Annotated in this window: 59 protein-coding genes (2 of these 59 only partly in view); 30 read left to right on the top strand and 29 right to left on the bottom strand. The window is 64.5% G+C overall.

Annotated elements, in window-relative coordinates; genetic code table 11:
- A protein-coding gene (locus tag J8I29_RS17305) for an MFS transporter (RefSeq protein ID WP_209432594.1) crosses the window boundary here: on the top strand, positions 1 to 302 show its 3' portion. The gene continues 964 nt to the left of window position 1, outside the view; the window shows 302 of its 1266 coding nt (coding positions 965-1266); the start codon falls outside the window, past its left edge; the stop codon is at positions 300 to 302.
- Between the two features lie 19 nt (positions 303 to 321).
- Here J8I29_RS17305 and J8I29_RS17300 read toward each other — a convergent pair whose 3' ends face one another.
- From J8I29_RS17300 to J8I29_RS17285, 4 genes are all read right to left on the bottom strand, one after another.
- Positions 322 to 657, bottom strand: a complete 336-nt coding sequence (locus J8I29_RS17300; protein WP_209432593.1) for a tetratricopeptide repeat protein — start codon at positions 655 to 657, stop codon at positions 322 to 324.
- Positions 636 to 1238, bottom strand: coding sequence for a flavin reductase family protein (locus J8I29_RS17295; RefSeq protein WP_245197089.1), 603 nt, complete (start codon positions 1236 to 1238; stop codon positions 636 to 638). Before J8I29_RS17295 ends, J8I29_RS17300 begins: the two co-directional genes overlap by 22 nt.
- 41 nt (positions 1239 to 1279) lie before the next feature.
- On the bottom strand, positions 1280 to 1888 hold the full coding sequence (locus J8I29_RS17290) for a superoxide dismutase (protein WP_209432592.1): 609 nt from the start codon (positions 1886 to 1888) through the stop codon (positions 1280 to 1282).
- Positions 1889 to 2061: 173 nt separating this feature from the next.
- The gene (locus J8I29_RS17285; protein WP_209432591.1) at positions 2062 to 2634 is read right to left on the bottom strand and encodes a TetR/AcrR family transcriptional regulator; all 573 of its coding nucleotides are present in this window, start codon (positions 2632 to 2634) and stop codon (positions 2062 to 2064) included.
- An 83-nt stretch (positions 2635 to 2717) separates the two neighbouring features.
- Here J8I29_RS17285 and J8I29_RS17280 point away from each other — a divergent pair, with 83 nt between their 5' ends.
- Positions 2718 to 4223 carry an MFS transporter gene (locus J8I29_RS17280; RefSeq protein WP_209432590.1) on the top strand — a complete coding sequence of 502 codons (1506 nt, stop codon included), beginning with the start codon at positions 2718 to 2720 and terminating at the stop codon, positions 4221 to 4223.
- Here J8I29_RS17280 and cydX read toward each other — a convergent pair.
- The 3 genes from cydX to J8I29_RS17265 are packed head-to-tail and all read right to left on the bottom strand — an operon-like array spanning position 4208 to position 7114.
- Complete coding sequence (gene cydX / locus J8I29_RS17275; RefSeq protein WP_209432589.1) at positions 4208 to 4348, bottom strand: cytochrome bd-I oxidase subunit CydX; 141 nt, start codon at positions 4346 to 4348, stop codon at positions 4208 to 4210. The two genes, J8I29_RS17280 and cydX, sit on opposite strands and share 16 nt — an antisense overlap.
- A gap of 12 nt (positions 4349 to 4360) precedes the next feature.
- A complete protein-coding gene (gene cydB / locus J8I29_RS17270) occupies positions 4361 to 5509 on the bottom strand; it encodes a cytochrome d ubiquinol oxidase subunit II (protein ID WP_105863026.1) in 1149 nt (382 codons plus the stop codon).
- A 21-nt stretch (positions 5510 to 5530) separates the two neighbouring features.
- Positions 5531 to 7114, bottom strand: a complete 1584-nt coding sequence (locus J8I29_RS17265) for a cytochrome ubiquinol oxidase subunit I (protein ID WP_209432588.1) — start codon at positions 7112 to 7114, stop codon at positions 5531 to 5533.
- A gap of 266 nt (positions 7115 to 7380) precedes the next feature.
- Here J8I29_RS17265 and cydD point away from each other — a divergent pair, with 266 nt between their 5' ends.
- Complete coding sequence (cydD, locus tag J8I29_RS17260; protein WP_348536055.1) at positions 7381 to 9159, top strand: thiol reductant ABC exporter subunit CydD; 1779 nt, start codon at positions 7381 to 7383, stop codon at positions 9157 to 9159.
- The gene (gene cydC, locus J8I29_RS17255) at positions 9156 to 10826 is read left to right on the top strand and encodes a thiol reductant ABC exporter subunit CydC (protein ID WP_209432586.1); all 1671 of its coding nucleotides are present in this window, start codon (positions 9156 to 9158) and stop codon (positions 10824 to 10826) included. The genes cydD and cydC overlap by 4 nt, the downstream gene beginning before the upstream one ends.
- Here the strand turns inward: cydC and J8I29_RS17250 are convergent.
- Positions 10812 to 11582, bottom strand: a complete 771-nt coding sequence (locus tag J8I29_RS17250) for a helix-turn-helix domain-containing protein (protein ID WP_209432585.1) — start codon at positions 11580 to 11582, stop codon at positions 10812 to 10814. The two genes, cydC and J8I29_RS17250, sit on opposite strands and share 15 nt — an antisense overlap.
- Before the next feature lie 299 nt (positions 11583 to 11881).
- Between J8I29_RS17250 and J8I29_RS17245 the strand changes: the two genes are divergently transcribed.
- Entirely contained in the window at positions 11882 to 13471 is a 1590-nt protein-coding gene (locus tag J8I29_RS17245) for a D-aminoacylase (RefSeq protein WP_209432584.1), read from the top strand.
- A gap of 31 nt (positions 13472 to 13502) precedes the next feature.
- Here the strand turns inward: J8I29_RS17245 and tet are convergent, their stop codons facing one another.
- Entirely contained in the window at positions 13503 to 14678 is a 1176-nt protein-coding gene (gene tet, locus J8I29_RS17240; protein ID WP_209432583.1) for a Tet(A)/Tet(B)/Tet(C) family tetracycline efflux MFS transporter, read from the bottom strand.
- A gap of 192 nt (positions 14679 to 14870) precedes the next feature.
- Between tet and tetR the strand changes: the two genes are divergently transcribed.
- From tetR to J8I29_RS17225, 3 genes are all read left to right on the top strand, one after another.
- Positions 14871 to 15485, top strand: a complete 615-nt coding sequence (gene tetR, locus J8I29_RS17235; RefSeq protein WP_209432582.1) for a tetracycline resistance transcriptional repressor TetR — start codon at positions 14871 to 14873, stop codon at positions 15483 to 15485.
- A complete protein-coding gene (locus J8I29_RS17230) occupies positions 15482 to 16024 on the top strand; it encodes a helix-turn-helix transcriptional regulator (protein WP_209432581.1) in 543 nt (180 codons plus the stop codon). Before tetR ends, J8I29_RS17230 begins: the two co-directional genes overlap by 4 nt.
- An 85-nt stretch (positions 16025 to 16109) precedes the next feature.
- Complete coding sequence (locus J8I29_RS17225) at positions 16110 to 17096, top strand: NAD(P)-dependent oxidoreductase (RefSeq protein WP_209432580.1); 987 nt, start codon at positions 16110 to 16112, stop codon at positions 17094 to 17096.
- Positions 17097 to 17165: 69 nt separating this feature from the next.
- On the opposite strand, the gene J8I29_RS17220 is transcribed toward J8I29_RS17225, so the two are convergent.
- Positions 17166 to 17786 carry an alpha/beta hydrolase gene (locus J8I29_RS17220; protein ID WP_209432579.1) on the bottom strand — a complete coding sequence of 207 codons (621 nt, stop codon included), beginning with the start codon at positions 17784 to 17786 and terminating at the stop codon, positions 17166 to 17168.
- 50 nt (positions 17787 to 17836) lie between these two features.
- Positions 17837 to 18781, bottom strand: coding sequence for a ring-cleaving dioxygenase (locus tag J8I29_RS17215; protein ID WP_209432578.1), 945 nt, complete (start codon positions 18779 to 18781; stop codon positions 17837 to 17839).
- 177 nt (positions 18782 to 18958) lie between these two features.
- On the opposite strand from J8I29_RS17215, the gene J8I29_RS17210 reads away from it, so the two are divergent.
- Positions 18959 to 19867: a LysR family transcriptional regulator gene (locus J8I29_RS17210; RefSeq protein ID WP_348536053.1), complete on the top strand. Its 909-nt coding sequence runs from the start codon at positions 18959 to 18961 to the stop codon at positions 19865 to 19867.
- Positions 19868 to 20055: 188 nt separating this feature from the next.
- On the opposite strand, the gene J8I29_RS17205 is transcribed toward J8I29_RS17210, so the two are convergent.
- Complete coding sequence (locus tag J8I29_RS17205; RefSeq protein WP_209432576.1) at positions 20056 to 20823, bottom strand: SDR family oxidoreductase; 768 nt, start codon at positions 20821 to 20823, stop codon at positions 20056 to 20058.
- 193 nt (positions 20824 to 21016) lie between these two features.
- Here J8I29_RS17205 and J8I29_RS17200 point away from each other — a divergent pair, with 193 nt between their 5' ends.
- Positions 21017 to 21487: a hypothetical protein gene (locus J8I29_RS17200; RefSeq protein ID WP_209432575.1), complete on the top strand. Its 471-nt coding sequence runs from the start codon at positions 21017 to 21019 to the stop codon at positions 21485 to 21487.
- Positions 21488 to 21565: 78 nt separating this feature from the next.
- Here the strand turns inward: J8I29_RS17200 and J8I29_RS17195 are convergent, their stop codons facing one another.
- The gene (locus J8I29_RS17195) at positions 21566 to 21946 is read right to left on the bottom strand and encodes a LuxR C-terminal-related transcriptional regulator (RefSeq protein ID WP_245197087.1); all 381 of its coding nucleotides are present in this window, start codon (positions 21944 to 21946) and stop codon (positions 21566 to 21568) included.
- 233 nt (positions 21947 to 22179) lie between these two features.
- A complete protein-coding gene (locus J8I29_RS17190; RefSeq protein WP_245197086.1) occupies positions 22180 to 22467 on the bottom strand; it encodes a transcriptional regulator in 288 nt (95 codons plus the stop codon).
- A gap of 190 nt (positions 22468 to 22657) precedes the next feature.
- Here J8I29_RS17190 and J8I29_RS17185 point away from each other — a divergent pair, with 190 nt between their 5' ends.
- Positions 22658 to 23002 (top strand): RidA family protein, encoded by a 345-nt coding sequence (locus J8I29_RS17185; protein ID WP_209432574.1) that lies wholly within the window; start codon positions 22658 to 22660, stop codon positions 23000 to 23002.
- 111 nt (positions 23003 to 23113) lie between these two features.
- Here J8I29_RS17185 and J8I29_RS17180 read toward each other — a convergent pair whose 3' ends face one another.
- The 3 genes from J8I29_RS17180 to J8I29_RS17170 all read right to left on the bottom strand — a co-directional run bounded on the left by J8I29_RS17180 (position 23114) and on the right by J8I29_RS17170 (position 25152).
- Positions 23114 to 23926, bottom strand: a complete 813-nt coding sequence (locus tag J8I29_RS17180; RefSeq protein WP_209432573.1) for a hypothetical protein — start codon at positions 23924 to 23926, stop codon at positions 23114 to 23116.
- A 281-nt stretch (positions 23927 to 24207) separates the two neighbouring features.
- A complete protein-coding gene (locus J8I29_RS17175; protein ID WP_209432572.1) occupies positions 24208 to 24813 on the bottom strand; it encodes a histidine phosphatase family protein in 606 nt (201 codons plus the stop codon).
- Positions 24814 to 24846: 33 nt separating this feature from the next.
- Positions 24847 to 25152: a hypothetical protein gene (locus J8I29_RS17170; protein ID WP_209432571.1), complete on the bottom strand. Its 306-nt coding sequence runs from the start codon at positions 25150 to 25152 to the stop codon at positions 24847 to 24849.
- A 192-nt stretch (positions 25153 to 25344) separates the two neighbouring features.
- On the opposite strand from J8I29_RS17170, the gene J8I29_RS17165 reads away from it, so the two are divergent.
- Entirely contained in the window at positions 25345 to 25974 is a 630-nt protein-coding gene (locus J8I29_RS17165; RefSeq protein WP_105863044.1) for a LysE family translocator, read from the top strand.
- Between the two features lie 40 nt (positions 25975 to 26014).
- On the opposite strand, the gene J8I29_RS17160 is transcribed toward J8I29_RS17165, so the two are convergent.
- Positions 26015 to 26893 carry a LysR family transcriptional regulator gene (locus J8I29_RS17160; RefSeq protein ID WP_209432570.1) on the bottom strand — a complete coding sequence of 293 codons (879 nt, stop codon included), beginning with the start codon at positions 26891 to 26893 and terminating at the stop codon, positions 26015 to 26017.
- A gap of 97 nt (positions 26894 to 26990) precedes the next feature.
- Here J8I29_RS17160 and J8I29_RS17155 point away from each other — a divergent pair, with 97 nt between their 5' ends.
- Complete coding sequence (locus J8I29_RS17155) at positions 26991 to 27917, top strand: DMT family transporter (protein ID WP_209432569.1); 927 nt, start codon at positions 26991 to 26993, stop codon at positions 27915 to 27917.
- Here J8I29_RS17155 and J8I29_RS17150 read toward each other — a convergent pair.
- From J8I29_RS17150 to J8I29_RS17140, 3 genes are all read right to left on the bottom strand, one after another.
- On the bottom strand, positions 27871 to 28185 hold the full coding sequence (locus tag J8I29_RS17150) for a hypothetical protein (protein ID WP_209432568.1): 315 nt from the start codon (positions 28183 to 28185) through the stop codon (positions 27871 to 27873). The two genes, J8I29_RS17155 and J8I29_RS17150, sit on opposite strands and share 47 nt — an antisense overlap.
- 134 nt (positions 28186 to 28319) lie before the next feature.
- Positions 28320 to 28616 carry a hypothetical protein gene (locus tag J8I29_RS17145; RefSeq protein WP_245197083.1) on the bottom strand — a complete coding sequence of 99 codons (297 nt, stop codon included), beginning with the start codon at positions 28614 to 28616 and terminating at the stop codon, positions 28320 to 28322.
- Entirely contained in the window at positions 28606 to 29166 is a 561-nt protein-coding gene (locus tag J8I29_RS17140) for a hypothetical protein (RefSeq protein WP_209432567.1), read from the bottom strand. The genes J8I29_RS17145 and J8I29_RS17140 overlap by 11 nt, the downstream gene beginning before the upstream one ends.
- 104 nt (positions 29167 to 29270) lie before the next feature.
- Here J8I29_RS17140 and J8I29_RS17135 point away from each other — a divergent pair, with 104 nt between their 5' ends.
- Positions 29271 to 29933, top strand: coding sequence for a TetR/AcrR family transcriptional regulator (locus J8I29_RS17135; protein WP_348536050.1), 663 nt, complete (start codon positions 29271 to 29273; stop codon positions 29931 to 29933).
- Positions 29934 to 29946: 13 nt separating this feature from the next.
- Here the strand turns inward: J8I29_RS17135 and J8I29_RS17130 are convergent, their stop codons facing one another.
- From J8I29_RS17130 to J8I29_RS17115, 4 genes are all read right to left on the bottom strand, one after another.
- A complete protein-coding gene (locus J8I29_RS17130) occupies positions 29947 to 30660 on the bottom strand; it encodes a class I SAM-dependent methyltransferase (RefSeq protein ID WP_209432566.1) in 714 nt (237 codons plus the stop codon).
- A 97-nt stretch (positions 30661 to 30757) separates the two neighbouring features.
- Positions 30758 to 31549 (bottom strand): dienelactone hydrolase family protein, encoded by a 792-nt coding sequence (locus J8I29_RS17125; RefSeq protein WP_105863049.1) that lies wholly within the window; start codon positions 31547 to 31549, stop codon positions 30758 to 30760.
- Between the two features lie 65 nt (positions 31550 to 31614).
- On the bottom strand, positions 31615 to 32526 hold the full coding sequence (locus J8I29_RS17120; RefSeq protein WP_209432565.1) for an agmatinase: 912 nt from the start codon (positions 32524 to 32526) through the stop codon (positions 31615 to 31617).
- Positions 32527 to 32551: 25 nt separating this feature from the next.
- Complete coding sequence (locus tag J8I29_RS17115; protein ID WP_209432614.1) at positions 32552 to 33031, bottom strand: Lrp/AsnC family transcriptional regulator; 480 nt, start codon at positions 33029 to 33031, stop codon at positions 32552 to 32554.
- A gap of 118 nt (positions 33032 to 33149) precedes the next feature.
- On the opposite strand from J8I29_RS17115, the gene J8I29_RS17110 reads away from it, so the two are divergent.
- The 11 genes from J8I29_RS17110 to J8I29_RS17060 all read left to right on the top strand — a co-directional run bounded on the left by J8I29_RS17110 (position 33150) and on the right by J8I29_RS17060 (position 45282).
- Positions 33150 to 34556: a PLP-dependent aminotransferase family protein gene (locus J8I29_RS17110; RefSeq protein ID WP_245197101.1), complete on the top strand. Its 1407-nt coding sequence runs from the start codon at positions 33150 to 33152 to the stop codon at positions 34554 to 34556.
- 84 nt (positions 34557 to 34640) lie between these two features.
- A complete protein-coding gene (eutB, locus tag J8I29_RS17105) occupies positions 34641 to 35621 on the top strand; it encodes a hydroxyectoine utilization dehydratase EutB (RefSeq protein WP_209432563.1) in 981 nt (326 codons plus the stop codon).
- Positions 35618 to 36616: an ectoine utilization protein EutC gene (gene eutC / locus J8I29_RS17100; RefSeq protein WP_209432562.1), complete on the top strand. Its 999-nt coding sequence runs from the start codon at positions 35618 to 35620 to the stop codon at positions 36614 to 36616. Before eutB ends, eutC begins: the two co-directional genes overlap by 4 nt.
- A 101-nt stretch (positions 36617 to 36717) precedes the next feature.
- Positions 36718 to 37896: an ectoine hydrolase DoeA gene (doeA, locus tag J8I29_RS17095; protein WP_209432613.1), complete on the top strand. Its 1179-nt coding sequence runs from the start codon at positions 36718 to 36720 to the stop codon at positions 37894 to 37896.
- Positions 37893 to 38909, top strand: coding sequence for a N(2)-acetyl-L-2,4-diaminobutanoate deacetylase DoeB (doeB, locus tag J8I29_RS17090; protein ID WP_209432561.1), 1017 nt, complete (start codon positions 37893 to 37895; stop codon positions 38907 to 38909). The genes doeA and doeB overlap by 4 nt, the downstream gene beginning before the upstream one ends.
- Positions 38910 to 38973: 64 nt before the next feature.
- The gene (gene ehuB, locus J8I29_RS17085; RefSeq protein WP_209432612.1) at positions 38974 to 39825 is read left to right on the top strand and encodes an ectoine/hydroxyectoine ABC transporter substrate-binding protein EhuB; all 852 of its coding nucleotides are present in this window, start codon (positions 38974 to 38976) and stop codon (positions 39823 to 39825) included.
- Positions 39826 to 40000: 175 nt separating this feature from the next.
- The gene (ehuC, locus tag J8I29_RS17080; RefSeq protein ID WP_105863054.1) at positions 40001 to 40666 is read left to right on the top strand and encodes an ectoine/hydroxyectoine ABC transporter permease subunit EhuC; all 666 of its coding nucleotides are present in this window, start codon (positions 40001 to 40003) and stop codon (positions 40664 to 40666) included.
- Positions 40663 to 41355 carry an ectoine/hydroxyectoine ABC transporter permease subunit EhuD gene (gene ehuD / locus J8I29_RS17075; protein ID WP_105863055.1) on the top strand — a complete coding sequence of 231 codons (693 nt, stop codon included), beginning with the start codon at positions 40663 to 40665 and terminating at the stop codon, positions 41353 to 41355. Before ehuC ends, ehuD begins: the two co-directional genes overlap by 4 nt.
- Complete coding sequence (ehuA, locus tag J8I29_RS17070) at positions 41352 to 42128, top strand: ectoine/hydroxyectoine ABC transporter ATP-binding protein EhuA (RefSeq protein WP_105863056.1); 777 nt, start codon at positions 41352 to 41354, stop codon at positions 42126 to 42128. The genes ehuD and ehuA overlap by 4 nt, the downstream gene beginning before the upstream one ends.
- Before the next feature lie 269 nt (positions 42129 to 42397).
- Positions 42398 to 43888 (top strand): NAD-dependent succinate-semialdehyde dehydrogenase, encoded by a 1491-nt coding sequence (locus J8I29_RS17065; protein ID WP_209432560.1) that lies wholly within the window; start codon positions 42398 to 42400, stop codon positions 43886 to 43888.
- Positions 43889 to 43899: 11 nt separating this feature from the next.
- Positions 43900 to 45282: an aspartate aminotransferase family protein gene (locus tag J8I29_RS17060; RefSeq protein WP_209432559.1), complete on the top strand. Its 1383-nt coding sequence runs from the start codon at positions 43900 to 43902 to the stop codon at positions 45280 to 45282.
- Between the two features lie 136 nt (positions 45283 to 45418).
- Here J8I29_RS17060 and J8I29_RS17055 read toward each other — a convergent pair whose 3' ends face one another.
- Both J8I29_RS17055 and J8I29_RS17050 read right to left on the bottom strand, forming a co-directional pair.
- Positions 45419 to 46504 carry a pyridoxal-phosphate dependent enzyme gene (locus tag J8I29_RS17055; RefSeq protein ID WP_105863059.1) on the bottom strand — a complete coding sequence of 362 codons (1086 nt, stop codon included), beginning with the start codon at positions 46502 to 46504 and terminating at the stop codon, positions 45419 to 45421.
- Between the two features lie 240 nt (positions 46505 to 46744).
- Positions 46745 to 48202, bottom strand: a complete 1458-nt coding sequence (locus tag J8I29_RS17050; protein ID WP_209432558.1) for a PLP-dependent aminotransferase family protein — start codon at positions 48200 to 48202, stop codon at positions 46745 to 46747.
- 116 nt (positions 48203 to 48318) lie between these two features.
- Here J8I29_RS17050 and J8I29_RS17045 point away from each other — a divergent pair, with 116 nt between their 5' ends.
- From J8I29_RS17045 to J8I29_RS17035, 3 genes are all read left to right on the top strand, one after another.
- Positions 48319 to 48951, top strand: a complete 633-nt coding sequence (locus J8I29_RS17045) for an FMN-binding negative transcriptional regulator (RefSeq protein WP_209432557.1) — start codon at positions 48319 to 48321, stop codon at positions 48949 to 48951.
- Positions 48952 to 48999: 48 nt separating this feature from the next.
- Positions 49000 to 49815, top strand: a complete 816-nt coding sequence (locus tag J8I29_RS17040) for a YggS family pyridoxal phosphate-dependent enzyme (RefSeq protein ID WP_209432611.1) — start codon at positions 49000 to 49002, stop codon at positions 49813 to 49815.
- Positions 49816 to 49952: 137 nt separating this feature from the next.
- Positions 49953 to 50279: a hypothetical protein gene (locus J8I29_RS17035; RefSeq protein WP_209432556.1), complete on the top strand. Its 327-nt coding sequence runs from the start codon at positions 49953 to 49955 to the stop codon at positions 50277 to 50279.
- 443 nt (positions 50280 to 50722) lie between these two features.
- Here J8I29_RS17035 and J8I29_RS17030 read toward each other — a convergent pair whose 3' ends face one another.
- Positions 50723 to 52321 carry an FAD-dependent monooxygenase gene (locus tag J8I29_RS17030; protein WP_348536049.1) on the bottom strand — a complete coding sequence of 533 codons (1599 nt, stop codon included), beginning with the start codon at positions 52319 to 52321 and terminating at the stop codon, positions 50723 to 50725.
- A gap of 239 nt (positions 52322 to 52560) precedes the next feature.
- Positions 52561 to 53400 carry an oxidoreductase gene (locus tag J8I29_RS17025; protein WP_209432555.1) on the bottom strand — a complete coding sequence of 280 codons (840 nt, stop codon included), beginning with the start codon at positions 53398 to 53400 and terminating at the stop codon, positions 52561 to 52563.
- A gap of 169 nt (positions 53401 to 53569) precedes the next feature.
- On the opposite strand from J8I29_RS17025, the gene J8I29_RS17020 reads away from it, so the two are divergent.
- Together J8I29_RS17020 and J8I29_RS17015 are read left to right on the top strand one after the other, a co-directional pair.
- Complete coding sequence (locus J8I29_RS17020) at positions 53570 to 54151, top strand: helix-turn-helix domain-containing protein (RefSeq protein WP_209432554.1); 582 nt, start codon at positions 53570 to 53572, stop codon at positions 54149 to 54151.
- A gap of 77 nt (positions 54152 to 54228) precedes the next feature.
- Positions 54229 to 54581: the 5' portion of a TetR/AcrR family transcriptional regulator gene (locus tag J8I29_RS17015; protein WP_209432553.1), read on the top strand. It continues 235 nt past the right edge of the window; the window shows 353 of its 588 coding nt (coding positions 1-353); the start codon lies at positions 54229 to 54231; the stop codon falls past the right edge of the window.

The following is a 54581-nucleotide window of genomic DNA, read 5'->3' as shown; positions in this document are numbered from 1 at the left end:
GGCTGGTCCTCGGCGTTCTCGTCATCGATTTCGGCCTCCAGGCCGTGCATGTCACCAATCAGGGCATGATCTACCGCGTCAGGCCGGAGGCGCAGAGCCGGCTGACGGCCGCCTATATGGTGTTCTATTCGATCGGCAGTGCCGTCGGCTCGTCGTCCTCGACGATGGTCTATGCCTATGCCGGCTGGACCGGCGTCAGCCTGCTCGGCGCTGCCATTGCGGCGACTACCTTGGTGTTCTGGGCGGCAACCCTGCGGGCAACCCCCAGGGAGGCGACGCAGGCGATCAATGCCGCCGAGTAATGGTGCGCGATCGAGGGGTTCAGGCCGAATGGCGCCGCTTCAGCTTGCCGAGCAGCGACGTCATTTCCCTGAGGGCCTGCAACTCGCCGCTGTCCTGGGCAACGGCGCAGCCCCTATCCCAGACGGTGATCGCCTCCGGCGCATTGCCTGCCTTGGCATGGGCGGCACCGAGCTGCTTGTAGGCGGCGGCATAATCGGGTTTCAGGGCGATGGCTTGCGTGAGGTGCATGATGGCCCCGGCCGGGTCGCCTTGTTCCAGCCGGGCGCGGCCGAGTGTGAAGCGCGCAAGGGCATTGTCGCGGCCGGAGGCAATCTGCTGTTCGAGGCGGGCGATCAATCCGCCGGAGTCGGCCATGGCTGGGGTTCCTGGATCGAGAGTGTCGACCATCCCGAAAGCGGGGCCGGCCGGTGGTATTGCCGCCGGTGCCAGAGCAGCGGGGCCGTCGTCTTCGCGAGTTCGGTTCCGACGATCGCGCCGGCGATGACGAGATGCGTGGGGATCGACATGCTGCCGATCAATTCGCACTCGATGGAAGCGGCGGCCGAGGACAGGCGCGGGGCGCCGGATTTCCAGTTCTGCCAGTCACCGACGCTGAAGCGGTCTATGTCGCCGAGCTTGCCGGCGAAGGCATCGGCGATGGTTTCCTGGTTGCTGGCGAGCATCGCCACGGAAAAGCGGCCGGTGGCAAGAATGAGCTCGGCCAGGCGGCATGTCCGATTGATCGAAACCAGAACGGAAGGCGGGTCTGCCGAAAGGGATAGCACGGCCGTTGCCGTACGCCCCTGGCGTTCGCCCTGCCAATGAGCGGCGACGACGCACACCGTCGCCGCCAGGTTCGACATCGCCTCGGCGAACTCCGACCGGTCGATGGGAGACCGCTGCGGCGATGTCCATGCCATCGGGGTGACGGGGGCGGAACGGTCGATCTCACGCATGATACCTTCTCCCGCTCTGCCCGACATACCCCGGCCAGTGGTCAAAGCGCAGCCAGATTGGCTTCGGCGAATTCGTAATTGGCCAGCTTGTCGAGGAAGTTCGCGACGTAATCGGGGCGACGGTTGCGGAAGTCGACGTAATAGCTGTGCTCCCAGACGTCGAGGCCGAGCAGGGGCGTGCCTTCGCCGGTGGCGAGCGGATTGGAGCCGTTGGGCGTCTTGGTGACCTTCAGCTTGCCGTCCTTGCCCGCGACGAGCCAGGCCCAGCCCGATCCGAACTGCGTGGTCGCCGCGGTCTTGAAGGCTTCCTTGAAAGCCTCGGTGCCGCCGAGATCGGCATCGATCCTGGCCTGCAGCTTGCCGGGAATGCCGCCGCCATTCGGGCTGAGCGCCTGCCAGAAGTGAATATGGTTCCAATGCTGTCCGGCATTGTTGAACACCGGTGCCGCCTCCGGCCGGTCCTTGACCTGGGCGATGATCTCTTCGAGTGTCTTGCCCGCGAGTGCAGGATTCTTTTCCACGAAACCGTTCAGGGCCGTGACATAGGCCTGGTGATGCTTGCCGTGGTGGAGCTCCAGCGTTTCCTGGCTCATGCCGCGTGCGGCGAGGGCATTGATGCCATAGGGCAGGGCGGGCAGCGTGAAGGCCATGGTCTTTCTCCATCCTTGAGGACCGCGCCCGCCATCCACGGACGCGCAATCCATTTTCAAAGTTTTTTCTTTGAAAAACGAAATGCCTCATATGTCAAGCCGACGGTTGGAAAATCACCAGGCTTCGCCTCGGAATGGCTTCGGAAGTCCGACCCGCAGTCTATTCGCCCGCATCACGCAGGGCTGTCCGGCAGCAGGCGCATTATGTCCTCGAATATCTCCTGCCATTCGGCTTCGGTCATCTGCACGAATTGAAAGCTGTGCAGGAAGAAGAGGCCCTCGGAGGCGAGAAAGGCGAGGCGCGCCTTGCGTCCTTCGGGAGAAGAGGGATCGATAGCCGTCAGATAACGGCGGTACCAGGCCCGGGTATCGGCCAGCTGGTCCGGGCTCTGGATCAGGGTTGCCAGCATGGCGGCCGAACGGGAAGCATCTTTTTCGTCCGTATGGCGATTGGCCTCGACATAGGCCCGCACCATGGCGAGAGGACCTGGCTGTTTGGCCGCGATCCGGGCGACCTCGGCGTCGAAACCTGCAGTCCAACGCTCCAGCATGGCTTTGAGCAGGCCGTCCTTGCTACCGAAGCAATATTGCACGCCGCCCTTGGTGATGCCCGCTTCCTTGGCAACCGCATCGATAGTCAGGCCGGCGGGGCCGGTGCGCGCCACCACGGCTTCGGCCGCATCGAGAACCTTGTTGCGATCGATGCTGCGGGGCCGGCCGAGGCCACTTCTCTCTTTTGTTTCCATACGTATGTATTTATATTGACCGGGTGGGGTGGGCAAGCGGTCCGCTTTGCGCGGACAAGTTTCATTCAACGCTGAACTCGATCATGGCATATCACAATCGCTGGCTGGTTCTCGCAATCGTTTCGAGTGCCCTGTTCCTCATCGTCGTCGACCTGACCGTGCTCTACACGGCGTTGCCGCGGCTGACCCATGACCTGGCGGCGACCGCCTCCGAAAAGCTCTGGATCCTCAATGCCTATCCGCTGGTCGTCGCCGGCCTGCTGCCGGGCTGCGGCACGCTGGGCGATCGCATCGGCGCCAAGCGCCTGTTCATGGCCGGCCTGATCGCCTTCGGCGCGGCCTCGCTGCTGGCGGCCTTCGCACCCGGTTCGGCCGTGCTGATCGCCGCCCGCGGCTTGCTGGCCGTCGGCGCGGCCATGATGATGCCTGCCACCCTTGCCATCATTCGCCTCACCTTTTCCAGCGAGAAGGAGAGGGCCTTCGCCATCGGTGTCTGGGCAGCCGTTGCCTCGAGCGGCGCGGCTTTCGGACCCGTGCTCGGCGGCCTGCTGCTCGAATTCTTCTGGTGGGGTTCGGTCTTCCTGATCAACGTTCCCGTGGTGATCGGAGCGTGGCTGGCGGCTTGGCTTGTGCTGGAAAACCGTCCGAGCCGTGCCACCCATCCTTGGGACCTCGTCGGCTCGCTGCAGATCATGGTCGGGCTGATCGCCGCGGCCTATGCCATCAAGGAACTGGGCAAGCGTTCGCCGAGCTGGGAGGCCGCCCTCCCGGCTGGGCTCCTTGCCGCTCTGGCATTCTTCCTTTTCAGGCGGCGGCAGCGCCGGAGCGAGATGCCGCTGATCGATTTCGGCCTGTTCCGCAATCCCGAATTCGCCGCGGGCGTCATCGTCGCCACCGTATCATCGGCGGCCCTGATCGGCGTGGAACTGGTGTTCAGCCAGCATCTGCAACTGGTGCGGGGTCTGTCGCCGCTGCAGGCAGGCCTGCTGCTGCTTCCCGTTCCCCTGGCATCGATCGTGGCGGGGCCATTGGCGGGCCTCGCTCCGCCGCGGCTCGGGACCCGTCACGTGCTGTGGATGTCGCTGACACTGGCGGGTGGCGGTCTCGCCGTCTTCCTGCTGACGCATGATGGAACGGCGGCGCTCTGGCTGACGGCGCTGAGCGCCATGGGGTTCGGCGTCGGGGCGTCGATGTCGGCCGCGTCCAGTGCGATCATGGTCAATGCGCCGGAGGAGCGGGCCGGCATGGCCGCTTCGATCGAGGAGGTCTCCTACGAACTCGGCGGTGCACTTGGGGTTGCCGTGATGGGCACCATCATGTCGGCGATCTACACGGCAATGCTGGTGCTGCCGTCCGACCTGCCGGTTGCCGGTACCGTGCGCGACAGTCTGGACGAGGCCCTGCTTGCGGCCGAAGGACTCCCTTCGCCCTCGGCCGACACGCTGGTGCGGCTGGCACGTTTGGCTTTCGAGCAGGCCTTTCTCGGCGTGCTCGCCGTCTGCTCGCTGCTCTTCCTGCTGACGGCCCTCGTCGTCGGCCTGATGGGGCGCCGGCGGGATCGGATGGGTGACCGTCAACCGATCGGTTGACGATCAGGCCTGTTCTCCGGCTTCGCGGCGTCGACCTTCTGCTCGCGCAACTCGAACCACATGGCGTTGAGAATGGCGAAGGAGCAGGCAAGGCCGACCCCGAGGATCCAGGAAAAGTACCACATGGACCGACCTCCTCAGTAGGCGTTGGGATTGCGGCCGATCGAGTCGGCCGTGACAGGGCCGCGCATCACGCGGAAGACCCAAGTGGTGTAGGCCAGGATCAGCGGCAGGAAGACCGCCGTCGCCAGCAGCATGACGAAGAGCGTCATGTGACTGGAGGACGCGTCCCACACGGTGAGGCTGACCTTGGGATCGAGCGAACTCGGCAGCAGGAAGGGAAACAGCGCCAGGCCAGCCGTGGCGATGATGCCGATGATGCCGAGGCTGCTGCCGGCGATCGCGAGTTTACCCATGCGGGCCGACAGGCCGGCAAAAGCCACCAGCGGGCCAAGCAGGCCAAGGGTCGGCGCGGTCCACATCCAGCCGTGGCTATGGAAGTTGGCGAGCCAGCGCCCCGTTTCGAGCGCGACCGACTTGCCGAGCGGATTGGATGGCCCGAGCGGGTCCTGCTGGCTGGTGACGACATAGCCGTCTATGCCATAAGCGATCCACACACCGCCGAGGGCGAACAGCGCCAGGGTTGCCAGCGCGGCAAGACGGCCATAAGAGCGCGCTCGCTCCGTCATCGGCCCCTGCGTTCGGGCCGAAATCACGGTCGCGCCATGGGTGACCAGCATGGCGAGGCTGACCAGCCCGGCGAGCAGCGGGAAGGGCCTCAGGAGACCGAAGAAGGTGCCGCTATAGGACGGGCGTAGCGTGGCGTCGAGGCCGAAGGGCACGCCCAGCAGCACATTGCCGACGGCGACCCCGAAGATCAGGGCGGGCACGAAACCGCCGAGGAACAGGGCGCAATCCCACAAAGTGCGCCAGCGCGGGTCCTGGAGTTTGCCGCGGAACTTGAAACCGACGGGCCGCAGGATCAAGGCCAGCAATATGGCGATCATTGCCAGATAGAAGCCGGAAAAGGACGTGGCATAGAGCGCCGGCCAGGCGGCGAAAATCGCGCCGCCGCCCAGGATCAGCCAGACCTGGTTGCCTTCCCAGGTCGGCCCCATCAGGTTGATGAGGATGCGGCGTTCCTCGTCGGTGCGGGCGGCAAAGGGCAGCAGGGCCCCGATGCCGAGGTCGTAGCCATCCATGATGGCAAAGCCGATCAGGAGCACGCCGAGCAGGGCCCACCAGATCAGGCGCAGGGTTTCATAGTCGAGAGGGATCGTGTTCATGGTTGCGTATCCTGATCTGGCTCAGCGCGGCGCGCGGGCGAAGGCGGGCTCGGGCAGGGGGCCTGCGCCCGCCGGCGCTTCGTCCAGTACGCTATGTTCGGACGGTCCCTTGCGGATGGCCTTCACCATCAGGAAGACCATGACGATGAGCAGGCTCGTATAGAGCGCCAGGAAGAAACCGAGGCTGATGACGAGATCGGTCAGGGTGAGGCCGGAGGCGGCGTAGAAGGTCGGCAGCACGCCTTCGATCGCCCAGGGTTGCCGGCCATATTCGGCGACCAGCCAGCCCGCTTCGATCGCCACCCAAGGCAGGGGCAGGCTCCACAAGGCCACACGCAGGAAGGCCCGGTTCTCGCCGAGGCGGTGCCGGCAGCTCATCAGGAAGGCGAGGCCGAAGAAGGCGATGAAATAAAAGCCCAGTGCCACCATGACCCGGAAGCTCCAGAACAAGGGCGCCACGCCGGGCACGGTATCCAACGCCGCGCGCTGGATTTCCTCCGGCGTGGCGTTCTGGATATCGGGGCGGTAGCGCTTGAGCAGCAGGGCATAGCCGAGATCCGGCCATTGCTTGGCGAAGGCCTCACGGGCTGCCTTGTCGTTCGGGTTCTTGCGGATGGCGTCGAGGCTGGCCGAAGCCTGGATGCCGTTGCGGATGCGGAGTTCCGCATGCTCGACCAGAGGCCGGATACCCGGCAATTCCTTGTTCAGGCTGCGGGTGGTGATCAGGCCCAGTACCCAGGGCACCTTGACCTCGTAGCGGTTGCCGTCCTTGCCGGGCAGGGCGAAGAGCGTGAGGCCGGCCGGTGCGGGTTCGGTCTCCCACATGGCCTCGATGGCGGCGATCTTCATCTTCTGGTGCTCGGTGGCGACATAGCCGCTCTCGTCCCCAAGGACGACGACCGACAGGGCCGAGGCGAGGCCGAAGCTCGCCGCTACCACCATGGAGCGGCGGGCGAGCTCGCGGTGGCGTCCGCGCAGCAGGAAGAAGGCGCTGATCGCCATCACGAACATCGAACCGGCGACATAGCCGGCGCTGACCGTGTGCACGAACTTGGCCTGGGCGACCGGATTGAAGATGACCGCGACGAAATCGGTGATCTCCATGCGCATCGTGTCGGGATTGAAGACCGAGCCGACCGGGTTCTGCATCCAGCCATTGGCGATCAGGATCCACAGGGCCGAGAAATTCGCGCCCAGTGCGACCAGCCAGGTAACGGCCAGATGCGCCACCTTCGACAGACGGTCCCAACCGAAGAAGAACAGGCCGATGAAGGTCGCCTCCAGGAAGAACGCCATCAGGCCTTCGATCGCGAGCGGCGCACCGAAGACATCGCCGACATAGTGGCTGTAATAGCTCCAGTTCATGCCGAACTGGAATTCCATCACGATGCCGGTGGCGACGCCCATGGCGAAGTTGATGCCGAACAGCGTGCCCCAGAACAGCGTCATGCGACGCCAGATCGGGTTGCCGCTCATCACATAGACGCTCTCCATGATGGCCATCAGGAAGGAAAGGCCGAGCGTCAAGGGCACGAAGATGAAGTGATACATGGCTGTCGCTGCAAATTGCAGTCGCGACAGATCGACGATGGTGAAATCAATCATAGACGCCAAACCCGGTCCAATACTGGCATTGCGCCAGTTTCAAGTTTCTCTAAACGGGCAGCCCGCGTCGGGCATTGATCGAAATCAATGCCCCAAGCTGCCCACGGCGGCTAAAGATGGTGGAGATTGTGCTTCGGTCGGTTTTGCTTTTTCAAGACAAAATCTAAGGTGTGCAACACTTTGTGCTGCAAGAAGAGCGATAGATAACTGGCGTCATTGGTAAACTATCGAAGTCAATGTTGCTTGGAAGTTCAAATGAGGGGCGCGTGCAACAGGTGAGCGAGACGTCCACCCCGGGGATCGCAGGAGGGGCGAGCGGGCAAGGTCGTTCCACGCTCACCAGCCTCGCGCGCAGTGCAGGGCGAGGACTGGCGATCGCGACCATACTGCCGCTCGCCTCCGGGGCCCTCCTGGTCGCTCAGGCCTACCTGCTGGCTTCGGTGCTGCATCGGGCCGTGGTGGAGGGCGAGAGCGTTGTCGCGCTGGCCGGTCCGATAACCTGGATTGCCATGCTGATCGTCTTGAGGCTGGGCCTGGCAGCTCTGGGAGAGCAGGCGGGCATCGCCGCCGCCGAGAGCATCAAATTCAATTTGCGCAACCGGCTTGCCGCGAAATTGTCGGCAAGCTCGATCGAGTGGTCGGCATCCCGCTCTTCCGGCGCCTTGAGCGCGGCGGTCGTCGACCAGGTCGAGGCGCTTGACGGCTTCTTCGCCCGCTTCCTGCCCGCGAGCATACAGGCGGCCGTGCTGCCGCTGGCTTTTGCCGCCGCGGTCCTGCCGGTCGACTGGCTGGTCGGGCTGCTGTTCCTGCTGACGGCACCGCTCATTCCCCTGTTCATGGCGCTGGTCGGCTGGGGAGCGGAGGCGGCGACCAGGGCCCAGGCCGATGCGCTCGCGCGGCTGTCCGGGCATTTCGCCGATCGCCTGCGCGGCATGACCACGCTGAAGCTGTTCGGGCGTGCCGAGTTCGAGACCCGCGACGTCGAACGGGCGAGCGAGGATCTGCGCCGCCGGACCCTGCGGGTGCTGCGCATCGCCTTCCTGTCCTCCGCCGTGCTGGAGTTCTTCGCGGCCCTCGGCGTGGCCGGCGTGGCGCTCTATGTGGGCCTGACTTATCTCGGGTTTGCGGACCTGCGCGGCTCCTCCCTCACATTGCAGGCCGGTCTGTTCTGCCTGCTGATGGCGCCGGAGGTCTATCAGCCGCTGCGCCTGCTCGCCGCCCATTACCACGACAGGGCTTCCGCCAAGGCAGCCATCGCCGAGATCGAGACGCGCTTCGCAGGTTCGCCGGAAGCCGGTGCCGCCGCTGAGCAATCCGTTCATCTTCCCATGTTGTCCGGCGGGCTGCCGCTCCGGGTCGAGCACCTGACCATCCGGGTGCCCGAGACCGACCGCGTCCTGCTCGACGATGTCTCGTTGGAGATCGGCGCCGGCCGGCATCTGGCGCTGTTCGGCGAAAGCGGCATCGGCAAGTCGAGCTTGCTGGAAACACTGGCTCGCCTCAGGCCGGGAGACGGCATCCATATCGCCGGATTCGACCTCGCAACGATCGACGAAGCCAGCCTGCGGGCGGGCGTCGCCTTCATCAGCCAGCGCTCGCGCCTCTTTCATGGCTCGATCGCCGACAATATCCGGCTGGGCAAGCCTTCCGCCTCGGCCGCGGAAATCGCGCGCGCGGCGGAGCAGGCATGCGTTCGGGATTTTGCCTCGAAACTGCCGGAGGGGCTCGACACCCCGGTCGGGGAAGGCGGCGTCGGCCTGTCGGGCGGGGAGGGACATCGCGTGGCGCTGGCCCGTCTGTTCTTGCGCGATCCCGGTCTGATTCTCCTGGACGAGCCGACCGCGCATCTGGATGCCGCCACGCAGGCTCGCGTGCTCGACGCGCTGCTCGATTTCGCAAAAGGGCGCACCATGATCGTCGCGACCCATTCGCCCGCCGTGGCCGCCCGGCTGAATGAAGCCTGGCGGCTGGCCGGCGGCAAGCTGCTGCCGATGCCCCATCCCCACGCCGGCAGGCTGCAGAAACAGCCGAGGTGGACCGCATGACCGCCTTGCTGTCCTTCTGGCCGCTGTTTCGCCAGCATGTCGGCCGCATGGGATTGGCGCTGACCTTGTCCGTACTCACCCTTGCCGCCGGCGTGGCCTTGCTCTGGGTCTCGGGCTGGTTCCTGACGGCGGCGGCTCTCACCACCGCGGCGGCGAGCTTCAATCTGTTCGGTCCGTCCTCCCTGATCCGGGGCCTGTCCCTGGTGCGAATCCTTTCGCGCTATGGCGAAAGGCTGGTCGGGCACGACGCGACCTTGCGCCTTCTGTCCGCTCTCAGGGGCTGGCTGTTCGCGCGCCTGTTTCCCCGCATTCCCCTGCCTTCGCGCGATCTCAGGCATGGCGATCTCGTCAGCAGGCTCACGGCCGACGTCGATACGCTCGACACGGTCTTCCTGACGGCGTTCGGCCCCATCCTCACGGCCTTGCTGATCGGGACCGCCATGACGGCCGGGCTTTTCGTTCTGCTGCCGGCCGCCGCTCCCATTTACGCAACGGCGATCATCCTCGCTCTTGCCGGCGTTCCGGCCGTGCTGATCCTGTTCTCGCACCGGCTGGGTGCGGACCTGGTGGAAGCCTCCGCCGCGCTGCGTATCGCCATGCTGGATCGCATCGATGGCCATGCCGATCTGGTCGCTTTCGGGGCGGTCGCGGCCGCAAGACAGGAATTCGAGGCAGCCGCCAGGCGGCTCGCCTGCGCCCGGCGTCGCTCGGCGCGGGCCGGCCTGGCGGCCGCAGCGGCCGTCCAGCTTCTGGCCGGGCTCGCCCTTGTCGGCGTGCTCTGGTGCGGCATCGACGCTCTGGGGCGGGCCGAGATCGGCGGTCCTCTGCTCGTCGGGCTGCTGCTTGCGGTGCTCGCCAGTTTCGAGGCGACGGCCATGCTGGTGCGCAGCGTCGCCAAATTCGGTGCCGCCGTGGCGGCGGCCGAGCGGGTACGGGCGATTGCGCAGATGGCGCCGGCGATCAACGATCCCCAACGGCCGGTTACGCTGCCAGGCGGCACGCTTGCCGTAAACCGGGTGACGTTCGGCTTCGATCCGGCGCGGCCGGTGCTGCGCGACCTCAGCCTCACCATCGCAGCCGGCGAACGCGTGGCGATCGTCGGCGAGAGCGGCAGCGGCAAATCGACCCTGCTCGCCTTGCTACTCAGGCTGCACGATCCCCAAGCCGGATCGATCGCCATGGGCGGCACGGATATCCGCACCGTGCGCCAGGCCGACCTGCATGCGCGGATCGCCCTGCTGAGCCAATCCTCCCCCGTCTTTCTGGGGTCGGTGCGCGACAATCTGCTGATCGGCAGGCCGGAGGCGAGCGACGCCGAACTCTGGTCGGCGCTGGAGGCCGCACGGATCGCCGATTTCATACGGAGCCTCCCCGAAGGGCTCGATGCCTTCGTCGGAGAAGCCGGGCGCACTCTGTCCGTGGGGCAGGCACGGCGGCTCTGCCTCGCCCGTGTCCTGCTGTCACCGGCCGAAATCCTGGTCTTCGATGAGCCGACTACCGGCCTCGATCGTACCATGGAGGCGGATTTTCTCGCCGATCTCGCAGTCGCCGCCAAGGGACGCAGCGTCATCCTCGCCACCCATGCCGAGATCCCGGCGGGAGCGTGCGACAGGGTGCTCACGCTCGCCGACGGTCGCCTGGTACCGGTGTCGCTAGCAGGCGGTTGACCGCAACTGCTCGGGCTGTATGCCGATGCCGGCAATGTCGGCGAGCCGGTCCTCGTGCAGAATTTCCACCAGATGGGCGTCCGGCAGCCGGATCAGGCCCTGCATCTTCAGCCTGGTGAAGCAGCGACTGACGGTCTCGATGGTCAGGCCGAGATGGTCGGCGATATCGGTACGCGACATGGCCAGCTGCAGCACCCGTCCACCGCGGGGCTGGCGATTGGCCCGGGCATCGAGCATGAGCAGGAAGCCGGCCAGCTTTTCGAGCGGCGCCAGCCGGCCGAGCATGAGCTGACTGTCGTGGGCCTGGCGCAAGGCCGCCCTGGTCATGCGATGGAGCCGGTCCCGCAGGCTCGGAAATTCGCCCATCAGCAGCTCCATCTGGCGGATGGGAAAGGCGCACAGTTGGGAGGCGACGACGGCTTCCGCCGATTGGGAATGGACGTCGTCGTCGACCAGGCCGAGATAGTCGCCCGGCAGCAGGAAACCGGTGATCTGGCGCCTGCCGTCCGGCAGATCGGTGAAGAGCCGCAGCATGCCGGATGTCAGGCTATAGACCTTGCGGCAGGGATCGCCCTGGCGCAGCAGTGTCTGGTTGGGCTGGAGCGCCGTCGGGCTCATGATGCCTTCGAGACGATGAAGATCGTCGTCGGCCATGGCCGCGCAGAGGGCCCGATGCCGAACGTCGCACTCGCGGCAGGCTCCGCAGGCTTTGCGGACGAGCGTGAGAGAAGAGCGGAAACCGGCTGCTGCGCCCATGATGGAACCCATCGCGTTGCGACCACGTCCATGGGGTAGCAGGCGGGTGGAAACCGGGCGACTGGACATTTCGTCCAGTGGGACCGCCCGTCAACCGCCGCCGAGGCCGGCATCGCGACCGCACACCGGTCGCATGCGACAGCCTGCCTCATCCGGGTCGCCGAGGCGATCGAGGACTGACACGTTTTTGCGATTTGGCTGAATCGCCAAGAGGCGTAAAGACAGCTCGAAGCAAGGGGCCAGAGCTGCGAGGCGTTTTCCTTGAAAACCCCGTTTTGCTCCAGAAAGGATCAGGCGTCATGGCCGATACACTCATCCGGGGCGCACGCATCATCGACGGCACGGGAGCGCCCTGGTATCGCGGCGATGTGCTGATTTCGGGCGGTGCCATCGTCCGCATAGGCCAGGATCTCAAGGCCGACAACGGCACCGCGATCGTCGATGCGGCTGAGCGCTATCTCGCACCAGGCTTCATCGACGCCCATTGCCATGACGACCTTATCTTCCTGCGCGAGCGGGACCGGCCGGAAAAGGCGTTGCAGGGCGTCACCAGCATCGTTGTCGGCAATTGTTCCTTCTCGCTCTATCCGGCGGTTCCGGCGTCGCGCGAAAACCTGCGGCTGCATTTTTCCGGCCTGCTCGGCGAGACCCTGGATAGCGAGATCTTCGAGGACCTCGACGGATATCGCCGGGCACTGACGGGGGAGGGCATCGCGCTCAACCTGGTATCGCTGGTCGGCCACGCGGCGCTGCGCCTTGCCGTGATGGGGCACGATCGTCGCCCGGCCGGAGCGGCCGAGATCGAGGCGATGTGCACGCTGCTCGCCACCCAGCTCGACCAGGGGGCGGCGGGCCTTTCGCTCGGCCTCGTCTATCCCCCGAGCGCCTTCGCCGAAGAGGACGAGCTCTTTGCCCTTGGAAGCACCGTGCGCAGCCGCGGCAAGGTGCTGGCCGCCCATGTCCGTTCCTACGAGGCCGGGCTGCTGGACGCGATCCAGGAGTTCGGCGCTATTCTCAGGCATTCCGGCTCGGCCGGCCTGCTCTCGCATCTGCAATCGGCCGGGCGGCCGAACTGGGGGCAGATCCCGGCGGCGATCGAAGTGCTCGAAGGCATGCGCTGCGAAGGCATCGACATCAGCTTCGACATGTATCCCTATCCGGCCGGCAGCACCTGGCTCCTGCAATTGCTGCCACCTGCCGCCATGGATGGCGGGCTTGACGGCCTCAAGGCCCGCCTGCGCGATCCCGGGCAATTGGCGGTTTTGCGCGAATGGGTCGAACATGGCGGCCCGGCCTTCCATGGCCAGAGCAAGGTATCGCTGATCGGTTGGGGCAATGTCCGCCTGTCGGCGGTCGGCACCGCCGAGCTCAAGCATCTGGAAGGCCTCGACATGGAAAAGGCGGCCGGGCAGCTCGGCGTCACGCCTTTCGACCTGATGCTGCGTTTCATCGAGGAGGATGACGGCCAGACCGGCATCATCCTGTTCCAGCTCGACGAAGACGATCTGCACGCAGCCTGCTGCCACCGGCTTTACATGGCGGGCTCCGACGGCCTGCCTCGGCCAGGCTCCAAGCCGCATCCGCGCGCCTTCGGCACCTTTCCGCGCATCGCCGGGCCGCTCAGGCGCGAGAAGAACTGGTTCAGCCTGGAAGATGCCGTGCGTCGCATGACGTCGGTCGCAGCGCAGCGTTTCCAGCTCGGCGACCGCGGTTTGGTGCGTCCAGGCCTTGCCGCCGACCTCGTGCTGTTCGAGGACGCCATCACCGATCGGGCGACCTTCGAGAACTCGACTCAGTTGCCGACCGGCATCTCCCATGTCTGGGTGAACGGAGGCGCTGTGGTGGCCGAGGGCCGTCAGACAGGCGAACGGCCGGGCAGGGTGCTTTAAACGCAAGCCGCCCGGCGACGCCGCTCCTGCTCTATGTCCGCGCCGATCGCTGCAGAAGTGGCGGACATAGGAGATAGAGCAGGGCGCCCGCCAGCCAGGCCCAGCCATTCCAGCTGGTTAGGGAAGCCGCATAGATCGCGGTAAAGAGCAGCGGGCCGATGATAGACGTCAGGCTGGTAAGGGCGGACAGCGACCCCTGCAACTGGCCCTGCCTGCCTTCTCCGGCCTCCCGCGACAGCATTGCCTGCAAAGCGGGGGCGCCGATGCCTCCAGCCGCCAGCGGAACCATGATGACAAAGGCCATCCAGCCTTGCGAGGCGAAGGCCAGCAGCACATAGCCGAGCGCGTCGGCAGACATGCCGAGAATGACGGCTCGGTGTTCCCCGAGCCGCCGCGCCAGGGGACCCGTCACGACTCCTTGCGCGACGGCATGGAGAATGCCGAAGACAGCCAAAGAAAGTCCGACGGCACCCGTATCCCAGTGGAAACGGTTTTCGCCGAAAAGGACCCAGATCGAGCCGGGCACCTGGCCGACCAGCTGCATGACGAAGAACACCGCCATCAAGGCCATCACCGCCGGCAAGCCACGCACCCAGCGGAAAGAGGCAATGGGATTAAGGGCAGCCCGGGAGAGCGGACGGCGCTCGCCTCGATGGGTTTCCGGGAGAAACAGCAGGGCGAGCAGGCCGTTCAGGCCATTCAGGGCGGCAGCCATGAGGAAGGGGGCGTGCGGGGAAAGGCCGCCGAGCAGGCCGCCGAGGGCGGGTCCGCCGACGAGGCCAAGCCCGAAGAATGCGCTCATCAGGCCGAAACGCCGCGCACGCTGTTCTTCCGGCGTGATGTCGGCGATCGCCGCGCCGGCCACGGCCGCCGTCGCGCTGGTGATGCCGGCGAGGGCGCGCCCGACATAGAGGATCCACAGAACCGGCGCTGTCGCCATGATGGCGTAGTCGATGGCCGCGCCGGCCAGCGAAGCCAGCAGCACCGGACGGCGGCCGAACCGGTCCGACAGGGCGCCGAGGGCTGGCGCGCACAGGAACTGCATCAGGGCATAGGTCGCCAGCAGCACGCCGTAATGTCCGGCCACCGCATCGGCATGGACGAGATTGCGCAAGAGCTCGGGCAAGACGGGCATGACCAGGCCAATGCCGACGGCATCGAGGGCCACGACGCCGAGTATGAGCGGGAGAGCAAATCTGGTTGTCATCGGCGCACCCCGGTCCATTCGATCATAATTTATCATTGATAAGCGGAACCATAGAACTTATCACCGATAAATAGTCAAGCCGGCCGCGATGGATCCGGCTTACTGAATCGGGATCGATGAGGTAGTTCTGCATGGCCGCATCGCCGGGGCCGGAGGCCGGCCCTTCTCGAGGCGATGCCGGGGAAGGACGTTATGGCGAAACTGCAGCGCGAAAAGGTCATCCGAGCCGCACTGGATCTCTTGAACGAGGTCGGCGTCGACGGCCTGACCACCCGCAGGCTGGCCGACCATCTCGGCGTGCAGCAGCCAGCCCTCTATTGGCATTTCAAGAACAAGCGGGCTCTGCTCGATGCCCTGGCCCATGCCATGCTCGCCGAACGGCACACGCATGCGGTGCCGAAGCCGGGTGAAGATTGGTGTTCTTTCGTCACCAACAATGCCCGCAGTTTCAGGCGGGCCCTGCTTTCCTATCGGGACGGCGCACGCATCCATGCCGGCACCAGGCCCAGCGGTGCGGAAACCGCAAATGCCGAGGCACAATTGCGCTGCCTGACCGAGGCGGGGTTCACCATGGCCGACACCACCTACGCGCTGATGACCATCAGCTATTTCGTAGTCGGTTCGGTGATGGAGCAACAATCGGCGCAGGCGGATGGAGTCGAGCGCGACGAGACGCGTTCCGCGGCCGCGGTGTCGCCCCTGCTGGCTGAGGCGATGGAGACCTTCGACCGGGATGGGTCCGAGGCGGCGTTCGAACGGGGATTGAGCTTCATCATTGCCGGCATGAGGGAGAGATTGCAGCGATGAATGCGATCGAGCAGGGACGTGCCTTGCGCAGGCTGCGCATGCTGAAAGGCATCAAGCAGAGCCATCTGGCCGAACTGCTCGGCGTGGACCAGGCCAGCATTTCCCGTTGGGAAAGAGGGATCATGCCGCTCGGGCAGGATCGTTGGGTGGCCATCCTGGATCTTCTTGCCGCTACGCCGGTTCCGGCGGAAGATGCCGCCCTGAAGCGCCTGGTGGCATCGTCGACCGCCAAGGTCCATCTCATCTGCGACCATAGCCATCGCCTTCTGGCGGCGTCCCTGCCGCGGCAGGCAGAATGGCATGTCGATCTGCCCGAACTGCTCGGCAGGTCGCTGCTCCCCTATGCCTCGGATGAAATCCTGGCGGCAGAGGAGAGGCTTGCTGCCCGGGGCTGGCATGAAGGCTACCTGGCGTCGCTGACGCTGGAGACGGGCGCCAATGGCGATCCCGTCCTGCCGATCGAGCCGAGCCGTGTGCTGTGGGAGCGCGTGAGGCTGGCGGACGGCAGCGCCGGGCGGCTGGTCACCACCGTCACCTGATCGGCGCCTGCATATTTTATGCGTGCCCGGTGCAGCTTGCGATCGTTAGTCGTCGGTGCCGGATGCCAATAGCGGATAGTTCACCATGACGATTTTGGTAACAGGCAGTGCCGGACATCTGGGCGAGGGTCTGATGCGCACCTTGCGGGCCGGCGGCCGGCCTGCCATCGGCCTCGACCTCAAGGCCTCGCCCTTCACCGATATTGTCGGCTCGATCGGTGATCGCGCATTCGTGGAGCGCCACCTGCCGGGCGTGCGCACGGTTCTCCACGCGGCGACGCTGCACAAGCCGCATGTGGCCACCCACGGCTACCGGGACTTTCTCGACGTCAATGTCCAGGGGACGCTGGTGCTGCTCGAGGCGGCCGCTGCCGCCGGCGTGGAAGCCTTCGTCTTCACCAGCACGACCAGCGCTTTCGGCTCTGCCCTGACGCCAGCGGCGGGTGAACCGGCCGCCTGGGTCACCGAGGACGTAACGCCCATCCCGAAGAACATCTATGGCGCCAGCAAGATCGCGGCGGAGACCTTGTGCGAGCTTTTCGCCCGCCGCCATCGCCTGCCGGTCATCGTGCTGCGCACTTCGCGCTTCTTCCCGGAAGCCGACGACGATCCCGAGATGAGACAGCGCTACGGCACGGACAATGCCCAGGCCAACGAACTGCTCAACCGCCGCTGCGACATCCAGGACGTGGTCGACGCCCATCTGGCGGCGGCGGACAGGGCGCCCTCGCTCGGTTTCGGCCGCTACATCATCTCTGCAACCACGCCGTTCGGCCCGGGCGACTGCGCGGCGCTGCGGACGGCCGCACCGGCGCTCGTGCACCGTCTGTTTCCCGATTGCGCCGAACTCTATGTCGCCAAGGGTTGGAGCTTGTTTCCGCAGTTGGATCGCATTTACGTCAATGCCCGGGCACGGGCCGAACTCGGCTGGCGCCCGCGCTATGATTTCCGGCATATGCTCGACTGCCTGCGCGAGGGGCAGGATTTCCGGAGCTCCCTTGCAGGTCTGGTCGGCAGCAAGGGCTATCACGACACAGTGTTCTCGGAAGGGCCTTATCCGGTTCACGATTGATGGCCGGACAGGCAGGTTTTCCGGAGGCACCAATGACCGCGCCTCCGGAAGAACGCTTCTGCCGGGGAACTACAGGCCGGCGAGCCAGATCTTGGTCTGCTGGACATCCGCCTGCGTCAAGCCATGGCCGGCCGGCAACGTCTCGTGGCGCACGGAGGCTCCGCGTTCCCTGAGAACATCGGCCAGTGCGCCGGCGTTGGCGGCAGGCACGATTGGGTCGGCGGCTCCGGAGAGCATCAGCACCGGCTTGCCGCCCAGCTCCGCCGGCGGAGGCGAGCGCAGGGGAGTCATCGGCCTGAGAAGCACCGCGCCGGCCAGGGCCTGCGGATGCAGCAACAGGAGCGCAGCGGCGATATTGGCGCCATTGGAAAAGCCCAAAGCGACAGGTGCCCCGAGGCCATAAGCCTCACTTGCCTCGGCAATGAAGCCAGCCAGGTCGGAGGCCCGCCGGCGCAGGTCCTCTTCATCGAACACACCTTCGCTCAGTCGCCGGAAGAAGCGGGGCATGCCGTTTTCCAGCACCTTGCCGCGCGGAGAAATGAGGGCCCGGCCGGGAGCGACCAGTTCGCCGAGGCCGATGAGATCGTTTTCGTCGCCGCCCGTCCCGTGCAGGAGCAGGAGAGGGGGGTGCTGCCTATCCTGTCCGGGAACGAAGCGGTGGATATGCGATAAGTTGGATGTCGTCGTCATGATGATTGTCTCCTCGGATCGAGGGTGGTGGGAACTTAAACGGGGCGCATCTAGGGCGCGCTTTGCCCGAGGCGGGGCAGGGAGGCTTCCAGAGCCGAACGGCGGGCTTCCAGGAAGGGAGGAAGTTTCAGGGTTTGGCCGAGCTCGGACGCAGGCTCGTCCACGGCAAAACCGGGAATATCGGTCGCGATCTCGAACAGAACATGCCCGGGTTCGCGGAAATAGACCGAGCGGAAATAGTTGCGGTCCTTCTGCTCCGTGGTGCGGATGCCGTGGTTTTCGGCAAGCTTGCGAACCATTGCGGCTTCCTCGGCGTCATCGGCCGCGCGAAAGGCGATGTGATGTACGGAGCCGCCGCCGAGGCGAGCCGGCAGGTAGCCGCTGGCCTCGCGAATGTCGATGACGCTGCCGGCGCCGCCGTCCGGCACGCGATACCGCACCAGGCTGCCCTCGCGGCCGATTTCGCTGAAACCGAAGATGTCGGTGAGGACGGCACCGGTCGGAGCCGCCTGCGCAAGCAGCAGGTTGACGCCATGGAAACCGCGGATAGCGGCATCGGCAGGAATGCCGGCGTCGGTCCAACCGGTCTCATTCTCGATACCGGGCACGGCGGCGAGCGCGAGGCGCATGCCGTCCGGGTCCTGGAAGGACAGCACGGGGTCGCCAAAACGCCGGGTCAGCGGCTGATGGGCGACGCCGTTCTCGACGAAGCGCTGCGTCCAATAGGCGATCGAGCCCTCCGGCACCCGGAACACTGTTTCCTGCGTCTCGCCGAGACCGATGCGGCCCGGCGCGACATGCTCCCAGGGAAAGAAGGTGAGGATGCTGCCGGGATGGCCGGCCTCGTCGCCGTAATAGAGATGATAGGTGCCGGGATCATCGAAATTCACGGTCTTCTTGACCAGCCTAAGGCCAAGTATCCGAGTGTAGAAATCGAGGTTTCGCTGGGCGGGACCCGCAATGGCCGTGACGTGATGGATGCCTTTGCTGCTCATGGCGAAATTCCTTCCGGTGGGGATCGTTGGTTCCTTCGCCACTGAGATAGGCCCGATATGCCGGGAATTTCCATTGCGCCGATGCAATGAGATGGTTGGCGTCCACGGTATTGAATTGTCGATATGAAAGGTAATATAGGTGCCGGATGGGTCGGAGGCGTCGCTGGGGAATTTAAGGTGGGGGACGGTTTTCCGAATTTGGCCTGGGACGATCTGCGCCCTGTAAAGGCGATCGCCGATACCCGTAACCTGCCCACGGCGGCAGCGCGCATCGATATCGATCACTCGACCGCTTTCCGGCGGCTGCGCCAGATCGAGCAGACGCTGGGGGTCACACTGTTTGAAAAGCACCGTACGGGCTACACGCTGACATCGGCGGGCGAGGAAGTGGCCGGGCTCGCCGACCGTGTCGACGAGGATATCGTCTCGGTGCTGCGCCGGCTCGCCGGCAGCGAACTCGACCTTGCCGGCGAGTTGCGCATAACCACCAACGACACCCTGCTGGTCGAACTGCTGACGCCGCTGCTGGCCCGGTTCGCGGAAGCCTATCCGGGTATGCGGCTCGACGTGGTCCTGTCGAATGCCGCGCTGAATCTTTCCAAGCGCGATGCCGATATTGCCATTCGTGCGTCCGATGCGCCGCCGGACACGCTGGTCGGCCGGCGCGTCGCGCGTATCGGCTGGGCTCTCTATGGCAGGGCGGAAGATTTTCCCGAGCCTGGCCTGCCGGATCTGGAAGCGCTGCATGGCCGGCGCTGGGTGGCACTCGGTGACAATCTCGCCACGCTCAAGGCCGTGCGCTATGTCAAGGCTCACGTCGCGCCGGAGCGCATCGTCTACCGCGTCAACTCGGTGCTCGGCCTGGCCGAAGCCGTCGAGGCCGGCATCGGTATCGGCCACCTGCCCTGTTTCATCGCCGGAACCCGGCCGGGGTTGCGGCGTATTGGATCAGTCAATCCGGAATTCGGGGCGGATCTCTGGCTGCTCACCCACCCTGATCTCCGGGACGCCCCGCGCATACGAGCGTTCCTCGATTTCATTGCGGCGGAGATCGTCCGGCGCCGCGCCTTCATCGAAGGGACCTAGAACCCACGTCGTGATTTGGCCGAGACGTTGGACTCCAGAGGCTGAACACCCTCCGTTTCCTGCATTCGCAAACGCAGTCGTCGTGCTAGAGCAAAGTGCAATTTCTCCGAATTGCACTTTGCTCTCTAATTCCTTATTTTGACGCGTTTTCTTAATCGAAAAGTCTATCAACTTTTCTGGAAAACGCTCTAGGTCCTCGTCATCGAGACGCCGCCATCCGCCAGCAGGGCCGTCCCCGTCACGAAGCTCGACAGGTCCGAAGCGAGATAGAGCGCGGAACGGGCGATCTCCTCGGGGCTGGCCAGGCGCTTGAGGGCGTGCAGCCCTTCGACGAAGGCGCGTGCCTCCGGGGTGTTGGAGACGCTTCGCCCCATTGGTGTATCGGTCCCTCCCGGCAACAGGGCGTTGGCGCGAATGCCCCTGGCGCTGTATTCGCTGGCGATTACCTGGGTGAGGCCTATCAGGCCGGCCTTGCTGGCGGCGTAGGCGGCCATGCCGGGAAAGCCGACGGTGTAGCCGACGAAAGTCGAGGTGAACACCAGGGTTCCGCCACCACGCGCCAGCATGGCGGGGATCTGGTGCCGCGCCGCCAGGAAGGCACTGGTCAGGTTGATCTCAATTGTATCGCGCCAGCTTTCCGGGGAGATATCGGTCAGCGGCGCCATTTCTCCGGTGGTGCCCGCATTATTGAAGGCGATGTCGAGCCCGCCGAAATGCCGCTGGGCGGCATCTACCAGGGCAAGCTGGTGGTGCTCGTCCTGGATGTTGCCGGCGAGCGCGACGGCCTTGCCGCCGGCAGCGGCGATGTCTGCAGCGACCTTGCCGAGGGCACCGCGGCGGCGCCCCGACAGGACGACCGCAGCACCTTCGGCGGCAAACAGGCGCGCCGAGGCTTCGCCGATACCCGAACTGGCGCCGGTTATGATGGCAACCTTGTTTTCGAGCGTAGACTTCATTTCCCGAACCTCCAATTCGCTTGGGAGGTTCTTGTTCTCCAGGCATGGGCTGATCGCGACCCGTTTCCTCTGGTCTCGCTGTTTTCAGCCATTCCCTGTTTCCTGGGAAATCGCCAAGCGGGATAGCGGCCGCTAAAAGTCTCCATCCATCCGCATATCTGCCCGGACGCGGGCAACGTCTGAGAATGAACCCATGATCTCCTTTCCCTTCGGCCGCAGACGCCTCGCCGCTGTCCTGCTTGCGAGTCTTGCAGCTGGATTTCCCGCGGCGTCGGCGCTGGCCAGCGGGCGCCTGCCGCCGCTTCCGCTTCCTGCCCAGCACTTCGCCAGTTTCGAGACCTGCCTCGAACATTTGGAGGCCGTGCAGCGCGCCGACATGGCCGGGGTGGCCGAGGGAGCGGTTGCCGATGGCGAGAACCGCACGCGCCAGAAACTGGTCGACAGCGAGGGTATCGTGCGTGTCGGCGCGCAGACCGCGCGCTACCGGGCTCGCGTCGGCAACCAGTTCCGCGTCACCGATCGCCAGAAGGGAATGATCGAAACGACCTTCAGCTATGAAGAGACCGCCCTCGAATGCCAGGGTGGTGAACTCACGGGGAACGCGACTTCGGGCTATATGCTGCCTGGCATTGAGCAATTGCCCGCTGCGGCCGAGCATCCGTAAGCCACAGACTGAGCCGATGGCGATGTCTTGCGCGCATTCGGCAACCGCGCCTCTGATGAGGCGCAGTCTGCATACCGATCACTGGCGCAATGTTGCTCCGTCGGCTGCCTTGCTCGCGGCTTCCTCTCTCGAGGCCACATTGAGAACGCGCAGCAGCAACGAGACGTGGTTGCGAACCGTAAAGGGGGAGATGGCCAGCGCCCGGGCGATCTCCTTGTTCGACTTGCCCTGGACGATCAGGTCCAGAATGTCCTGCTGGCGCGGCGTGAGCATCGGCGTCAGGTGCAGGCCCTGGTCCGGGCCGGCCCAGCTTTCGAGCGCTGCCATGACCTGTTCGGCCGCAACCAGCTTGCCGTCGGAACCGCCAGGCTGAGCCGTCAGCAGAAAGATCGTGGCATTGGGAAGGTGCCGGCGCAATTGCGCCAGGGCATCCTCGCCATCCATTTCAATGATCGCCATGACGGCGCGGCGGATTTGGACGGGAGGGGCGGAGGAGGAAGACGTCAAAGCAATGTGTCTCAATCGAAATGTCCCAGTCATCGCGGGCGAATTTCCTGGCGGCTGCCGGACCTGCGACCTTGCTTGGTCTCCTTCTGTCACGCCCGCACATGGCTGTCTGTTCCGCGCGTGACTCCGGAACAGGCGCGCCTTCTTGCCGTCGCCGCCCGCAGCGCAGGCGGGCAACCGATGGCTCAATCGTCGTTTTCGGCCGTGAGTTCTTCCGGCCGAAGACCGGATTGGCGCTCTCCCCGGCGCAGCCGCAAGCCCGGCCCCTGGCCGTCGTCGTCCAGGAACTGGATGCCGGCCTCCTCGAAGGCGAGCCGCATGGCTGCCAGGTCCTGTCTCTGCGGCATCCGGCCGCCCTTTTCGAACTCGGCGATGATGACTTTGGGCACGCCAGACCGCTTCACCAGATCGGCGACATCGAAATCCAGGAGGGCACGGGCGGCGCGGCTGAGGGAAGGGGTGAGGGACATCATGAACGCCTCATACAGATGAACAGGCCGATATCTGGCAACAGCCGGCCTTAACAGGAGATGTAGGAAGCAGCGAGGCGTTCAGCCAGTTCATCCGCCAATATTGCAGGGAAGAGTTTCCGTACCGGAGGCGATTTCTGAATCGGATCGGATGCTGTAGAGGAGAGCCCCGATTTCAAGGAAGGACACTCCCATGGTCAAGCGTCTCCATCCCGGCCCGCGTTTTTGCAAGGCGGTCGTCGCCAACGGCATTGTCACCACGGCCGGCATCACCGCCGCCGACACCAGCGGCGACACCGCGGCACAGACCGCCGACATCCTGGCGCAGATCGACGGCCTGCTGGCCGAAGCCGGCAGTTCCAAGTCGAACCTGCTCACGGCCAGCATCTGGCTGCGCGACATCTCTCATTTCTCCCAGATGAATGCCGTGTGGGACAAGTGGGTCGACATGGATAACCTGCCTGTCCGCGCCACCGTGGAAGCCCGCCTGGCCGCGCCGGAACTCCTGGTCGAGATCCAGGTCACCGCGACGGCCTGATCGCCCTTCCCAAGGCGCACTTTGCAATGACGAGTGCGCCTTCCTCTTCGAGCTGCGAAGGCCTCGGCCCGCCGGAAACAGGAATGTTGCGGCCAGCCTCGGTGGTCCGAACTATACCTGCAGCTCGGTTTCGAACGAGACGACCACCTCCCCTTCACGCTTCACCCGCGCAGAAAAGGCGTAATGCGAGAGAGCCCGGGATGCCGAAAGGCTTTCGACCTCGAAGAGCAATTCGCTGGCGGCGGAGACCAGCTTGAGAGCGGCGATATCGGTCCGGACCACGGAATAGTCGACCTCCCGCCCCACGATGTGGTGGAGAAGACGGGTCACCACCTGGGTGATGGTTTCAGCGATGATCGCAATCGGCCAAGCTGGATAGTCGAGGAAGTGACCGGCGCATCGGACTGGTGGGAGAGGCTGGCTGCGTGCTGTGAGCACTCTGCCGCGGGGTTCCTGAAACGTCAGGGCAATCGGATGCCGGTAAGGCGATCCGTCCGGAATGAAACGCTGCTCGGTTCGAAAGTCCTCGAACAAGCGGGCGAAGACCGGAGCCGACAGAGCCTGATATTCGCAATGAAGATGGGCGAAGGGCCCATCATCGCCTCCGACGACGGCCTGCGCCGCAAGCGACCGTCGATCTTGCTTCAAGACCTCCGAAAGGGCCTGGAACTCGCGGCCTGTTCCCTGGTATCGCGCATCGGAAAGCTTGCTGTAGCGTGCCTTGGTGGCCAGATAATAGACCCGCTCAGCCCCCGACCGGGCAGCTGCGGCACATGATCCGAGAATGGCCAGATGCCGGCCGATTTCGGCTGAGGCAATCGGCCCGCGTTCATAGCCGATCGCCTGTTCTGACGCGAACGCGCCACGGATAGTGCCATCTTCTCCTTCTTCAAGGTCTCCGAAAGCAAAATAAGGTGCTTGCACGGCGATCCGCTCGCATATGTTCGCTATATTCAATCTGCGCACAGGATACCTACATCATATATTTTGTGTTTGATGTCGATTCGATAGCTACTGTCGCTACATTGCAACTTGATAACATTTGAATTGTAGGTATTCAAAATATTTCAGTTCACAATACTAGAAAGTATTCTTTCTGCGAAAGTCTGTAAGGCGCAGGTGGGTTTGCAAAGTTGCTGTTCCCACGGTTGTCGGCTCAACGCGTCTTTGCGATTCTTGGCATGACCGCCAAATCGCAAAGCGCTTCAGCTCCGCGCCACACGGGCGAAGGCATTTGCGGACATCCATTCGCCATTCTCGATCGGACAGCCCAGGAAGGCGCTGAAATAGCGCTTCATGTCGCTCCTGTCGCTCGCCTCGGGATGTTCGGCCAGCATGCGCCAAGCCTGCATGATGTGGCCATGCGTGAAAATGACGATGCGATCGAGATCAAGCGCTTCGATATGGCGGGCTGCGGCGCGCACGCGCTCCAGCATCTGGGTGAATGATTCGGCGCCGGGGCCGTCGATCCGCTCCGGATCGGCGAGGTCCCAATAGGCCTCCACCAGCGGGCGACGCTGCTCCATCGTGGTGTTGGCGCAGCGGATAGGCGACAGATAGGTGAATTCCTGCACCGGCCAGGTTTCAATCGGCACCGCTGCAAAGCGCTCTGCCGTCGGGGCTGCGGTTTGGCGTGCTCGCAGATAAGGCGACACGACGATCAATTCCGGGGCACGTTCGAACGTGGCCGCTATCTGATGCGCCTGCTGCCAGCCCGTGTCGGTCAGCGGCGCCGATGAGGCGTCCTTGCTTGCCGCCCCCGCATTGGCAGTGCTTTCGCCATGGCGGATCAGCCAGAGCTCACGCGCCATGCCGCCTCCAGGAAACCGGCAAGCGAACGGCCCTCACTCGAACACCTCGAATGGACGCCGCAGCCGATCTTCTCGGGTGACCTGGCGGGCGTTGAGCTTGAGTTCACAGCCACCGCAAATGTCCGGGCGAGCCGTGAAAGCCTTGGATGATTTGTCCTCGGCATCCGGAGCCCATTGTGAGGCGGGATTTCCCAAGGCAGGCGCCTTGCCGGCCACAGGAGCCGGCTTCTTGTGCCGGGGTTGCTCCACCGTCAGATCCGGCAGTGCGAATTCCTCTGCCAGGACGGAGGTGCCCAGCAGTGGCAGGAGGAGGAGAGCGGTACAGGCGGACAGCTTCATTGAGGAGCCCCAGCGTCAGGCATCGCCGGCAGGACACGGTCGACGAGTCGACGGCAATATCCCAACATAACATGCTCCCGACAAGGGAGGAGGGGCTGGCCGGCAGATCCGCTCCTCTGCTGCGGCTGTGGCTATTGCTTTGGCTCCGGCCTTGTGGCTTGCTTCGCCGCGAGAATTGACAAGGAGCGACCAATGCCTGATCCGACACTCTGGGGACTGTTCGTTCTCGCATCGGTCACGCTGCTGCTGACACCTGGGCCGGCAGTGTTGTTCATCGTGGCGCGCTCGGTCGAGCGAGGCAAGGTCGCGGGCTTGGTTTCGGTCCTCGGCATCCATCTCGGCACCATCGTCCATATCGTCGCCGCGGCCGTCGGGCTGTCAGCCTTGGTCGTTTCCTCCACCCTGGCCTTTTCCGTGGTCAAATATCTGGGCGCGGCCTACCTGATCTGGATCGGCATCCGTACGCTGCTGGCGCCGGACCTGCCGCCGGAGATCTCTGCCAAATCGAACAAACCGCTGCATCGGCTCTTTCAGGAAGGCTTCATCGTCAACCTGTTCAACCCGAAGACCGCGATCTTCTTCCTGGCGTTCCTGCCGCAATTCGTCGATCCGGGCCGCGGCGCCCTGCATTGGCAGATTCTCGTGCTCGGCTTCACCTTCATGGGGCTCGGCATGCTGAGCGATGCCATGTTTGCACTGGCCGCCGGAGCGGCTGGGGATTTCCTGCGCCGCAGCCGCCGGTTCCTGCGGTTCCAGCGCTGGTTCGCCGGCCTGTCCTTCATCGGCCTCGGCGTAACGGCGGCGCTGGTCTCGCGGAAATAGGAATACCTCTGCTCGCGGCGGGCCACGTCGCGTGACACCTTCAACGGGGCGGATGGCTCCTTGCCGGCGCCATTGCCAGGGCCTCGCGGAGATGGCCGGCGAGCAACGCGGCCGCCCGTGTCGGGCTGGGTCCGGCATGTAACCGGATCTCGGCACCGGGCAGGGCGGGCAGACCATCCCGCGGCGACAGGCCGCGCAAACTATGCGGCAGAAAACTCGCTTTCACCACCGTGACCGCCAATCCCTGGGCCGCAACGGCCTCCACCGTAGCCAGGTTGTGCGAGACGAAAGCCAGTCGCCACGGACGCCGGACGGCATCGAGGGCCTCGATTGCCCACTTGCGGAAGAGACAGCCCATTGGGTAGAGCGCCACGGGGAGAGGATCGATCAGCCAAGCCTCGTGCGTCGCGCTGGCGGCCCAGACCGGTTGTTCGCGCCGCAGCAATTCGCCGTGTTCATGCCCCTCGGCATGCATGGCGATGACGAGATCATAGCTTTCGCCGAGGCGGCCGAGCATAGTGCTGGTCAGGCCGGTTTCCATCTCGATGTGAATGCGGGGATAGAGCGTGAGGAAGCGCGCCAGCATGGCGGGCAGAACGTGGCTCCCGTAATCGTCCATCACGCCCAGGCGAACGCGCCCCTCGATCCGGTGCTCGCGAAGCTTGCCGACCGCCTCCTCGTTCAGGGCGAGGATGCGGCGTGCATAGGCAACCAGGCTTTCACCGGCCTGGGTCAGTTCGACCATGGTGGTGTTACGCCGGAACAAATCGGCGGCGACGCGCATTTCCAGGCGCCTGATCTGCATGCTCACGGCAGATTGCGTGCGATTGAGCTGGGCCGCTGCCCGCGTGAAGGAGCGGTGGTCGGCCACGGCCAGGAAGGCTCTCAATAGATCGGGATCGAGCATCGGTAACGTCATCACACATCATGATGATGTTCATCAATCAAATGCAATTCCCTTATGAGACTGGCTTCCGCTAGCCTGCGCTCGCAACGATCACCAGGGGAGCAGGGCGATGTGGGGTGTTCTGGCGGCCGTCCTGTCGAGCGGCATCGGGGGCACCGCCGTGGTCGCCACGCGTTCGCTTTCCCAAACGATCGATCCGATTACGCTCGGCGCCCTGCGTTTCGGTCTCGGCTTTGTTTTTCTCCTGCCGGTCGCGTGCCTGCGCCGCGAAGCCTGGCCGCCGCGGCGCGACTGGCCGGGCGTGGCCGGACTGGGCTTTCTGTTCTTCGGGCTCTTTCCGATCCTGTTCAATGCCGCGCTTTATTTCACCACGGCGGCGCGCGGCGCCATTGCCCTCTCGGCCCTGCCGGTCCTGACCATGCTGGCGGCCGCGGCGCTGGGAGCAGAGGCCATGACTTCACGCAAGGTGCTGGGCGTGCTGGTCACCATGACCGGGGTGGCACTGGCGCTGCTTTCGGGTCTCTCCGAAGCGCCCGCCGGCGCCTGGCGCGGTGATTTCCTGATGCTCGGAGCAGCGCTCGTGATGGCACTCTACACAATCTGGTCCCGGCCTTTTATCGCCCGTTCAGGCCCCGTTCGCTTCACCCTGGTGGCGATGGGAATCGGTGCCCTCTGCCTCGTTTTGGTGGCGGCGATCGGCGGGGGATTAGCGAATATTCGCGGGCTTCCGCCGGAAGCCTGGCTGGCTGCCGCCTATCTCGGCATTGCCGGCAGCGCGCTGGTCTTCTTCCTGTGGTCCTTCGCAGTCACCCATACGACGCCGACTCTGGTGGCGATCGCGGTGGCCGTCAATCCGATCACCGCCAGCCTGGCGGGGGAGTTCTTTCTCGCAGAAAGACTGGGCTGGAACTTCGCGGCGGGCCTCTTGCTGGTCTGCCTCGGCATTGTCATCGCAGCAACCAAGCCCGGCTTGCGTCCGGAAGGGTCGTTCAGCGAGAAACGTCGGTTTCGCCTCCGAATACGACCCCGCGATTGAATTGGTAATTATAACCCGCATGCGCCCCGAAGGTGGAGCCGAGATCCGAGGAGGACCGGCTGGCGCCGTCCGTACTCCATTTCGACCTTCCCTGGGACAGGCCGCCATGGCCGCCGACATAGAACCCCGTCCAGTCATGAGGCCCGGGCGCCTTTTTGGCATCCAGGGGCGGCGGGGCGAATTTGTTCTCCCTGGGAGCAAAGCCGTCGGCAAGGGCGGTGCCGGTCAACAGCAGCAACGCGCCGGCAGCGATAGCAGGGATCTTCATGGTCGACTCCGGCAATTCGGCAGGTTGACCGCGGAATCTACAGAAGAATGCGACCGAATGAAGATCATATCCGCTTCAAAGGCAGGTCGAAGAGCCATGGCAACAGCGCGCGTTCAGGCCCAACGCCAATAGTTTCAGGCCCGACGATGGAGACGCAGGGGTTTGGTCGCTGCGCGCACCACGGTACCCTTCGCCTCGAGATCGAGCTGAACGGCTTTCAGCCACCAGCCGGCTTTCGCCCCGCCGGGAAAGAGATCCTGCGACAGCAGGGGCAGCAAATGCTGCTTGGCTTCGGCTACGGTCAGGCCAGGCGAGATATCCGGCAAAACGGCGAGGAGTGCCGCTTTCATCGCCTCATATTTCGCTCTGTCGACGCGAACGACATGGCCGGGCGAAATCACGTTCTGGATCGCAATCCTCTCAACCAGCATAATGACCAACCCCGCCTTTCACATAATCGATCTTCGGCGCCCGAAAGCCCATCGCGATCCAGGCCAAAAGCAGCTTCCACATGAAACGGCCCGAATGCGAGGCATAGCTGGGCATGTCGCCTTCTCGGTCAAAGCCGCCCTGCCGATCCCCTGTCATCACGCGCATTTGCGGAGCGGGTCGATCGCTGGCGGCGAAGCGTTGCCTGTAGAGGCTGAGCCAGTGCCCGTTTTCGAATTCGAGAAACATGGGAGCGTTGCAACACTGCGCCAGAACACGCCTGGTCTTGGCGGCAGGTGTCAGGCGATATTCGCGCAGCAACTCGGCTCCCTTGACGTAACGAATCCGGTCCTTCCGGTAGAGCACGAAGGCGGTGCCCCCATCGTCCTCTGCCATGTTGGGCGCTCCCGGCAGAGCCTCGATCCGTTTCCGTGCGGTACGGCAACTCGTGCAATGACAAATGGCGGTGACGATAGGGGAATCGACCGTTTCGAGGACGACGCGTCCGCACTGACAGGTGAAAGGGCGAACCCTTCCAGGTGAACGCGCCATGGCCGGTCCTCCAACATTGTCCTATAATTAGACTGGACCGTCTAGTTTGATTTGTCAATCCGTATGGTCTATTCGCAAACCGGTGCTATCCAGCGGCAGGAGGCATGGCTACCATGAGCAACGGTGCAAGAATTCGGGTCGAGCGTACGCGCAAAGGTATCGTTGCGGCCGCAACCGAACTCTTCCTCAAGCATGGCTTCTTGGCCACCAACATGGACGAGATCGCCGCGACGGCCGACGTATCCAAGCAGACCGTCTATGCCCATTTCCAAAACAAGGAGACGCTGTTCCTCGAAATAGCGAACGGCATGACGGGGCAGGCCGGCGACGAATTGCAGGAACAGGTGGCGGATCCACCCGACGACCTCCCGATTGAAAAGTTTCTGCTCAGGTTCGCCGATCTGCAGCTTGCCTTGGTGATGACGCCACGCCTGCTGCAATTGCGGCGCTTGGCGATTGCCGAGGCCGAGCGCTTTCCCGACCTCGGCAAGGTGCTGTACGAGCGCGGCCCGATGCGCTCGATCAACCGGCTGGCGACGATATTTGCGCGCTATGTCGAGTTGGGCCTCATCCAGACATCTGATGTTCGCGCCGCCGCCGCCTTCTTCAACTGGCTGGTGATGGGGGGGCCGGTCAACGACGTCATGCTCCTGGGCAATGGTGCGATACCAAAGCCGGAAGTGCTGCGGGCCCATGCCAGGGAGGCGGTTCGCATCTTCCTTGCTGCCTACCGGATCGACGCCGGGGGGAAAGCTCAGCCGACATGATCCCCATTCCGTCTCAGCCGCGCCGATGCGTGATCCAGCCGCCCCAGAACAGGCTCGAAAAGAACAAGGTCGGTTCCTCAAAACCGGCCTGCGTCAACAACCCAGCGACCTCCTGGTCCGAAGCGGGCGGATCGGCGCCCTGGCGGATCTTGCCCAGCTTTGCCTCGATCTCTGCAGCCGTTGCGCCATGCATGCGCCAGCGTTCCCCCCAGGCGGAGAGGAAGAGCGGCCTGCTTTCATAGGCATGGCGATTGCCCGCCAGGATCAGCGGCGCCTTGGGCTTGAGGCGTTTGGCCAGGGCGTCCAGAACGCTTTGCTTGGCTGCCTCGCCGGGCAGATGGTGCAACACCCCGATCAGGGTCGCGGCATCATAGATCGGCTCCTCGGGCAGGGCCGCGACCTCGCCCAGCACGGGCGTCGTTCGTGCCGTGAGACCCGCTTCGCCGACCGCGGCCATGGCGAGTTCGAGCATGGGGGCCGAAGGGTCCACGGCGGTGAAGTGCCAGAGACGCTCGAGGCGGGCGGCCGAGACGATTTCGCGGGCGGTGCCGCCGGCGCCCGCCACCAGAATCCGTGCCGGCCGGCCTGGGCCGAGGTCGGCGGCGAGCAGGCAGGCAGCAAGTTCGTGGCAGGCATCGTAGCCTGCCAGGGCTATCCGGCTCTGGACCGCATATTCGGCCGCCCTGCCGGCATTGAACTTTCCGGCGGCGTTCCCAGTCTTGGTCATGGTATTCTCCCTGGACATCGCTCCTTTGCTCGGGAGGAGAGATGCCGGGAAGGCCCGTTCTTATGCTGGTATAAAAGCTGACCGCCGCCGGCTTGGGTCAGTTTTTGGCGAAACTCTCGGCCAGCCAGGCGTGCATCATCGCATAGGACCTCGCCGCGGCCTTGGCATCGTAGCGGCAATTGCCCGTCTTGCCGGTGGCCTCGGTTTCGGTGAAGCAATGCACGGCGTGGCCGATCTCGACGAACTGCCAGTCGGCCGGACTGCCTCGCATCTCCTCGGTGAATTTGGGTACGTCCGGCATGGTGGCGCTGTCGTCAGCCCCATTGATGGCGAGCACGCGCGCCTTGATGGACTTGGCCAGCGTCGGATCGTCGGTGCCGAGGCCGCCATGGAAGGAGATCACGGCCTTGGCGTCGGAACCGCTGCGCGCCAGGTCGAGTACGGCGCTGCCGCCGAAACAGAAGCCGATCGCCGCCAGCCGGGCCTGGTCGATCGGCGCGTTGGTGGCATTGGCCTTCAACTGCTCGAAGGCCTTGTCGATACGCTTGCGCATCAATGCGCGATTGCCATAGAGCGGCCCGATGGCAGCCTTGGCTTCATCGTCGTTCTTGGGGCGGACACCCTCGCCATACATGTCGGTGAGAAGGATGACGTACTCCTTGCCGGCGATCTTCTTGGCCTTCTCGACGGCGGTGTCGCCAACGCCGTACCAATTGGGCACCATGACCAGGCCGGGCCGTTTGGCTTTGGCGGCGTCGTCATAGATCAGCATGCTCTTGAACGTCGTGCCGTCCAGGGTCCAGTCGACGGGCTTGACCACCATCTTGGCAAGGGCGGGCGTGGCAACGAAAAGCGCGAGTAAAGGCAGAACGAAACGGGCAAGGCGCATGGGAGGTCCTCTTGGCGGCAGATGAAACCCTGTCGGGCCATCATGCTACCAGAGCGGGCCGGCTTTCAAACCTGGCGGGCAATGGTCCCGATCACATTGACGAGAAGCCGGGCGGCGGTCAGCGCCGACAAGCCGCTCCCGTCGGCGGGCGGATAGAGTTCGACGAGATCGAAACCCGCAATCCTGGCTCGCTGGCCGAGACCCGCGATCAGGTCGATCACCTGGGTGTAGCTGAGGCCGCCAGGCGTGCGGGCCGCCACCCCCGGCATGAGGCCGGGATCGAGGCCGTCGCAATCGAGGCTGATAACGACCTTGGCTCCCGCGGGAACGAGCTCGAGAGCGGCCTCGATGCCCCGGGCGTGAATCTCGCGGGCGGTTACGATGCGGCTGGCATAGGCTCGAGCCGCTTCGATTTCCGACAGGCGAGCACTGCCGACGCCACGCATGCCCACCTGCACCATGCCGGCCACGTGCGCCATCTCGCTGGCGCGGCGCATCGGGCTGGAATAGCCGTAACGTTCCCCGTGCACTTCGTCGCGCCAGTCGATATGCGCATCGATCTGCAGGATCCAGATCGGGCCGTGGTCGGCGAACCCAGCAAGGAAGGGAATGGGGACGGAATCGTCGCCGCCGAGGAGGAGAGGGACGGCGCCCGCCGCCAGTATCGCGCGTGTCTTCGCCTCGATTCGGCCGCGGTTCGCGGCATTGTCATGCATGACCGTTTCGATATTGCCGATATCGACGCAGGAAGCAGGCTTGCCAGCGAAGAGCGGACCACCGAGGTCGAAATCCCAATGCTCGGCCAGACCGGCATCTTCTTGGCTGGCGACACGAATAGCATCCGGCGCCAGGGCATAGGGACTGCTGTCCTTGCCGGGATAGGTGCTGCCATGGCCGGCTCCGAAGATCACCATCGCGGGCTCGCGGTCGCCGGCAAGGTCTGCGGGAAAATCCAGGAAGGTGGGTGCGGCGGTCATGGGACGCGATCCTGTCGGCAGCAATTCAGGAAACGGAGGCCTCGACGATTTCGAGCGGGAATCCGGTCTGCTTGATGGTCTTGGTAACGATATAGGTGAAATAGCGGTCGATGCCGATCTCGGCCTCGAGCAAGGCGTCGATCAGGCGCTGATAGGAATCGATGTCGGTGGTGACCACGCGCAGGAGATAATCGATGCCGCCCCCGACAGCGTCGCAGGCGACGACGGCCGGCTCTCTGATCACGGCGGCTTCGAAACGCTGGAAGTCCGCCTGGCGATGGCTCTTGAGCGTGATCTCGACCAGCACGGTGGCAAAGCGTCCCAGGCGAGCCGCGTCGATGACGGCACCGTAACGGGCGATCACGCCGGCTTTTTCCAGACGGCGCAGCCGTTCCCAGCACGCAGCCGCCGACAGGCCGGCCTCGACGGCGAGGTTCAGCTTGGTGATGCGACCATCGCGCTGCAGGGCCGCGAGGATATTCAGATCGATCTTGTCGAGTTTCAACATGGCGCCGGCGAATGGATTGGTATAATACGGATAGGCTCGGATATTGTATCAGGACAATTTCATGTCATTCTCCAATTCTGACCGGTCCGCGCGATTTGTCGAGTCGCGCGCGCCTCTGGCGGCAGCAGCAGAATGGCGGCCAGTCCTACCGCGCCGCAAGGGCGTGACCAAGCACAAGCTGCTCACCGACCTGATCATTGCCGATGTCGAGGCCGAGGTCCTGAAGCCGGGCACGCGCATGCCGACCCATCGCGATCTCGCCCACGCCCTCAAGGTTTCGGTGCAGACGGTCAGCATCAGCTATAAGGAAGCGGAACGGCGCGGGGTGTTGCGCGGCGAAGTCGGGCGGGGCACCTTCGTGCGGGACCGGGTGACCGAGCGGGCCGAGCGCTTCATGCTGGATCGCTCTCCCGGCCAGACGGCCGACCTCTCCATCATCCGCGCCGTCTACACGGAAGCCCATGAGCGCGCCTCGCGGCAGGTGATGGCCCGCCTGGGCGACGGGGACAACAGCGCCTTCATGCGCACCTGCCGCCCGATCGCCGGGCTCGACCGGCATCGCGCCGCGGCTAGGCTCTGGCTGCGCGGGCTCGGTGTGGAAGCGGAATCCGAACGCATCCTGATCACCAATGGCGCGGCTCATGGCCTCTTCCTGGCCGTGGCCTCGGTCGTCCATCCCGGTGACCTAGTGCTGACCGAAAACCTGACGGATCACGGCATCATCGGCCTGGCGTCGCTATTGGGCTTCACCCTGCGCGGCTTGCCGACGGATGCCGAAGGCATTCTGCCGGAGGTCCTCGAAGCCGCCTGCGCGGCGGGAGGCGTCAAGGCACTTGTCCTCATTCCCTCGCTGGGAAACCCGACCAGTCATGTGGCCGGCGCCGAACGCCGGCGTGCGATTGCCGACATAGCGGGCCGCTATGGCATCTTCGTGATCGAGGACGAGGTCTACAAGCCCCTGCTCGACGAGCCCTTGCCCTCGATCGCCCAGATGTTGCCCGAGCTTGGCTTCTTCGCCACCTCGATGACCAAGTCGGTGATGACGGGACTGCGAGTCGGCTATCTCGTGGTGCCGCCGGCCTATTCGATCCGTGTCGGCAGCATCATGCGGGTCACGAGCTGGAGCGCCACCAATCTGCCGGCGGAAATCGCCTCGCTGTGGATCGAGGACGGCACGGCGCAGGCCCTCATCGGCCTTCAGCGCCAGGAAGCCCGGGCCCGCCAGGCCATCGTGGCCCAGGTGCTCGGCGACATCGTCGCCTCCAGCCATCCCCTCTCGCTTTGCGCCTGGCTGAAAGTGCCCTCGCGCTGGACGGAGGAGGGGCTGGTGCGCGCTCTTGCCCAGCGCGCGATCGCTGTGACGCCCTCCGATCCCTTCGTTGCCGGCGAGGTGGGCGGCGGCGGGATTCGCATCTGTCTCGGCGGACGGCTGTCGCACGCCGCCCTGGCGGAGACGCTCGCATCGGTCCGGGCCACCTTCGAACAACTGCCGCCCGTCTTCGACGCACGCCTGATCGCCTGATCGCATCTGTATCATTACAATATAATAATTGACATGATTTTTGTATCGTAACACCATCCCTCCCAAGCCAGGAGGGGTGGTTCGATGCCGGTTTCGGTCACCATCGACGAGATCAAGGCCGCCCAGGCGCGGATCGCGGGGCATGTGGTGCGCACGCCGCTGCGCCATGCGCCTTCGCTCTCGCATGACAATTCGCCGGTTCACCTCAAGCTGGAAACGCGCCAGACCACCGGCTCGTTCAAGCTGCGTGGCGCAACCAACGCGGTGCTCTCTCTCAAGACAGCGCCCACACGCGGGGCAACGGGGGTCGTCACCGCCTCGACGGGAAACCACGGCCGAGCGGTCGCGCATGCGGCCAAGGCTCGCGGTATCCGGGCCGTAGTGTGCATGTCCCACCTCGTGCCGGAAAACAAGGTCGAGGCCGTCCGCTCGCTCGGCGCCGAGGTGCGTATCGTCGGCCACTCTCAGGACGACGCGCAGGAGGAAGTCGACCGGCTGGTGGCCGAGGAAAATCTGGCTGAAATCCCGCCTTTCGACCACCCGGCCGTGATTGCCGGGCAGGGAACGATCGGGCTCGAAATCATCGAGGACATGCCGGAGGTCGAACTCGTGCTGGTGCCGCTGTCGGGCGGCGGACTGGCAGGCGGGATCGCGGCAGCCGTCAAGGCGCTCCGCCCCCGGACCAAGGTCGTCGGCATTTCGATGGCCCGGGGGGCCGCCATGCATGCCAGCCTGCTGGCCGGCAAGCCGGTTCAGGTGGAGGAGTTGCCGACACTGGCGGATTCGCTCGGCGGAGGCATCGGGCTCGCCAATCACTACAGTTTCGCCCTGTGCCGTGATTTCCTCGACGAGGTCGTCCTGCTGACCGAAGAAGAAGTGGCGACCGGCATCCGACATGCCTTCACGGCGGAAGGCGAAATCGTCGAGGGAGCCGCGGGCGTGGGTATCGCCGCCCTGCTGGCCGGCAAGGTCAAGCCGCCGGGGCCGACCGCGGTGGTGGTTTCCGGCCGCAATATCGACCCGGGCTTGCATCGGCGCATCGTCGAACAGGGAGTGGCGGCATGATCGTGCTGACCGAAGCCGAATTGCGCCATTGCGTGGCGCTCGATACCGATGCCGTCGATTGCGTCGAGCAGGCTTTCCTGGCGCTCGCCACCGAAGCGGTGGCGATGCCGCCGATCCTGCGGCTCGACATCCCCGAGCATCGCGGCGAGGTGGACGTCAAGACGGCCTATATTCCTGGTGTCGAGGGCTTCGCCATCAAGATCAGCCCGGGCTTCTTCGACAATCCCAAGCTCGGCCTTCCCAGCCTCAACGGCCTGATGGTGCTGCTGAGCAGCCGGACGGGTCTGGTCGAAGCCCTGCTGCTCGACAATGGCTATCTCACGCAGATCCGGACCGCCGCTGCTGGGGCCGTCGCCGCCCGCCACCTCGCACGGGCCGATGCCCGGACTGCCGCCATCATCGGCGCCGGCGAGCAGGCCCGGCTGCAACTCGAAGCGCTCCGCCTGGTCCGGCCGATCGATCGGGCTCGGCTCTGGGCTCGCGATGCCGCCAAGGCTGTGGCTACGGCCGAGGAGCTGTCGCAGCGCCTGGGCATCCCGGTCGCGCCGGCTGCCAGCGTCGAGGCGGCCTGCGCCGGGGCCGATATCATCGTCACCACCACACCGGCCGAGAGCCCGGTGCTCAAGGCCGAATGGCTGTCACCCGGCCAGCACGTCACGGCAATGGGCTCGGATTCCGAACATAAGAACGAAGTGGATCCGGCCGTCTTCGGCAGGGTGGTCTATGTCGCCGACAGTCTCGCGCAGACAAGGCGACTCGGCGAACTGGCCCATGCCATCGAGGCGGGAACCGCGGACACCGATGCAATGTTTGCCGAACTGGGACAGGTGATCGCCGGTAAGGCGAAGGGGCGCCAAAGCGATGCCGACATCACCCTTTGCGACCTGACAGGCACCGGGGTGCAGGACACCGCCATCGCCACACTCGCTTTTCGCCGGGCCACCGCCGCCGGCGTTGGCCAAGCCTTCGAGACGACTGGAGCCAGGCGCGTTTAGGTGAAAACGCTTTCTATCTCCAGCCCCTGTTTGGACGCGTCTTTGCGGTTGGGGGGCTTTCCACCCAATCGCAGAGCATTACTGCAGAAAGTGACGGAATGATCGCTCCCACGCTTAATTTCAGCCGCGAGGAATATGCCGGGCGCCTGGCCAAGACACGCGCGGCCATGGCCCAGGCCGGCATCGATCTTCTTGTCGTCACCGACCCTTCGAACATGCACTGGCTTACCGGCTATGACGGCTGGTCCTTCTACGTGCACCAATGCGTTCTCGTCGGGGGCGAAGGAGAGCCGGTCTGGTTCGGCCGGGGACAGGACGCCAACGGCGCCAAGCGCACGGCCTGGCTCAGCCACGACAATATCGTCGGCTATCCCGATCACTATGTGCAGTCCACCGAGCGCCATCCGATGGACTACCTGTCGGGCATCATCGAGCAGCGCGGCTGGGCCAAGGCCACGATCGGCGTCGAAATGGACAATTACTGGTTCAGCGCCGCGGCCTATGCCTCGCTGGTCCGGCATTTGCCGAATGCCCGCTTCAAGGACTGCCTGTCATTGGTCAACTGGCAGCGGGCGATCAAGAGCCCGACCGAGATCGACTATATGCGCAAGGCCGGCCGCATCGTCGAGGCGATGCATCGGCGCATTCTCGACAAGGTCGAGCCCGGCATGCGCAAGAGCGATCTCGTCGCCGAGATCTATGACGCCGCCATCCGGGGCGTCGACGGCTTCGGCGGCGACTATGCCGCCATCGTGCCGTTGTTGCCGTCGGGCGAGGAGGCCTCTGCGCCGCATCTGACCTGGAACGACCTGCCGATGAAAGCCGGGGAGGGCACCTTCTTCGAGATCGCCGGCTGCTACCGACGCTATCACTGCCCGCTGTCGCGCACCGTCTTCCTCGGCAAGCCGACCCAGGCGTTTCTCGACGCCGAGAAGGCAACCGTAGAGGGTATGGAGGCCGGGCTCGCCGCGGCCAGGCCCGGCAACACCTGCGAAGACATTGCCAACGCCTTCTTCGCCGTGCTGAAGAAATACGGCATCGTCAAGGACAACCGCACCGGCTACCCGATCGGCCTGAGCTATCCGCCCGATTGGGGCGAGCGCACCATGAGCCTGCGGCCGGGCGACCGCACGGAGCTGCGTCCCGGCATGACCTTCCATTTCATGACGGGTCTCTGGCTCGAAAACATGGGGCTGGAGATCACCGAGAGCATCCTGATCACCGAGAACGGCGTGGACTGCCTCGCCAATGTGCCGCGCCAGCTTTTCGTGAAACCATGAACGCCGATCCGATCCTGCGCCCGTCCCCCATCAGCGCCAGTGTCGATTTCGACGCCGACGGCATCCAGCACGGCCATCTGCGCCTGCCCTGGAGCCGGGACGATTCCGCCTGGGGATCGGTGATGATCCCGGTCACCGTGGTGAAGCATGGCGAGGGGCCGACGGCCCTTTTGACCGGCGCCAATCACGGCGACGAATATGAGGGACCGATCGCCCTGTTCGACCTCGCCCGCACGCTGCGGGCGGAGGCGGTGAGCGGGCGCGTCATCATCGTGCCGGCCTTGAACTATCCCGCCTTTCGGGCCGCCAAGCGCACCTCGCCGATCGACAAGGGCAATCTCAATCGCAGCTTCCCCGGACGCCCGGACGGCAGCGTCACCGAGAAGATCGCCGACTATGTCACCCGGTCGCTATTGCCTCTGGCCGATATCGTGCTCGACTTCCATTCCGGCGGGCGGACGCTGGATTTCCTTCCCTATGCCGCAGCGCACGAATTGCCCGACAAGGCGCAGGAAGACCGCTGCTTTGCCGCTGTGGCCGCCTTCTCGGCACCCTGGTCGATGCGCATGATCGAGATCGACGCGGTCGGCATGTTCGACACCACGGCCGAGATGGCGGGCAAGGTCTTCGTCACCACCGAGCTCGGTGGCGGCGGCACCGCGACGGCACGCTCGGCCGGCATCGCCAAGCGCGGAGTCGCCAATCTCCTCAGGCATGCCGGCATCCTGGCGGGACGGCCTGAACTCGGCGAGACGCGTTGGCTCGATATGCCTTCCTCGGAGTGTTTCGGTTTCAGCCCGGAAGAGGGGCTGGTCGAGTTCCTCAAGGATCTCGGCGAGCCCGTGGCCAAGGGAGAAGTCTTCGCTCGTATATATCCGCTCGGCCACACCGGCCTCGCCCCCTACGAGCATCGGGCAGCGCTGGATGGTCTGCTGGCGGCCCGCCATTTCCCCGGCCTCGTCAAGGCCGGTGACTGTCTCTCGGTGATCGCAACCACCGCGGAGAATGCCTGACAATCGACAACGACCTGCCGGACCCAACCAGGCAGGCAATCATACCAGACAGGAGAATGAGATGATGAAACTGCCCCGACTTGCCGGCTTCGCCGGATTGGCTCTCGTCATGAGCGCCGCCAGCGTTCAGGCCACCACTCTCGAGGAGGTCAAGAGCAACGGCTTCGTCCGCGCCGTCACGGCCAACGAGGTTCCCTACGGTTTCACCAAGGAAGACGGCACGGCCGCCGGCATTGGTCCGGAGGTGGCCATCGCCGTCCTCAAGAAGATGGGCGTCAGCGAGGTCGCCTGGACGGTCGCGCCGTTCGGCACCCTGATCCCGGGCCTCAAGGCGCGGCGCTATGATTTCGTGGCGGCCGAGCAGAACATCTCCCCCGACCGCTGCAAGCAGGTCTCCTTCACCGAGCCGAACTCCAGCTATGGCGAAGGCCTCCTGGTCAAGGCCGGCAATCCCAAGAAGCTGACGACCTATGCCGACATCGCCAAGGATCCCTCGCTCAAGGTTGCGGTGGTATCGGGTGCCAACAATATCGACTTTCTGCGCGCCGTCGGGGTCAAGGACAGCCAGGTCGTCTTCATCCAGGCCAATGCCGACGCCATCGCCACGGTGAAGAGCCGGGCCGACGCCTATGCTGCCACCGAACTGACGGTAGCCAGCCTGGCCAAGGGCCAGACGGAGGTGGAACAGGTCAAGCCCTTCACCGATCCGGTCGTCAATGGCAAGCCGGTGCGCAACTATGGCGGCTTCGCCTTCCGTCCGGAGGACAAGGACCTGCGCGATGCCTATGACGCCGCCCTTGTGGAGTTCCGCAAGAGCGACGAGTACAAGGCGATCCTTACCAATTACGGGTTGAGCGAGGCCAGCATCAAGGCCGCGGCCGAAAAGAAGGTCGCGGATCTCTGCGCAGGCAAGTAGCCGGCGCTGGGTCGACACGCAGTGTCGGGGTGGGTGGGGTGACCTTTTCACAAAATGAGAGGTCACAATCGTCAAAACTAGCGGCTTCTCACCCCGCACCGGCCTTCAGGCCGATCCTCCCTCCAGGGGGAGGGTAAGACCATGCCAAGCCTCGAGCAACCGACGAGGGAGCCTCATGCATTGGATCTCCTATCTGCCCGCCCTCGGCCGGGGCGCGCTGATCACCGCCGAGATCACCCTGGCCTCGCTGGCCATCGGCGCCTTCCTGGCCTTCCTGGCCGGGATCGTCAGGGTCGAGGGCGGGCGCATCCTGTCCATCATCGCGCTTTGCTATACCGAGTTGTTCCGCGGCACCTCGCTCCTGGTGCAGCTGTTCTGGTTCTATTACGCCCTGCCTCTGGTCGGCTTTTCCTTCTCGCCGGTGTCCACCGGCATCCTGGTGCTCTCGATGCATGTCGGCGCCTATGGCTCGGAGATCGTGCGGGCCGGCCTCAAATCGGTGCCGCAACAGCAGCATGAGGCGGCCCGGGCCCTGAATTTCGGCCCGGTGCACAAATTGCTGCACATCACGCTGCCGCAGGCCATCGTCGAAATGATGCCGGCCTTCGGCAACCTCGCCATCGAGACCTTGAAGCTCTCCTCGCTGGTGTCCTTCATCTCGATCGCGGACATGACCTTCCGGGCGCAGACCCTGCGCAACCTGACGCAGGACAGTACGACGATCTACACCCTCACTCTCGTCGGCTACTTCCTGATGTCGCTGGTGATCATGGTTGCCATGCGCTTCCTGGAACGCCTGGCGCGTCGCGGCGCTGCCTTTCCGAAGGCGGTGCAATCATGATGTACGGCTTCGAATGGGACCCGTCGACACCGCTGACCTACGCGCAGTCGATCCTGCCGATCCTGCTCATCGGCCTCACCGTGACGCTGCAGGCCGCGGCGGCAGGCTTCGCGATCGCGCTGGTGCTCGGCCTCGTCTTCGCCCTGATGCGGCGCAGCCGCTTTGCCGTGGTGAGCTGGGGAACCGCCTTCGTCGTCGAATTCCTGCGCGACACGCCCCTCCTGGTACAGCTCTTCTTTCTCTATTACGTCCTGCCCGACTACGGCATCGCCTTGCCGGCTTTCCTGACGGGCGCGATCGCGCTCGGCCTGCAATATTCGGCCTATACCTCGGAGGTCTATCGCGGCGGTATAGAAGCAGTGCCGCGCGGCCAGTGGGAGGCCGCCACCGCGCTCAACATGTCACGCTGGCAGCTCTACCGGAACGTCATCATCCCTCAGATGGTGCCGCGCATCCTGCCCACCATGGGCAATTACCTGATCGCCATGCTCAAGGAAACGCCGGTGCTCTCGGTAGTGACCGTGCTGGAAATGCTCGGCCTCGCCAACATGATCGGTGAAAATACCTTCGAATATCTGGTGCCACTGAGCATGGTCGGCATCATCTTCCTCATCCTTACCCTGGTCTGTTCCGCCGGTGTCCACCGGCTGGAAAGGGCCTTGCCGAAAGCAGGGATACCGATGCGATGACCGCGAACGCCCAATCCGACATCATCCGCTTTTCCAATGTGACCAAGCGCTTCGGCACCCTGACGGTTCTGCATGATTTCGATTTCACCGTCGCGCCGGGCGAGAAGGTCTCGCTGATCGGCCCGTCGGGGTCGGGCAAGACCACGGTGCTGCGCATCCTGATGACGCTCGAGCCCTTTCAGGACGGCACGCTGGAGCTTGGCGGCATCGGCTATCACGAACCCGGCGGCCACGGCCCCTTCAAGGCCAGCGAGCGGCATCTGCGCCAGATCCGCACGCAGGTCGGCATGGTGTTCCAGAGCTTCAACCTGTTCCCGCACATGACCGTGCTGCGCAATGTGGTGGAGGCGCCCATTGCCGTGCTCGGCCTGAAGCGCGAGGAAGCGGAATGCCGGGCCCTCGATCTGCTCGGCATGGTCGGCATGGCCGACAAGAAGGACCATTTTCCCAGCCAGCTTTCCGGCGGCCAGCAGCAGCGCGTCGCCATCGCCCGCGCCCTCGCTATGCGGCCCCGGGTGCTGCTGTTCGACGAGCCGACATCCGCGCTCGATCCCCAGCTCGTCGGCGAAGTCCTCGGCGTGATCCGCTCGCTGGCCAGCGAGCACGATCTCACCATGCTGCTGGTCACCCACGAGATGCGCTTTGCCCGCGAAGTTTCCGATCGCGTCTGCTTCTTCGACAAGGGTCGTATCGTCGAGCAGGGGGAGCCCGAGCGCATCTTCTCCAGTCCGGAACAGGCGCGAACGCGCGAGTTCCTGCAATCGGTGCTGTGAAGCGGCCTTCGTTTAAAGTGCGTCATTGCGAGCGAAGCGAAGCAATACAGGGCCAAGAGGTATCGCGTTTCGGGCTCCTGGATCGCTTCGCTTCTATCGCAATGACCCTGGCAGATCGATTGAGCGAAACGCCCCAGACAAATGCCGATATTCTGTCGGCGCGCCCCGGCAAATACCGAGGCTTTGACGGCGAGCGCAGGGGGGAAGCGAGACATTCTCGCGGCGCCTCGGGCTAACCTTCAGGACATGACGCCACCGGAGTTTCTTCGATGATCGCCACTGCCTTGAAACACACCGGCCATCCCGCCCTCGGCCGGCTCAACGACCGACGACTGCTCAGGGAACTCGCCTATGTCGACGGCCGCTGGGTCCAGGGCCGGCAAGCTGCGAGCTTCGAGCTGCGGGATCCCGGTTCGGGTACCGTCCTCGCCCATGTCGCCAGCCTGGGCGCCGAGGAAACGGGCCGGGCGATCGACGCCGCCGCGAGAGCCTTTCCGGCCTGGAAGGCCCTGACACCCCAGGAGCGGTCTGCGCGCCTGCGCACCTGGCACCAGCTCATCCTTGCCGCGCGCGAGGATCTTGCCCTGCTGATGACGCTCGAACAGGGCAAGCCCCTTGCCGAAAGCCGCGGCGAGATCGACTATGGCGCCTCCTTCGTCGAATGGTATGCGGAAGAAGCCAAGCGGGTGAACGCCGAGAGCGTGAGCAGCCACCTTCCCGGAGCGCATATGCAGGTTTCCCGCGAGCCGCTCGGCGTGGCCGCCCTGCTGACGCCCTGGAACTTTCCTTCCGCCATGGTGACCCGCAAGGCGGCGGCAGCCCTGGCGGCCGGCTGCACGATCGTGCTTCATCCTTCATCCTATACGCCGCTCTCCGCACTGGCGCTTGCCGAGCTCGCCGAACGGGCGGGCTTGCCCGCGGGCGTCTTCAACGTCGTCACGGGCGAGGCGGCTCCGATCGCCCGGCGCCTGTGCGAGGACACCCGCGTTCGGGTGGTCAGCTTCACCGGCTCGACCGAGATCGGACGCCTCATCGCGGCCCAATGCGCGCCGAGCGTCAAGCGCCTGGTGATGGAACTTGGCGGCAATGCGCCTCTCATCGTCTTCGATGATTCGAATCTGGATCGAGCAGTCAAAATTGCGGTCGATACGAAATTCGCGACGTCCGGCCAGGACTGTCTCGCGGCCAACCGCATCTTCGTGCAGCGCTCGCTCTATCCGGCTTTCTGCGAGGCTTTCGCTCGCCGTGCCCGGGAACTCAAGGTCGGGCATGGTCTCGAAGAGGAAACCGACATCGGCCCGTTGATGCATGAACGTGCCGTTGCGCGCACCAGGGAGCGCATCGCCGAGGCCTTGCAGCGGGGCGCCCGCAAGTTGACGGGCGGAGACATTACGCCCGGATCGCTTTTCGTGGCGCCGACCGTCCTCGCCGACGTCCCCGACGAGGCCGCCATCATGCAGGAGGAGGTCTTTGCGCCGGTCGCCAGCATCACGCCCTTCGATGAGGAGGACGAAGTGGTGGCGCGTGCCAACGCCACCGAATATGGCCTCGTCGCCTATGTCGTCACCGAGAATGCCGGCCGGGCGCTGCGCCTCAGCCGTGCGCTCGACTATGGCATGGTGGCCGTCAACCGCGTGAAGCTGACCGGCGCACCCATCCCTTTCGGCGGCGTCAAACAATCCGGCATGGGGCGCGAAGGTTCACGCCACGGCCTCGAAGCCTTCACCGATCTCAAATATACCTGTCTCGACCTCGCTTGAAAGGAGCTGCCATGCTCGACCGCGCCGTTTCCGACAATGAACTCACCGCCTGGGATCGCGACCACTTCTTCCATCCCTCGACCCATATGGCCCAGCATGCCCGCGGCGAGACACCGAACCGCATCATCACCGGCGCCGAGGGGGTCTACATCACCGACCGCAACGGCAAGAGCAGTCTCGATGCCTTTGCCGGCCTCTATTGCGTCAATGTCGGCTACGGCCGCACCAAAATCGCCGAGGCGATCGCCGAACAGGCGGCGCAACTGCCCTACTACCATGCCTATGTCGGCCATGGCTCCCAGCCGTCGATCACCCTGGCCAAGATGATCATCGACCGAGCGCCGAAGGGCATGAGCCGGGTCTTCTTCGGCCTGTCGGGTTCGGACGCCAACGAGACCAACATCAAGCTGGTCTGGTACATCAACAATGTGCTGGGGCGGCCTGAGAAGAAGAAGATCATCTCGCGCTGGCGCGGCTATCATGGTTCGGGCCTGATGTCGGGCAGCCTTACCGGCCTCGCCGCTTTCCACAACCTGTTCGACCTGCCCAAGCCGCCGATCCTGCACACCGAAGCCCCGTATTATTTCCGGCGGGAGGACCGCTCCCAGAGCGAGGAGCAATTCGCCGATCATTGCGCGGCCAAACTCGAGGAACTGATCCTGGCCGAAGGGCCGGATACGATCGCCGCCTTCATCGGCGAGCCCGTACTCGGGACCGGCGGCATCGTGCCGCCGCCCCGGACCTATTGGGATAAGATCCAGGCCGTTCTCGGCAAATACGACATCCTCTTGATCGCCGACGAGGTCATCACCGGGTTCGGCCGGCTCGGCTCGATGTTCGGCTCGGATCACTACGGCATCAAGCCTGACCTGATCACCATCGCCAAGGGCTTGACCTCCGCCTATGCCCCGCTTTCCGGCGTGATCGTCTCGGAAAAGGTCTGGCGCATTCTCGAGAAGGGTTCGGACGAGTTCGGCCCGATCGGCCATGGCTGGACCTATTCTTCCCACCCGCTCTGCGCGGCGGCGGGCGTCGCCAATCTCGAACTCGTCGACGAACTCGATCTGGTCGCCAATGCCGGCAGCGTCGGCGCCTATTTCAAGCAGGCGCTGACGGATGCGCTCGGCGCACACAACCATGTCGGCGAGATCAGGGGCGAGGGATTGATGGCGGCTGTCGAGCTCGTGAGGGATCGTGACGACCGCATCTTCTTCGACGCGTCCGAAAAGGTCGGGCCGCGCGTGGTCGCGGCCATGCTGGAGAACGGCGTGATCGGCCGCGCCATGCCGCAAGGCGACATCATGGGCTTTGCGCCGCCGCTCTGTCTCACGCGCGAGGAAGCCGACATCGTGGTGTCGGCGGCCGCCAAGGCCGTGAAATCGGTGCTGGGGTAAGAAGTCATCCCGCGCGCGCTGCGGCATGCAATGCTGCAGCGCAGACGCGGGATCGCGTTGAATTTGCGCTTTTCTCGTCTTGCGGTCCCGGATCTGCATCGCACCATTTCATGCTGCAATGCGTCCGGGATGACGCTCACGCCGGGAACTGATAGCCCGGCGTCGACTTCGACAGCGCGATCTCCTCGGCGTCCATTTCCGCCTCGATGCCGTCGAACAGAGGCGTCGTCATATAGCGCTCGCCGGTATCGGGCAGCATGCAGAGGATGACGGAGCCAGCGGGCGCCTTCTCGGCAATCTGGCGGGCGACGCCGAAGGTGGCTCCGGCCGAAATGCCGACGAAGATGCCTTCCTTCTGGGCCAGGGCCTTCGCCCATTTCACGCCCTCGGCACCGGCGATCGGAACGAGTTCGTCATAGAGATTGTTGTCGATCGCTTCCTGCAGCACCTTAGGAATGAAGTCCGGCGTCCAGCCCTGGATCGGATGCGGCTCGAAGGCGGGGTGGCCGACGGCGGGCGAGCCATCGGCCGTCCGTTCCTGCTTCTGGCCGCTGCCGACCAGCTGGGCATTGGCAGGCTCGCACAGGACGATGCGCGTCTCCGGCCGCTCCCGGCGCAAGACGCGCCCGACCCCGACGGCGGTACCGCCAGTGCCATAACCGGTGACGAAGACATCGAGCCGCTTGCCGGCGAAATCGTTGATGATCTCGCGCGCGGTCGTCGCCTCATGGATGGCGGCATTGGCCTCGGTCTCGAACTGATGGGCCAGGAACCAGCCATTGGCCTCGGCCAGTTCCACCGCCTTGCGATACATGCCGAAGCCCTTCTGGGCGCGCGGCGTCAGCACCACCTTGGCGCCGAGCATGCGCATGAGCTTGCGGCGCTCGATGGAGAAACTGTCCGCCATGGTGACGACCAGCGGATAGCCTTTCTGCGCACAAACCATGGCAAGGCCGATGCCGGTATTGCCGCTGGTCGCCTCGACCACGGTCATGCCCGGCTTCAGCGCGCCGGTGCGCTCGCCATGCTCGATGATGCTGAGCGCCAGCCTGTCCTTCACCGACGCGGCCGGATTGAAGAACTCCGCCTTGACATAGATCGTGGCGTGATCAGGGGCGAGGTTGTTGATCTTGATGACGGGTGTGTCGCCCACCGTCTCCAGGATGCTTTCGAAAAGGCGGCCGCGGCCGGATGTGGTTCTGGACTGGGGCTGTTGTGTCATCTCGCCTGTTCCTTGGCTTTTCGGTTCGTCACATTTTGCAAGCGCGTAATAGCATCAAGGCGTGAGCCGCTCGTGAAGGGGATGGCAAGGTCGGGAAATCGGCGGAGCCACCCAGGCACTTGGCGGTCCCGTTGGAAAAACGGCCGGTCGCCAATATCCTGCACCACCATATCCTCACCTTCAATATTTCAACGGGAGAGCCGTCACTCCGTTCCCGTTCCAGACAAGGTGGGGCCAGCTCTAACCGCCACTCTCGACCGCAGCCGCGCAATCGGCCAGCAGCTCGACGCCTCGCTTGATCTGGCGCACATCCAGGCTGCCATACCCCATCACCAGGCCGGCCCGATCCGGCTTTGTCGAGCTGCCTTCGGCATAGAGCGGCGACAGAGGGTGGAGACCGAGGCCGGCCTGACCGGCTTTCCGGATCAGTTCTCCCTCTAGTGCCGCCGGAATATGACGGAACCAGGCGATGATGTGAAGGCCCGCCTTGGCGCCTTCCAGGACCAGCCTGTCACCAAGACGATGTCGCAGCCCATCGAGCAGGGCGTTGCGGCGTTCGGCCATCCGCCGGCGAATGCGACGGATATGGCGTTCATAGGCCCCGTTCTCCAGGAGGGTGGCGAGAGTTTCCTGCTCCAGAGCCGGGCTGTGCCTGTCCATGATCTGCTTGGCCCGGGTGAAAACGGGGGCCAGGTTGGAAGGGACTACCAGATAGCCGATGCGCAGGGTTGGCGACATGGTCTTCGAAACCGTGCCGAGATAGAGAACGTTCCGGCCGTCGCCCAGGCCGTAAAGGGGCGGCACGGGATTGATGTCGTAGCGATACTCGCTGTCGTAGTCGTCCTCGATGAGATAGGCATCGCGCTCCTGGGCCCAGGCGAGCAAGCGGTGACGCCTCGCGATCGACAGTACACTGCCGAGGGGAAACTGGTGCGAAGGCGTAACATAGGCCAGCCGCGCCGCGACGTGGGCGAGCTGCGAGGTGTCCAGCCCGTCCTGATCGGCCGCAATCGGCGTGATCCTGGCACCGGCCGCCCTGAAAATATCCCGCGCCATCGGATAGCAGGGGTCCTCGATCACAGCGCCATCACCTGGGTCCAGCAGCAGGCGGGTGCAAAGATCCAATCCCTGCTGGGAGCCGTTGACGACGATGATCTGCTCGGCATCGCAACGCAGCGTACGAGCGCGCCAGAGATAACCCTGGAGGGCCCGCCGAAGCCGGTGGGAGCCTGCCGGATGGCCATAGGAAAGGCGATCCTGCCTCTGCGCGAGCGCTCCCAACAGGGCGCGCCGCCAGATCGGCGTGGGAAAATCCGACGCGGCAAGATCGCCGTAGCGAAAGTCGATGGCCGGCCGGGTTGCGGGCGAAAGCGACGCCGGCTGCAGGGCCAGGCGCTCGCCATAGCCCGACAGGGGAAGGGGAACCAAGCCTGCCGGTGTTGGCGAGGTCGGCGGCATGCGGTCCAGAACGGCGGCCACTTTCGGCCTGGCGCCTCGCCGGCTGAGGATGAAACCTTCCGCCGACAACTGCTCATAGGCCGATGTGACGGTCGCGCGCGCCACGCCGAGTTCGGAGGCGAGGGCGCGCGAGGACGGCAGGGCGCTACCATCCCCATAGGTTCCCGCCAGAATCTGGGCCCGCAGCGCCTCATAGATCTGCCTGGCTCCCGGACCTCGCGCCTGCCGGTTCTGCGCCATCACAACTGGCCTAGCAAAAATCATACAAACTGGACGTTCTTGTTAAGCCAGTTTGCTCCTATTCTGACACGAAACCAAGCCGAGTTTCACAAGCTGAATTCCTGCGAGCCCTTGCGATGTACATACCGCCCGCCTTCCGTGAAGACGATCAGGCCATCCTCCACCGCCTGATGCGGGATACGCGCCTGTGCACGCTGGTGACCGCGACTGCAGCCGGCCCGATCGGCACACCCTTGCCTCTGTTCTTCGATCCGGACGAGGGAGAGCACGGCACCCTCTATGGCCACCTCGCACGGGCCAATCCGCAATGGCGGGCCGAACCCATCGGTGATGCCATGGCCATCTTCATGGGCGCCGACGCCTATGTCTCGCCCAGCTGGTATGCCGCCAAGCAGGAACATCACAAGGTCGTGCCAACCTGGAACTACGAAGCCGTCCACGCTTACGGGCCGGTCGAATTTTTCGAGGATTCCCAGCGTCTGCTCGAGGCCGTCACCCGCATCACGGAGTTGCATGAGGGGACGATGACCACCCCCTGGCAGGTCGGCGACGCGCCGCCTGCCTTCATCCAAGCGCAACTGCGCGGTATCGTCGGTGTGCGCCTCTCAGTCAGCCGCCTGGAAGGCAAGCGCAAGCTAAGCCAGAACCGACCGGCCGCCGATCGGGCCGGCGTGGCTCGCGCTCTCGCCGACAGCCCCGATCCCGGCGATCGCCGGATTGCCGCGCTCATTCCCCTCGATCCCGCCTGATGTGACGGCTCGCTCCGAGACTGGACGCTTGAAATGAACGAACACCACATGGACGCCGCCGACAGCCATGAGCCGGTTGTCAGCGCCGCAGGGACGACCGAGCTCGACGAAACGGACATCGCCCGCTTCGGTCCCGATCCGCAGACGAATTTTGCCGCCAACCTCGCCGCCGTGCAGCACAGGATCGAGACGGCCAGCCTGCGGGCGGGCCGGCAGCCGGCTGCGGTGCGCCTTCTTCCCATCACCAAGACCGTGCCGGCCCGCGTTCTGCGGCTCGCCTTCGCGGCCGGTATCCACGATTTCGGGGAAAACAAGATCCAGGAGGCGCTGAGCAAGCGCGATGACCTTGTCGACCTGCCGATCGCCTGGAGCATCGTCGGGCATCTGCAGACCAACAAGGTGAAATATCTCGCCCGCTTCGCCCGCGAGTTTCATGCCCTCGACAGTCTGCGGGTCGCCGAGATGCTGGACAAGCGCCTGGCCATCGAGGACCGTTTCCTCGACGTCTATGTCCAGGTCAATACATCGGGCGAGGACAGCAAGTTCGGCTTGCATCCCGATGCGCTGCTCGATTTCGTCGTTCGGCTCGAAGGCTTCGCGCGCCTGCGCCCCCGCGGGCTGATGACATTGGCCCTCTTCAGCGACGACATGGCCCGCGTGCGCCCCTGCTTTCGGCTGCTGCGGGCGCTGCGCGATCGAGCGGTGAAGCGCAATGCGGCCTTGACCGAGCTCTCCATGGGCATGTCCGGGGATTTCGAAGCCGCGATCGAGGAGGGGGCCGACGTGGTTCGCGTCGGCCAGGCCATCTTCGGCAAACGCCCGACCGCCGACGGGCATTATTGGCCCGGTTTTGCTCCAGGTTAAGGGAAGCCCGCTGCTCCATGGCCGGAGGCGATTACCTCCAGGCCCTTGCTGTGGAGTGCGTGGTCAATGGTACGGCAGGCAACCGAATCTGCACCGTTCGGGTCGTGAATCCGTCTATCTCAAGACGGAGTTCGAACATGCCCGCAGCGCTCGCCATCGCCCAGGCCTATAGGGGGCCATTTGCCGAAGAATTGGCCAAGCTTCAGAAATCCAACCCGATTGCCGATCCCAAGCGCTGGGAACAAGCCAAGCATGATGCGATCGAATTTCTGACCGACTGGGGCGACCAGGTGGCCGAACTCGGCTGGAGTGCCGATGACCTTTTCGGCCTCCATCCGACCGCGCCTCTCGCACGCTATGATGTGATGGGGCTGATCTGGCTGCTGCAGGGGCAGGCTGTTAGCGGGGTTACCGAGCGTAGCGCCAGTACCGGTGCAACGACATTTTACAGGGCGGTGCGATAGGCTTGGACAGCGAGAAACGCGGTGAGGGTCGGCTGGAATCACGCCGAAGTCACAGGCTGTCGACACACTCGCGCCCGTCAACGGCCTTTCCGATAGGACAGTCCGGTTGACGATAGTACCCCAATAGAACTCGCCCGGCGCATGGAGCGTCGGGCTTTTTTGTCGGCTGCCTCGGTCGGCGACATTGCGAGCGTATAGCGATCACCAGCGGTGATGCCGGCCACCATGCCTGCGCCAGCCTTCATGGCGACCGCGCCACCAGCCTCGATGCAAGCCATTGTCATGGTGCCGGCGCCAGCCGTGCTTCCTCCAACCATGCCAGCCGATCTGCTCGGCCTGCGTTACGCCGGGAGTACCCGGATGAACCGGAGCAAGGGCAGACGATGGCGCAACGCTGGCCGACAACGCGCCGACGGCAATAAGGGCAGCAAGAAGCATCTTTTTCATTGAACATCTCCAGTCGGATATGACGGCACTGACATTCCGTTACGTAATCTGAATGGATGCTGAATGCATTTCACTCTTCGGGCGCCATCGCCTTGCTTCTCGGGTCTTTGAAGAGTGCGAGCGAATTTCGGTGCGGGCTTGCCGAACCAGGCTTCAAGGGCAGTCTCGAGGCCCGCGGCGCTTCCATTCCCGACCCAGGCCACATGCCCATCGGGCCGGATCAACACGGCGGTTGGAGTTTGGACCGCGCCGACCACCGGAAGCTCGCATATCCCCTCGAATTTCGCCTTCACCAGCTTGACCCGATCTGCCCAGGCCTCGATGTCGTGGCTGCCCGTCTCGCCGAGATTGAGCAGCACGGGCCGGGCCTCGCGCAGAAGATCGAAGACCCGCATCGGCCCTTCGGCCCCCACAAGGTCGAGATCGGGCATGCGGCGGCCAAGCAAGGGATGTCCCTCGCCGAGGTCGTAGCGAATGTCGAGGCCGGACATCACGGCGCAATACCATCTGCGCGGCGCATCCATTTGCATCACGGCCGCCATCATGTCGCGCAAGGCATTCGTGCGTTCATCGCCGCGATTGAGCGCTGTGAGCGCCAAAGTGTGCTTCAGCAGGGCCGCTCCCACCGGATGGCGTTCGGCGTGATAGGTATCGAGCAGGTCGTGCGGCGAGATGCCCTTGATCACCTGCGCCAGTTTCCATCCCAGATTGACCGCATCCTGCAGGCCGATATTCAGACCCTGTCCGCCAACCGGAGAATGCACATGGGCGGCATCGCCGGCCAGCAATACCCGTCCCTGCCGATAGGAGGAGGCCTGCCGCGCAGCGTCGGTGAACCTGGACAGCCAGGTGATGTCATCGACCCCGAAATCTGATCCGTAGGCCGCGACGAGCGCCTTGCGAAGTTCGTCGATTGTGGGTTTGTTGCCCCGTTCGAGGCGCGGCTCCGTCACCACGCCGCGGATCCGCTTGCCGTCTTCCAACCTGCCGAGGGCATAGACACCCCTTGTGCCATGGCGCATACCCAGCGCTGGCTCCTCGGCCATGTCGGCTTCGAAAATCAGGTAGCTGATATCGGGGCCCCATCCGGGGAAATCTATGCCCGCCGTCTTGCGGACAAGGCTGCGACCGCCATCGCATCCGGCAAGGTATTTTGCCCTCATCGTCCGGCCGTCGTTCAAGCCGATGGTGACGCCGGTGTCGTCCTGCGTGAAGCCCGTCACCTCACAGCCGCGATAGACCGGCACCGCCAGTTCACCGATCCAGTCGGCGAGAATGCGCTCGATCTTGGCCTGCCAGAGCGCGAGCGTGTAGTTGTGGCGGGTTGGCCGGTCGCTGGCATCCAGAACGGTTCCGGCAAACGGCACGACCCGATGTTTTTCGCCCTGTGAAACGAAGCGGTCGGCGATGCCGCGCTGGTCCAGCACCTCGATCGATCGCGGATGCAATCCGCTTGCGCGAGAGCCCTCGACATCCTGATTCACGCGCCGTTCGACAATGGCGACATCGACGCCCGCCAGGGCCAGCTCACCCGCCAGCATCAATCCGGTCGGGCCACATCCAGCGATAACCACGTCATGTTCGGACGAGCTCACCTGCCACCTCCTCAATCACGGTTGGGGCCCGTTTTCTACGCGATGACCTGCGTCTTGAAGCAAGAGGGGTGGGCGCCCTATATCAGGAGTGGAGGGGAGCGGTATTCGCCTGAAAGACAGGCGGCCTGCAGATCGAGGCCGTTTCACCGTCCCCCGATGATGGGCAGGGCAGGGCAACTGAGGGGCGCCGAGCGGGTGTCTCCTGCCCGCCGGCGCAGCGACAGTCTCTCCAGTCAGGCTCACGCGGTAAAATCGGTCGAACGGGAGACCTCTTCCCAAGCCGCCATTTCCGCCTTCATCGCTTCGATCTTGTCTTGGACGAGCTTGAGCGCATCGGCCCCGAGATAGAGCCGGACGGGCGGGTTCTCGGCCGAAACCAGCTTGAGCAGCGCCTGTGCCGCCTTGGTGGGGTCACCCGGCTGATTGCCGCTTTTTGCCTGCCGGGCAGCGCGGATCGGGTCCATGATCGCATCGTAGTCGGCAAGGCTGCGCTCGGAGCGGACCATCGAACGCCCAGCCCAGTCGGTGCGAAACTGGCCCGGCGCCAGCGCCGTCACATGGATGCCAAGCGGTTTCACTTCCTTGCCGAGGGCTTCGGAGATGCCTTCGAGGGCAAACTTGCTGCCGCAATAATAGGTAATGCCCGGCATAGTGATGAAGCCGCCCATGGAGGTGACATTGACGATATGGCCGGAACGCCGCGCCCGCATGCCTGGCAGCACCGCCTTGATCATAGCGACCGCGCCGAACACATTGGCATCGAACTGGCGGCGCATCTCGTCCAGCGACGATTCCTCCAGGATGCCCTCATGGCCGTAGCCGGCGTTGTTGACGAGGACGTCAATCGGACCAACCTCGCTCTCCGCTCGGGCGACGGCCTTCGACACGGCATCGAAATTCGTTACGTCGAGGAGCATGGCGTGCGCGCGATCGGGTGCGAGTGCCGTGAATATCGATGCCGCTTCCGCATTGCGGACCGTGCCGATCACGCGGTGGCCGGCTGCGAGCGCGCCTTCGGCGAAGGCTTTGCCCAACCCCGAACTCACGCCCGTAATGAGAAAAGTCTTGTTGCTGCTCATGGAATCTCCTTTTCGCGTGCCATCTGGCTCGCGGTGTTGTATCTCGATCTTAATTATATATCATGATATAAATTTTCAAGCAGTGTTCGAAACAGGGAATTGAACGGTCATGGCCGAAACGGAGCGACAGCCCCTCAGGGAAAGGAACCGGCAGCTTGCTCGCGAAGTCGTGCTCGACGCGGCCGAGCGGCTGCTTGAGAGGGGAGAAACGGCGGACTTCTCGATGCGCGCGCTGGCGGCCGAGGCGGGCGTTGGGTTCGCGACGCCCTTCAATCATTTCGGCAGCAAGAATGCGATCATGCAGGCCCTTTCGGCCCGTCTGATCCAACGAATGGCAGCGCAGTTCCGCGAGGAGGCGGCCGACGGAGACGCGATCGACCATGTGTTGGTGATGGGACGGATCAGCGTCGCGCTTCTGCTGGAGAAGCCGGATGTTCACAAGGCGGTGGTGGGATCGCTCGGCATCGCCAATTCCGAGCCAGGGCCTGTCCGGCAGAACTCGCGGGAACTCTGGTCGCTTGCGTTGGGGGATTATGTCGGGGTGGCCACCGAGATGAAGGCGCTCGCCCAGAGCGTGCTGGCGGACCAGCTTGCCTTCACTTTTCGGGGTTGCGTCTCGTTCTGGATCGCAGGCGAACTTCAGGGCGAGGACCTCGCTATCGCCTTCAGGTCCGGCGCTTCCGCGCTTCTTCTCGGCTTCGCCAGCCCGTCGCGTCGCAAAGACCTCGTCGAGCAGATCAAGCGTCTCTAACATTCCGCAGGATGAGGTTTCGTCGCGTTTCGGTTCGAAGGACTTGACAGCCATCCTACCAGAAGGTAGGTGGGGCGATGGGCAATTTATCAACCACCGCCGACGACATTCTGGCCTGCGCGCAATCCTTGATCATCGCCGGCGGCTATAACGGCTTCAGCTACGCTGACATCGCGGCCGTGGTCGGGATTCGCAAGGCGAGCATCCATCACCATTTCCCAAGCAAGGTCGATCTGGTCCGAACACTGGTTGCCCGGTATCGGGAAGAGGCTGAAGCAGGGCTGGCAAATCTCGAAGGTCAGGTGTCCGACCCGCTCGAACAGATTCGGTCCTACACCGGCTATTGGGAAGCCTGCATCGCAGATGCCAGCGCTCCGTTCTGTCTCTGCGCGCTGCTGGCGAGCCAACTCCCGGTCCTGCCCGAGGAAAT

Source organism: Labrys sp. LIt4, from assembly GCF_017813775.1.
Classification (GTDB): domain Bacteria; phylum Pseudomonadota; class Alphaproteobacteria; order Rhizobiales; family Labraceae; genus Labrys; species Labrys okinawensis_A.
This window is presented reverse-complemented; position numbering and strand designations above follow the sequence as displayed.

Bases quoted from the DNA above. Each gene is read 5' to 3' on its own strand.
- J8I29_RS17140 (WP_209432567.1), bottom strand. From the start codon at position 29,166: ATGGCGCGTTCACCTGGAAGGGTTCGCCCTTTCACCTGTCAGTGCGGA.
- J8I29_RS17245 (WP_209432584.1), top strand. From the start codon at position 11,882: ATGGCCGATACACTCATCCGGGGCGCACGCATCATCGACGGCACGGGA.
- tet (WP_209432583.1), bottom strand. From the start codon at position 14,678: ATGACAACCAGATTTGCTCTCCCGCTCATACTCGGCGTCGTGGCCCTC.
- J8I29_RS17120 (WP_209432565.1), bottom strand. From the start codon at position 32,526: ATGACCGCCGCACCCACCTTCCTGGATTTTCCCGCAGACCTTGCCGGC.
- J8I29_RS17190 (WP_245197086.1), bottom strand. From the start codon at position 22,467: ATGATGTCCCTCACCCCTTCCCTCAGCCGCGCCGCCCGTGCCCTCCTG.
- J8I29_RS17155 (WP_209432569.1), top strand. From the start codon at position 26,991: ATGTGGGGTGTTCTGGCGGCCGTCCTGTCGAGCGGCATCGGGGGCACC.
- J8I29_RS17065 (WP_209432560.1), top strand. From the start codon at position 42,398: ATGATCGCCACTGCCTTGAAACACACCGGCCATCCCGCCCTCGGCCGG.
- J8I29_RS17145 (WP_245197083.1), bottom strand. From the start codon at position 28,616: ATGCTGGTTGAGAGGATTGCGATCCAGAACGTGATTTCGCCCGGCCAT.
- ehuC (WP_105863054.1), top strand. From the start codon at position 40,001: ATGCATTGGATCTCCTATCTGCCCGCCCTCGGCCGGGGCGCGCTGATC.
- J8I29_RS17185 (WP_209432574.1), top strand. From the start codon at position 22,658: ATGGTCAAGCGTCTCCATCCCGGCCCGCGTTTTTGCAAGGCGGTCGTC.
- J8I29_RS17150 (WP_209432568.1), bottom strand. From the start codon at position 28,185: ATGAAGATCCCTGCTATCGCTGCCGGCGCGTTGCTGCTGTTGACCGGC.
- J8I29_RS17290 (WP_209432592.1), bottom strand. From the start codon at position 1,888: ATGGCCTTCACGCTGCCCGCCCTGCCCTATGGCATCAATGCCCTCGCC.
- J8I29_RS17125 (WP_105863049.1), bottom strand. From the start codon at position 31,549: ATGCGCCTTGCCCGTTTCGTTCTGCCTTTACTCGCGCTTTTCGTTGCC.
- J8I29_RS17165 (WP_105863044.1), top strand. From the start codon at position 25,345: ATGCCTGATCCGACACTCTGGGGACTGTTCGTTCTCGCATCGGTCACG.
- J8I29_RS17220 (WP_209432579.1), bottom strand. From the start codon at position 17,786: ATGACGACGACATCCAACTTATCGCATATCCACCGCTTCGTTCCCGGA.
- ehuB (WP_209432612.1), top strand. From the start codon at position 38,974: ATGAAACTGCCCCGACTTGCCGGCTTCGCCGGATTGGCTCTCGTCATG.
- J8I29_RS17205 (WP_209432576.1), bottom strand. From the start codon at position 20,823: ATGAAGTCTACGCTCGAAAACAAGGTTGCCATCATAACCGGCGCCAGT.
- cydC (WP_209432586.1), top strand. From the start codon at position 9,156: ATGACCGCCTTGCTGTCCTTCTGGCCGCTGTTTCGCCAGCATGTCGGC.
- J8I29_RS17300 (WP_209432593.1), bottom strand. From the start codon at position 657: ATGGCCGACTCCGGCGGATTGATCGCCCGCCTCGAACAGCAGATTGCC.
- J8I29_RS17160 (WP_209432570.1), bottom strand. From the start codon at position 26,893: ATGACGTTACCGATGCTCGATCCCGATCTATTGAGAGCCTTCCTGGCC.
- J8I29_RS17060 (WP_209432559.1), top strand. From the start codon at position 43,900: ATGCTCGACCGCGCCGTTTCCGACAATGAACTCACCGCCTGGGATCGC.
- cydB (WP_105863026.1), bottom strand. From the start codon at position 5,509: ATGAACACGATCCCTCTCGACTATGAAACCCTGCGCCTGATCTGGTGG.
- J8I29_RS17200 (WP_209432575.1), top strand. From the start codon at position 21,017: ATGATCTCCTTTCCCTTCGGCCGCAGACGCCTCGCCGCTGTCCTGCTT.
- eutB (WP_209432563.1), top strand. From the start codon at position 34,641: ATGCCGGTTTCGGTCACCATCGACGAGATCAAGGCCGCCCAGGCGCGG.
- J8I29_RS17135 (WP_348536050.1), top strand. From the start codon at position 29,271: ATGGCTACCATGAGCAACGGTGCAAGAATTCGGGTCGAGCGTACGCGC.
- ehuA (WP_105863056.1), top strand. From the start codon at position 41,352: ATGACCGCGAACGCCCAATCCGACATCATCCGCTTTTCCAATGTGACC.
- J8I29_RS17045 (WP_209432557.1), top strand. From the start codon at position 48,319: ATGTACATACCGCCCGCCTTCCGTGAAGACGATCAGGCCATCCTCCAC.
- J8I29_RS17280 (WP_209432590.1), top strand. From the start codon at position 2,718: ATGGCATATCACAATCGCTGGCTGGTTCTCGCAATCGTTTCGAGTGCC.
- ehuD (WP_105863055.1), top strand. From the start codon at position 40,663: ATGATGTACGGCTTCGAATGGGACCCGTCGACACCGCTGACCTACGCG.
- J8I29_RS17050 (WP_209432558.1), bottom strand. From the start codon at position 48,202: ATGGCGCAGAACCGGCAGGCGCGAGGTCCGGGAGCCAGGCAGATCTAT.
- J8I29_RS17170 (WP_209432571.1), bottom strand. From the start codon at position 25,152: ATGAAGCTGTCCGCCTGTACCGCTCTCCTCCTCCTGCCACTGCTGGGC.
- J8I29_RS17285 (WP_209432591.1), bottom strand. From the start codon at position 2,634: ATGGAAACAAAAGAGAGAAGTGGCCTCGGCCGGCCCCGCAGCATCGAT.
- J8I29_RS17055 (WP_105863059.1), bottom strand. From the start codon at position 46,504: ATGACACAACAGCCCCAGTCCAGAACCACATCCGGCCGCGGCCGCCTT.
- doeB (WP_209432561.1), top strand. From the start codon at position 37,893: ATGAACGCCGATCCGATCCTGCGCCCGTCCCCCATCAGCGCCAGTGTC.
- J8I29_RS17230 (WP_209432581.1), top strand. From the start codon at position 15,482: ATGAATGCGATCGAGCAGGGACGTGCCTTGCGCAGGCTGCGCATGCTG.
- J8I29_RS17225 (WP_209432580.1), top strand. From the start codon at position 16,110: ATGACGATTTTGGTAACAGGCAGTGCCGGACATCTGGGCGAGGGTCTG.
- J8I29_RS17215 (WP_209432578.1), bottom strand. From the start codon at position 18,781: ATGAGCAGCAAAGGCATCCATCACGTCACGGCCATTGCGGGTCCCGCC.
- tetR (WP_209432582.1), top strand. From the start codon at position 14,871: ATGGCGAAACTGCAGCGCGAAAAGGTCATCCGAGCCGCACTGGATCTC.
- J8I29_RS17265 (WP_209432588.1), bottom strand. From the start codon at position 7,114: ATGATTGATTTCACCATCGTCGATCTGTCGCGACTGCAATTTGCAGCG.
- J8I29_RS17195 (WP_245197087.1), bottom strand. From the start codon at position 21,946: ATGGCGATCATTGAAATGGATGGCGAGGATGCCCTGGCGCAATTGCGC.
- eutC (WP_209432562.1), top strand. From the start codon at position 35,618: ATGATCGTGCTGACCGAAGCCGAATTGCGCCATTGCGTGGCGCTCGAT.
- J8I29_RS17025 (WP_209432555.1), bottom strand. From the start codon at position 53,400: ATGAGCAGCAACAAGACTTTTCTCATTACGGGCGTGAGTTCGGGGTTG.
- J8I29_RS17250 (WP_209432585.1), bottom strand. From the start codon at position 11,582: ATGGGCGCAGCAGCCGGTTTCCGCTCTTCTCTCACGCTCGTCCGCAAA.
- cydX (WP_209432589.1), bottom strand. From the start codon at position 4,348: ATGTGGTACTTTTCCTGGATCCTCGGGGTCGGCCTTGCCTGCTCCTTC.
- J8I29_RS17130 (WP_209432566.1), bottom strand. From the start codon at position 30,660: ATGACCAAGACTGGGAACGCCGCCGGAAAGTTCAATGCCGGCAGGGCG.
- J8I29_RS17040 (WP_209432611.1), top strand. From the start codon at position 49,000: ATGGACGCCGCCGACAGCCATGAGCCGGTTGTCAGCGCCGCAGGGACG.
- J8I29_RS17295 (WP_245197089.1), bottom strand. From the start codon at position 1,238: ATGCGTGAGATCGACCGTTCCGCCCCCGTCACCCCGATGGCATGGACA.
- J8I29_RS17175 (WP_209432572.1), bottom strand. From the start codon at position 24,813: ATGGCGCGTGAGCTCTGGCTGATCCGCCATGGCGAAAGCACTGCCAAT.
- J8I29_RS17035 (WP_209432556.1), top strand. From the start codon at position 49,953: ATGCCCGCAGCGCTCGCCATCGCCCAGGCCTATAGGGGGCCATTTGCC.